Origin of the sequence: Paenibacillus sp. FSL F4-0087, assembly GCF_038020215.1 — a bacterium.
Classification (GTDB): Bacteria; Bacillota; Bacilli; order Paenibacillales; family Paenibacillaceae; genus Paenibacillus; species Paenibacillus taichungensis.
Genome location: NZ_JBBODJ010000001.1, coordinates 1,672,475 through 1,730,145, shown reverse-complemented (window position 1 = coordinate 1,730,145; position 57,671 = coordinate 1,672,475). Strand labels below are relative to the sequence as shown.

The window sequence follows — 57,671 nt, the reverse complement described above, 5'->3', positions numbered from 1 at the left end:
TCATCACCCAACTGATCAAAATAACCCGCATAGCGACGATCCGTCGTATAGGCTTCTGCAATACATCTCAAAATCTCAGCATCACAACTCATAAACTGCTCCAGACAATTCTTCCATTCTCCCACTAACACTTGCACCTCACCAGAAGCAGGGGACAGATCCTGGTGCTTCGCCAATTCCCGAAATACCTGCTCCATGTTGACCGAGAACTGCTGGTAAGCTTGTTCTTGCTCTTCCGCAGATAGCTGGCTCACATTGACTTCGAATTCCTGATATTTCTCGGTATCTCCGTAGATGAACTTCGCCTCGGATTCATATTGCTCTTGAATGGACAGGATGGAAGAGTCATCAAATAGATTAAGATGAGAGATATCCGTTCCATCCACATACTCGCCCAACTGGTCGATGATGGTTTCGAGCTTTTGTTTGCGTTGAACGAGTGTACTGCGATGCTCTCTTAGGATATCTTTCTGTTCGTCTTTGGAAAGTTGCATCATGGCTGCTATGTCTTTCAAGGAGAAATTCATTTCTTTGAACAACAGAATAATCTGCAGATTCCCTAGGGCCTCTTGATCGTAATACCGATATCCGTTGTCCTCGACTTTGCTCGGTTTTAAGAGATCCGTTTTATCGTAATAATGTAATGCGCGTTTGGTGATGCCTGTGATCTGAATAATATCTTTAACGGTGAAATAGGGTGTCTTCATTCCAAAAGTCCTTTGTTTCAGCAAGGATAACACTTGCCGGAGTAATAGTTGCTTCGGTGATCGGTGTACCTGTTTTGTTCAGATAATATTGGATTAAGTGATAACCGCAGGCATAGCCAGCCGCATAGGGCATACCTACGGGCGTGAAGTTTTGAATGATGGCAAGTTTATCGCCGTATAGATACGGATTGATCTGGTCAAAACCGGTGACATGCAGCTGATCTTTCATTTTTGGTTTAATTAAGGTATTCAAAGTCTCCATATCCGTTTTGGCTACCCAGGGGCCTAGCAACTCTTCTCCATACAGGGATGTCGCAAAGCTCTCGGCCAGCCCCTCACTAACAACCATTTCTCCAAGCGTAATCTGTGGATTCCACTGGATAAATTGATATCTCACATTATGATTGCATTCATGGGCTAACACGGATTGCATACGAGGTAGAGTATATCTACTCGGAATCAGGTTCGCAATAATATAACCCGGGATTCCACCATCTCCACTGATGCCTTTGTTCATGGTGAGTGAAGGACTGTTCTTATCGCCTAATAAAATCGTGTATAGATATTCGGAGACCGACAGTTCAATCCCTTGATCTGTAAAGGTGGATAGACTTGTACGAACAGCTTCATGACACTGTTGCCAAAATGCTTCAGACGAAATCGCTTCTAACGATTCGTTAATCTCAGGTGTGATATTTGCGGGAGCGATATTCATAAAATTATTCATCATGATCACGTCGAAGCCGTAAGGCTCTTGAGATCGAAACGGGATCTGTTGAATGTTCCATTTGTTCATGAATGGACTCATCATGTGCTCGCGGTATAACTCCAATTTGTCATCAGGTGCAGCCTTGATGATTTCTTTATAGATTTTATCTGAGCGTAACGCGGTAATCTTCATCATTAATCTCTCCTTTAGGTGAACTTGAGCCCATTATCAAGTATGACCTTACGTAACAGTCAAGGAGGAAGTTGCTAAATAGTTTATTTACTAATTGTTACAATTTTGGTTCAATTCCTTTGAACTTTGAGACAGAACTGAAACCCCCACCAAAGATCCTTATTATATAATGCTTTTAAATTGGAAAAACACCCCACAAGGGGGTGTTCCGCTTTTACCATATTAAAAGTTGGTCGAGTATGACAATCCAAATGTTGAAATGTTATAACTCTTTCCGTGTACGGTGCCTGATCCATTACGAATAGCTGTTCTACGGGCAATTGGATCTGAGCCGCTAACTCCTTTCAAGACAGAATACAATCGTTCTTTGTCGGGATAACGACCTGTCTCTCCCATATCTCTCCATGCTTTTTCGAGAGATTTAATTTCGGAAATGATTGAGTTTTCTCCGGAAAGACTCCAGGACTGCACGGAATGATCGAATAAGAAGGCCAGCCCCTGAGTGCTAATAATGCCGAATTTGCCAGCGAAGGTGACGGCGCGATCAAAATAACTTTCGGCATATTTACGTTGAAGTGCCTGGTTCGCAGACTTTGCCCCCATGGACTCAAACAGTGTCTTCCATTCGGATACCACATTACCGCCGCTTGTTGAGATACTGGCGCCCCAATCAATTTGTTGTGATTTCGTTTTGTTGTTGACCACATCTTTCAGGGTCGCGGCTTTGGAAGTACCGAATACGGCTTTGAACTCAGTTTCGTTGTTCTGAATGTACTCTTTTAGTAAAGGTTGCAGGGTCCCTTGACCAAAGTTGTACTGGATAATGCCGAACGAGATTCCTTGTCCATCAAAATTACCTGAAACGGTGGAATAACCATCGTTTCCTTCAAAAAATCCGGTATTTCTCAACAATTTGTCTTTCAAGCTGTCTGTAAGTGCCATATAACTTCATCTCCTTATGTTTGGGAATACTCATAAGGCGAACGAAGTCGACTTTAAAACAACCTGAAATGAGGAAAACGGTTATGAAAAAATATATAACTCCTTTATTGATCCTGTTGCTTGTCGGTTCAGGGAGTACGGTTTGGTTGTACTTAACCAGCTCATCCGCGAGTGAGGCAACTGAAACAGTCTCCACGGAGACGGAACTCCCGCATACCGAATTATCCACTTTACCTGATATCGTTGAGATCAAAAGCGAGGGGAAATCCATAAAATTATCCCTTAACGACATTCCTCAGTATAAGAATTACTTATTAAATGAAGGAGATATCCAAGGCGAGATTGCGCGCACTCAATTCACTTCATTGGATGTACCTTCTTCTAATATGTATGTGATGCTAAAATATGGGTGTGGGTCCAAGGATTGTTCCACCATTCTAGTCCAAACCGATGGGAATACAAGCGAAGGTCTAACCATGCCTGTGGGCATATTTCAGGATTATAAAGTTTCATCATCAGATCATAAAAAGGTGTTAATTCGTTACGCTTATGACGAAGGTAGTCTGGTCAAAAGACAAATTCTTGTTGCTGTGGATCTCGAAAAATTAAAAATCATTCCGTATACATCAGCTTCACATGAAGAGTCCTTTATGTTGAAGCCGACTTGGCCCATCATCTCATATGATTGGATAGATCATAACCAATTTATTATTGAAACGGCAGCATTAGAGACAAGCGAGTATTCCGCATTGAAAGACTGGTTTTCTTCCGAAAATCGCAAAATGAAGAACATCACGATCCAGCTGGACGTGAACAAACGCCTTGATGAATATCCAAAAGCTACTTAGATTCGGGCTTACAAATGTATGTGAAAAAATTAAAAAAGCTGGGAGATGACTCTCCCAGCTTTCCATTTAATTTCCGAAATAATTTTTCAAACCGTTAAGAACACCTGCGGCAAAATCGAGCGATGCTTCATACATCGGATAATCCAGGTTGGCTAATGCCGTGGAGTCGGTAATGTACTCCACTTCAATAAGTGCTCTTGGATATGTGGCTCCTGACGGGTATCGTAATACACCAAGAGATCCAACAGCAGCTTTTGTATCGTCCAGCACTCCGCGATCCTTTGTACCCAAAGCGGCAACGACAGCTGTTTGAAGAGTTTGTGCAAAGCTTTTGTCTCCGGAACGCGTTTGGGCATAGTAGGTTTCTGTACCGTTCGCCGTTGTGCTGCCTCCATTCCAGTGAATACTAATCACCGCATCAACTTTCTCGTTTTGTCCTTTTTGCCAGCGATCATTAATGCCTACCGTAGTATCTGAAGTTCGTGTCATCACGACATCTACACCTGCGTTGGTCAGATACGACTTGACGGAGTTAGCAAAAGTAAACGCCAGATTTTTCTCGTATACCGTACTTCCGTTTAATTTGCCGCTCGCTCCGTTGTCTGTACCGCCGTGACCTGGATCAATCAGAATTTTTTTCCCTTTCAATGCCATGTGTAATCACCTCTATGAATTATTTGATTGGCGCCAATCTACTTCATAAAGCGTGATGAACTTATCCAAAAACAACCTACTAAGGAGTATACGATGAAAAAAATACTTATCTTTTTGTTCTCTCTGTCACTAATTTCTGTCTCTGCCTGCTCTTCAACCAAAAAGGTTGAATTGACCTTATCTTCACCGGTAGAAGGGACCAAACTCGAAACCACTCAATTGCATATTGCTGGAACTATTTCTGATCAGGATATTTCCTATTGCTTCTATCAGATTGAAGATGGGCATTCTTTTGTTGGCAGCGGTAAGATTACTATAGATGAAGGAAAATTTGATGAGATGGTTGAATTTAGTGCTCCTTCGAATGGGAATGGAATGGTAAACTTTTATCTGGATGAAGATCATAATGGAACATTCGATGAGGAAACGGATACAGGGAAGGTTCTTCAATCGGTTTCGGTTACTTTTGATGAATCCATCGTACAAAGATAAGGAATTTTCGCCCTAAAAGTGATAATGGGACATCAGCCTAATTGTGCTGGTGTCTTTTTTATCTCCACGGATCCTGAGAATAATCATTCTAAAGGATGATCTTTTAATTATTTGTACGATATGGAAAAAAATATAGTATAATAAAGGGAACAAATGTTCTTGTTTATGGTTGTTTTTCCTCTGGGTAAAAACGCCTTCTTAAATATAAAAGTTGAAGGAGGGGGAGGTCATATGAGTTCCGTAGAGAAGATTTGTCATTACACAACACATTCGGTCACAGCACAGTTTGAGGAGTACAAGCATCAGAATCCCGCATTATTCCATAATCGAGTTGTTTTAAACTTTTTCGAACAGGAGAAGCATCAGAAGTTATTGTTGGAGTCCATTAGAGGGGAGGCTGATAAGGAAGCGGAGTTAAATGAGGCGTTTCGCAAATATTTCTTCCAATTTCGGTTTACCACTTATGTCACATCATCGCTCAAGTTCATGAGTATCGATCAGATGCGACGTAATCAGCGTTATGCTACCCGAAATGTATTGATCTATGACAAGCCATCCTCGGACGAGTCCAGTATGTGTATCGGTGAGACGATGACTGGCTATCATACTTCAGTGGATTTTTTACAGTCGGATAAGCAATCTACTAATTTCCAGGAAGGCTTTGTGGATGAGCATGTGGAATCGGCATTTGATAGTTTAACGGATAAGCAGAAACATGTCACCACACTATATTATGGACAGGGGTATCACGATCATGAAATTGCGAACAGACTTCAGGTCAGCCAGCAGGCCATAGCGAAGACAAGAAATGCAGCTCTGAAGAAAATGAAAACCGTACTGATGAGAGGGGAGTAAGTAATGGACAATAGTGCATTTGCGACTTTTATAGGGGGAATCAGTCAGGTCGGTTTTCCCATCATGATTACATTATATTTATTTACCCGATTTGAGAAGAAGCTGGATCAGCTCTCAGTGAATATTGGTACCCTTATAGAGGTCATTAAAGCGGTGATTAAAGATGAATCAAAACAACGTTGAATTCTACGATGCAGTACAGAGGGCACAATGTGGGGATCGGGAGAGCATGCTTCAAATTATTAGTGCATTTCAACCTATTATTCAGCGAATGAGATATCAGGTCAGACCCCAAGAGCGCGACGATCTGTCTCAGACCATTATGGAGGGATTGATCATTAAGATCATGAATTATGAGTTGGAACATGTACCTACATACGCGGAGTTCTGCAAACAACTGTTTGATGCCGAATGAAAAACGAGAGAGTATATTTAAAAAACGAAACATTAACCCTGTCCATATTTCATGGTGTCTTTAAATCACTGTGAATATCCACAGGGTATTTTTTCGTTAAAAAAGCGTTTATGTGGTTTCATCAAACCATATTGATATCGTTTCTGCTAGCCACAATGTAGGGGGAGATGGACATAAAAAAAAGAACGGGGTACATTGACATTTTCAATAGGGAAAGTTATCTTAGTCTAAATAGTTAAGTTATTAACTAAATGGAGAGGAACAGAACGTATGGATTATTTACAAGAAGAAAACTTGCCATTAATTGACTCTAAACAAGATGCGCTGCAGGAATATTTACTTCATCTGCCGCTGCCAAATGCAGCTTTTTTCACGATGGTTGAGGCGACTGCCAACCTGGTAGCCGTATCGGAAAAATACTGGCAATCTCAAGGGCTGAATGGAGCAAGAATCCGTGTGCTTGTGGAGATTGCCAAAGATGGGGGAACGATGCTACCTTCAGTGCTGGCCGAAAAAATTGGTGTTACCAAGGCCAACATCAGCTTACTGCTAACTCCACTGGAGCGTGATGGTTATATCGCAAGAGCTGAACATGCACGAGATGGTCGCAAGACAGTCATTTCCATTACCGATGCTGGGCGGACATTATTGAGTGGGCATTTGCCGGGAAACCGTGAAGCTGTGGCCAGACAGATGGGCAAGTTGGATGAACAGGAGCAGCATCAGTTGATTGTTTTATTACAGAAGCTGAACAGGTCTTAATGCTGTTTGAAAGGGTGTTAAAATAGAAGGTTCTGGGGCCGGATATGTGGAAAGGAATATGATTAGTTCAGCGAGGAATATGTTGAAGTCCAGCTGATCATTCTGTCCATTTAGTTAATAGCTTAACTACTTAATGGTGATTCATTTATAGGAGGGGGAGAACAGGATGTCTATTATGATTACTGGAGCGAATGGACAACTAGGCAATCTGATTATCGCAAATCTGCTAGCCAAGATCCCGGCTACCCAAATTATTGCAGGTGTCCGTAATTTGGGTATGTCCTCAACCTTAGAAGCTCTGAAGGATCAGGGTGGAGAGGTTCGTTTCATGGACTATGATCGTCCGGAAACATGCCAGAAAGCTTTTACCGGTGTGAATAAATTGCTGTTGATCTCTAGCTCACATACCGATGATACAGTACGGCTAACTCAACATACTAGTGTAATTAATGCAGCGAGGAAAGCGGGAGTTGAGCATATTCTCTATACCAGCTTTGCTTTTCCGCAGACGGGTCTTAAAATTCCAGTAAGCGTTCATAGACTTACCGAGCAGGTCATATTTGATTCAGATATGAAGTATACGATTTTGCGCAACGGGCTGTACATTGATTTTGTGGATGTACTTGGATTAAATGAGGCGATACAAAGTGGTGTACTGACAACTCGTCCAGGAAATTGGCGATTCAATGCTGTAATACGTAGCGATCTTGCACAGGCAATTGCGAACGTACTCGCAGGCAAAGGATATGAGCAGCAAATCTATGAGCTGGCCGCGTCAAAAACTTGGACCTTTGCTGATCTGGCTGAAGTGCTTACAGCGTTTGCAGGAAAGACCGTTATTCACAGCGAGGATGTGTCGGTGCAGCACTGGATCTACCCTTTTTTAAGCAGTATAGATACGGTATCTACATCGAAGGACCTTGAACAATTGATGGGTCATCCGGTAACTTCGTTGAAGGATAGCATCGCACCCTTTCTGAAATAAGCGAACGTAAATTGGAGCAAAGTTAAGCCTATGATTGTGAAATATAATTAATTTGAAAAACGCTTACAAACTTTCAATTCTACCCTACCTTTTACGAAACGAAGCTGAGATAATGGGAGAGTAAAGGGGAATAGATTGTTCCCCGTATTGTTCATCATTTACGTCAAAAAAATAAATGCTGCATATCCATAGGAGGATTATCAATGACTACTCAACCACTGGAACTGATCCAATCCACTTCAGGCCAAGCGTTGCTTGCCCAAATGTACGGTCAGCAACAACTAGAAGAACAGACAGCACGTTACACAAAGCTCAATGAATCATTCGAACAGTATTTTGGCGTACAAGATGGCAGCAAATTGTTCAGCGCGGCTGGACGTAGCGAAATTGGAGGCAACCACACGGATCATAACCATGGTAAGGTGCTGGCTGGTAGTATTACGCTGGATACGATTGCGGTGGCTGCGCCAACGACGGATTCGGTGATTACCTTTTATTCAGAAGGCTATGACCAGAAATATGTAATCGATCTCACGGATTTGGCACCGAAAGCAGAGGACGACGGTACTACGGCGTTGATTCGTGGTATGGCTGCGGGATTTGAGAAGTTCGGATACAAAGTGGGCGGCTTCCAGGCGTACATCTCCAGTAACGTGTTCTCGGCGTCCGGGTTGAGCTCGTCGGCATCGTTCGAGATGCTGATTTGTACGATTCTGAATCATTTCTACAACGATGGATCACTGGATGTGGTGGTCATGTCCAAGATTGGTCAGTATGCGGAGAATCAATATTGGAACAAACCTTCCGGTCTGCTGGATCAGATGGCTTGTGCCTATGGTGGGCTGATTGCGATTGATTTTGAGAATCCGGCCGGGCCTGTAATTGAGCCTGTTCAATGGAATTTCCAACAAAACGGCTACTCATTGGTCATTGTAAACACAGGTGGGAATCACGCGGATCTGACTGAGGACTACGCTGCAGTTCCTTATGAGATGAGAGCGGTTGCTAAAGCGTTGGGCAGCGAATATGTCCGAGAAATTACGGCCGAGGCGATTTATGCCAATCTCAAACAGGTACGTGAAGCAGCGGGGGATCGTGCGGTACTGCGTGCGCTGCATTTCTTGGAGGAAAACAATCGGGTGGACGGTCAGGTACAGGCCTTGCGGGAAGGGCGTTTTGCTGATTTCCTGAATCTGATTACGGCATCCGGGAACTCATCCTGGAAGTGGCTCCAGAATGTATATCAGACCGGCTCGGTGAAGGAACAGGAGATTGGTATCGCACTGGCGTTAACTGAAAATTATCTGCAAAAGCTGGGTGATGGCGCTTGCCGTATACACGGCGGTGGATTTGCAGGGGTCATTCTGACGATTCTTCCCAACGAAAAAGTTGAGGAGTATATGTCCTGGATGCACGACATGCTGGATACGCCAATTATTGTGGTTAATGTGCGTGCGCAGGGTGCGGTATGTTTGAATGAATCGCTGGATAGATAAGCTGGATTTATGGTTTTTAAACGGATGAAATGTTTGTTTACAAATGCATAAATGCGCATTGCTATCGATATGTAAAATCTATAATATGGATAAAAAGTGAAGAACAACCTCCTGAAACATCATTGACATGGAGGTTATTCTTTTTTTTGTGTCGAAAATTGTAATTAAATGTAGAAAATTTAAATAATAGATTATATCCCTTTATAAAATACTTCATGGTATATAAGTTGTTTTTGTTTTTATATGTAGAAAAATGACAAAATATAGAGTATAGTAAAGGGATAATTTAACTATTTTTTTCTATGAATTAGGATGTAAAGACGATTATTGGATTTGCTAGTTTATAAGGGAAGTTGAAATGAAATGAATCTAGTAATGGAGGATAAGAATGAGCTCATTCAGAAATTGGCTTAACTCAACGAAACAGGGTCTTGAGGACCAGGTTAAACGATTCAAGAACAAGGATTTTATGGATGCTGTAGTGGCAGGTTGTGCCCTAGTTGCTTTTGCAGATGGTACTATCGATGCTTCAGAGAAAAATAAGATGGCGGGATACATAAATCTTAGTCAGGAATTGAAAGTATTTGATATGACTATTGTTATTGAACGTTTCAATCATTATGTGAATAATTTTGAGTTTTCCCCAGAAATCGGGAAACAGGAAGCTTTGAAAGCTATCGCCAAGTTCAAGTCGAAGCCGGAAGTCGGTCGTGTCATTGTGGGTGTATGTAGTGCCATTGGTTCTGCTGACGGCAACTTCGATGATCAAGAGCGTAGGATCGTAGCTGAAATCTGTACGGTTTTAGGGTTGAACCCGGGTGAATTCAGTCTGTAACTAGTGTAAACATCTGAAGCTGAAAGGAGGTGAATAACAGTGGCTGGTATTAATTTAGTCAAGGGACAAAAAATTGATCTAACCAAGGGTAAAGCAGGTTTAACTCAAGTCATAGCCGGTTTGGGTTGGGACCCTTTAGCCTCCAAAGGATTTTTTGGAAGAAAAAAACAGGCGAATATTGATTGTGATGCTTCCGCGTTGCTGTTGAATGAGAATGGCGTGTTAACAAAGGAAACCAATCTGGTCTGCTTCCACAACAAGCAAAGTCTTTGTAGATCCGTAGTTCATTCAGGAGATAATCTAACTGGCGAAGGTGAAGGAGACGATGAACAAATCAAAATCAACCTCTCCTCTGTACCTGCAGATGTTCATAAAATTCTTATCGTCGTTAACATTTATGATTGTGTGAATCGCAAACAGGATTTTGGCATGATTGAACGAGCTTATATCCGTATTTTGGATGGAAGTAGTTCACAGGAATTAGTAAAGTTTAATCTATCTGATAATTATGCAGGTATGACAGCCCTCATCTGTGGCGAATTGTATCGACATGGTGGAGAATGGAAGTTCTCTGCAATCGGTGAAGGCGCTCATGCGGTACATATCGATGAGCTTGCACGTCGCTATACGTAGAATATATGGATTCCAGTTTTAAGGTTTTGTATCTAATTTTATAGCGAAGCGGGGATGAATAGAATGGCTATCAATCTATCCAAAGGTCAAAAGATCGACTTAACTAAAACAAATCCAGGGTTGACCAAAATCACTGTAGGTTTGGGCTGGGATACTAACAAATATGATGGCGGTAAGGACTTTGACCTGGATGTATCCGTATTCTGTGCTAATGCGGATGGTAAAGTTGATGGAGAAAAGAATTTTATTTTCTTTAATAACCCGCAAAATGAAAATGGTTCTGTAGTGCATACAGGTGACAACCGTACGGGCGAAGGGGATGGCGATGATGAGCAAGTAAAAATCGATCTGCCTAATGTCCCGACAAATATCGAGAAAATCGCTTTCACAATCACAATTTATGAAGCTCAGGAACGCAGCCAGAATTTTGGACAAGTGTCCCGCGCATATGTACGTATTGTGAATGAAGCTAATTCCGAAGAATTGATCCGTTTCGATCTGGGCGAAGATTTCTCCATCGAAACAGGTGTTGTAGTTGGAGAATTGTACCGTCATAGCGGTGAATGGAAATTCAGCGCGATTGGTAGCGGTTATCAGGATGGACTGGTTGGCCTCACGCGCGACTACGGTTTGCAATAGGATTTATGTATTAATCTGTGACTATATAAAAATAGGGAAGCCGTCGATCTGGCGGTTTTCCTTTTCATTAGAGCAAGGAATTTCAACATAAAGAAAGGTGGACGAATATATGACAATTAGCTTAGCTAAAGGACAGCGTATTGATCTAACCAAAACGAACCCTGGCTTGACACGAGTTGTGGTGGGGCTTGGATGGGATACCAATAAATATAGTGGTGGAGTCGATTTTGACTTGGATGCTTCAGCATTTTTGCTCCATGAAGATGGTAAAGCCAAAGGTACAGACGATTTTGTCTTTTACAACAACCCAACAGGTGGTGCAGGTTCATTAACTCACACTGGGGATAACCGTACAGGCGAGGGAGAAGGCGATGATGAGCAGATTATCGTTGATTTCAGCAAAGTCCCTGCAAATATTACTCGGATTGGAATAACGGTAACCATCTATGATTATGAAGCGCGCGCACAGAATTTCGGTCAGGTGTCAAATGCTTTTGTTCGCGTCGTAGATGCGTCCAATGAGCGAGAGGTTTTACGTTATGACTTGGGAGAAGACTTCTCCACAGAGACAGCTGTTGTTTTCTGTGAGTTCTACCGCGCGGGTCAGGATTGGAAGTTCCAGGCGATTGGCAGCGGTTTTGCAGGCGGACTTGCAGCTTTGTGTCAAAATTACGGATTGGACGCCCAATAACAGAAAAAGAAAGGTGAATCTGATATGGCTGTAACTGTCGTCAAAGGGCAAAAGACAGATTTGACCAAAACCAATCCCGGGATTTCTCGTCTTACGGTTGGTATTGGCTGGGACTCTTCCTCAGCTCTTGAACTTGATACATCTGCATTTCTCCTTGGTTCTGGCGGCAAAGTGTCAGGTGATGAAGATTTTATCTTTTATAACCAGCCGACAACAACATTTATTACTTACAAGGACACACCGCAGCAGGCCGATAAAAAGCAATTCGATATTGATCTGAGCAAAATCCCTGCTCGTATTGAGAAGATTGCGTTCAGTCTGACGATTTATGAAGGGGAGTCTAGAAACCAAAGCTTTGGACAGGTTCAGCATACCTATATTCGCTTTGGGAATGCCACTAGTGGACAGGAAGCATTGAGATATGACCTGGCTAGTGGATTTACAGTGGAAACGGCAATCGTTATTGGCGAGCTATACCGACATAATGGAGAGTGGAAATTTAATGCGGTGGGCTCTGGTTTTGCTGGCGGATTGAATGCGCTATGTGGCAATTTTGGAGTAAGTGTAGAGAGTGATACTTCATCTTCACAGGCTTCTCCCCCAGTGCCTCAGCCGCCCGCACCGAAGCCTCCAGTTCCACCTGCTCAGCCACCTCAACCCAAGATAGAACTGAACCTTAACAAGATTGAGCTGAAGAAAAAGGGCGACACGATCAACCTGAAGAAAAATTCTGGTGGACTTGGGGAGATTTTAATTAATCTTAACTGGAATCAACAGACTAATCGGGGATTGTTCGGACGAAACAAGAGTGTGGATCTGGATCTGGGCTGCCTGTTTGAAATGAAGGATGGCAGTAAAGGGGTCATACAAGCCTTAGGAGAATCATTTGGATCTTTGAATCGGTATCCATACATTGCTTTGGACGGAGATGACCGTACAGGTTCAGTGAGAACTGGAGAAAATCTGCGCATTAATGGTGCGCGCATTTCTGATATCAAGCGCATTCTTGTGTTCACTTACATTTATGAAGGCGTTACGAACTGGTCACAGGCCGATGGAGTCGTAACGATTAACCAGAAAGACGGCCCTGACATTATCGTCCGTATGAATGAATACGGCAGTTCCTTGGGGATGTGTGGGATTGCTATGTTCCAAAATGTGAATGATGAGACGTTCAGTATCGAGAGAATTGTCCAGTTCTACAAAGGACATCGAGCTCTGGATGAAGCCCATGGGTGGGGTATGCGCTGGACTGCCGGCAGTAAATAACAATTTGAGTTAGCGGAGGCTGCCATTTCATGTTAAGCGATTTTTTCAAAAGCATTAGTGAGAACTATGGTCATTTTTTCTCTTGGACCGAGATTGTGGCTACACTCTCTGACCCAGTAAGTTGGGGGATTATTGGTAGCTTGATCTTGCTGGAAGGGCTTCTATCTGCAGATAACGCTTTGGTACTGGCCGTTATGGTTAAACATTTGCCTAAAGAACAACAGAAGCGGGCCTTATTTTATGGTATTTTAGGAGCTTATATTTTCAGGTTTATTGCAATCGGCCTGGGGACATTCCTAGTCAAGATCACCTTGATTAAAGTGCTCGGAGCGCTATACCTCTTGTACATTGCCTACAAAGGGCTATTCAAGTCCCAGGCAGAGGAGAATCAGGAGGGCAAGCAATATTCCTTCTGGAAAACCGTTCTTATGGTCGAATTGATGGATATTGCTTTCAGTATTGACAGTGTTATTGCCGCATTTGGTATCAGTGAGCAGATTTGGGTACTTTTCCTCGGAGGCATCATCGGGGTGCTCATGATGCGTGGTGTTGCGCAGATTTTCCTTAAACTCATTGATAAGTTCCCTGAACTAGAAAAAGCAGCGTTTATCCTTATTGCTATTATTTCAGTGAAAATGATGCTGAGTGCTTTTGGATTCCATATCTCAAACGTTATCTTCTTCTCATTACTGATTGCTGTATTTGCTGGAGCCATGCTTCTCAGCTCAGCAAGAAGAAAAAAAGAAAACAAAGGTCAAGCCTAACCATTTTGTCACATTTGCCACCAATCCCTCCGCATCTCGGAGGGATTGGTTTTTATACCCCGACAGCAATCATTTCATGATGCAGACTGACTTTAAGTCAGAAGTGCAAGGAGGAGAATAACCTGAAATATTTTAGTTTTTTAAATTCAGAGGAGGAAGAAGCACTGTTTTTTTCTTCGCCCGTATCGTTTAGTCACCGAACCTCCAAAGAAATACTGGCATACGCTGTTGGGGCTGCTTTGTACATGCCAGCCACCCGTCCACATATTGCAGACGATATTATGAACGGTAAACATGAAGGACTCACAACCATCATTATTGATTTGGAAGATGCTGTAGGAGATGAGCAAGTCGAATTTGCGGAACAATGTCTGGCCCAGCAACTTACACTTGTAGCAGAGTACATGGGCACGGGAATGTTGTCATCGAACAGATTGCCCTTGCTTTTTGTCCGGGTGAGATCCCCGAAGCAGTTGGAACATCTTTTTGAAATATTAGGTGAGCGAATGTCCTTGTTGACAGGTGTTGCTTTGCCAAAGTTCGACTGTGAAAATGGACGTGCTTATTTGCAACTTGTTCACAAATATAATCAGCAGAAAGATAGCGCACATCCGATCCTATACGCCATGCCAATTTTGGAGACGGCGGAAGTAATTTATCGAGAGACACGCTGGGATACATTGCTCTTGTTGAAGCAGATCGTAGATGAGTACGCACAGTATGTGTTAAACATTCGAATCGGAGCGACGGATTTCTCAAGCCTCTTTGGACTGAGAAGAAGTCCAGAACTTACCATTTATGATATTGCAACCATACGTGATTGTATTTCCGACATCATCAATTTGTATGGACGCATAGACAATGGATATGTGATATCCGGTCCGGTCTGGGAATATTTTAGCCAGCGTGAACGAGTATTCAAGCCGCAATTAAGACAGACGCCATTCGAGGAATCACTGGGTAAGACAGGTCGGAATCTCAGAATGAAATATATTACGAACTCTATGGATGGATTAATGCGTGAAGTCATGATGGACAAGGAGAACGGCATTGTGGGAAAAACGATCATTCATCCGACACATATCAAGCCGGTTCAGGCGATGTATGTCGTCACGCATGAAGAATTCATGGATGCACAGGGTATTTTAGCCCGTAACGACGGAAGTCTAGGCGTTTTCAAGAGCACATATACCAACAAAATGAACGAAATCAAGCCGCACTTGAGTTGGGCTAAACGAATTTTAATCCGATCACAAATATATGGGGTGTTACATGAACAGCAGCATTTTGTCGGGCTCCTGCCCAAACACGAACAAACTTACATTTCCTATTCTTGATCAGTTCAATGTCACTATTGAGGCTACGCACAATCCTCTGGAGATCCCATTGGAGAATCTGTTCTCCATGGCGGCCCGTTTGAATAAAAAAAGATCATTTCTCTTTGTTAGTAAGTTGCTTGGCAAGCATATTGCCGTCAATCCCTATACCTCGCTGTTAAGCGGGGCTGCCTTAGCTATTCTTCTGTTTGAAGATCTAAGTCACGGAGAAGACAAGCGTATTTCGGAATGGAAACAACGAATGGTTAGCGGATTGATAGATCCGGATCAAGCCCGTGAGGTTTATGAGTATTTAATGAATGTTGAGATGACCTTGCCTGAAGAGGTGAAATTCGTCGGTTTCGCTGAGACAGCCACCGCTCTTGGGCACAGCATGTACGAGCTGTTCGCTGCTCGTGCAACGTATATTCATTCCACAAGAGAGTACCTGCCTGAAATGGAACCGGATATTCAATTCGAGGAGGAGCATTCTCATGCGATGTCTCATCGCTGCTATGCTCTGGATTCCAAATCACTCGCAGAGGGTGGGCCTCTTGTTCTTGTGGATGACGAGATTACAACGGGTAATACCACATTGAACATTATTCGGGATATCCAGCGCACTTATCCACGTAAACAATACTACATCGCTTCTTTACTAGATTGGCGCACAGATGCTGATGAGCAGAGATTCTCTGCACTGGAAAATGAACTTGGAATATCAATCACTCCATTAAGTTTGTTAAAAGGAAAAATTAAGGTAATGGGTGAACCATCCATCAATGCTTCTACAGAGAAACTAGTAAATGAATCCACATCGTTGATACGTGTTATGTCTGTAGCAGGTGAACTGGAGCCATGGGCCGCTGTATCTGAGGATTCGGAAAGGAATCGCTGGTCGGCTCCTTATCTTCGGTATACAGGACGATTCGGAGTTCATTCGGGTCACAATTCCATTCTTAGTTCAGGCATTTCAAGGATTGCAGCTCTTTTGCGAGAAAAAAGGAAAGGTGAACGTACCCTTGTTATGGGCACAGGCGAGTTTATGCATATTCCGATGAGGATTGCAGCTGAAATGGGTAGCGGGGTTTGGTACCAGTCCACGACTCGAAGTCCAATTTATACTGTGAATCGCCCAGGGTATGCTGTTATTGCAGGTGAGGGATATGCTTCGCCAGAAGATCCGGCTGTTCAGAATTACATCTACAATGTATCACCTGGGCAATACGATGAGATTTTTGTACTGATGGAACGACATATGTCCGAAGACCGCATGCAGCCAATGCTGCAGGTATTGTCACGACTCGGATGCAAGCAAATATACGTGGTGTACTGCGGTGTTCCACAGGAGGGCTGAGAAGACAAGCTATGAATTTATCTACAATTGAAAGTATGATGAAGCGCAAGATTAAATCCCCTGAGCCACTAGGCAGTTATGACCCATCCGATGTTGTGTTTTTGTTAAAGGATTTAAGCTATATTCAATTGGAAAAAGAGACCGGAGAGCGTGAACACGCCATTCAGTCGGGCGTGCATTATTCGGAAATGCTGCCCGTGGAGTATCGCCCTACGGATGAATATATTGGGTTATTTCACGATACTTTAGTGCATTCAGCAGAGAAAGTAGCAATGGCTGCTGCCATGGTAGCAGAGATGATCGTTCGCAAAAGGGGATTGGACACCGTTCTGGTCTCGCTTGCTCGTGCAGGAACGCCAATTGGCATTTTGGTCAAACGTTACATTTCAATGAAATATAACGTGGATATACCTCATTACAGTATTTCCATTATTCGAGGAAAAGGAATCGATGAGAACGCAATTCTATACATTTGGCAACAGCATGGATTGGAAGCACCTATTCAATTCATTGATGGCTGGACGGGTAAGGGAGCGATTCGTAAAGTGCTGGTTGAAGCCTGCGAGAAGATAGAGAAGCGTTATGGGATTCGAATGAATGATGATCTGGCCGTGCTAGCTGACCCAGGCCAATGTTCTGAAACCTATGGCACCCGAGAGGATTATTTGATTCCAAGCGCTTGTCTGAACTCAACAGTGTCCGGTCTAATGAGCCGTACCGTATTACGTGATGATCTTATTGGGCCAGATGACTTCCATGGGGCCAAGTGGTATAAGGAATGGGCTTCTTCAGATCTATCGACTGTTTTTGTGGACAAGGTGGCAGGTTATTTCTCCAAGGTAGAACAAGAGGCATCACTCCAAGCAGATGAAGCGTTGTCTCATCCCCCAGAAGTGACTTGGCAGGGAATGGAGGATATCAAATCCATCCAACATGCATTTGATATACAAGACGTAAATCTGATCAAACCGGGGATTGGAGAGACTACACGCGTACTATTGCGGCGTGTACCTTGGAGGATTCTAATAGATCGCCCAAACAACCCTAATTTGAAACATATTATGCTGCTCGCGGAAGACCGAGGGGTTCCCGTTGAAGTGTTCCCCGGATTGAGCTATTCATGCTGCGGCATTATTCAATCTGTAAAGGGGGGCAGCGAATGATCTATGCAAGTGATCTGGATCAGACACTGATCTATTCCCGCCGTTCAATGGGTGTTTCCGATGATGCCTCAGGAATAGCTCCAGCCGAATGGGTCCGTGGAGAATTATCATCCTTTATGTCAGACGAAGCATTAAATCGGCTCAAAGTCCTTCCCGAAGATATCATTTTTATGCCTGTTACTACACGAACAGTAGAGCAGTACCAGCGCATTCAGATTTTTCAACAAGACGTGATTCCGGCATATGCGGTAACTAGTAATGGGGGGAATATTCTGATTGCGGGGGAAGTGGACCAATCCTGGAATGATTATGTCCGTTCTCAACTTCAACAGCATTCGGCTGAAGCAGTTGAGGTGAGACAGATGTTTGGCGATGTGCTAAATAGCGACTGGGTCGCGGGGGAGCGACTCTGTGATGAGTTGTTTTTTGCCTTTGTGATTCACCGTGATCGTATGCCAATAGAGCAAGTCACAGAGAAGATTCAGGCTTTGGAGTCGCTAGGATGGGAGGCCTCAATTCAAGGTCGCAAGCTCTATCTTGTTCCTTCTGGAGTGAACAAGAGAGCTGCAGTAGAATACGTTCGACATCAGATCGGAAATATGCCTGTTATTGCTTCAGGAGATTCTCTACTGGACCGTTGTCTACTCGACTTCGCAGATTATGCTATTGCTCCACGTCATGGTGAACTTTACCGGGAAAAACAGCGGAATCCCGAGTTGATCCCTTACCGATTTACCGAAAAATCCGGTATATTTGCCGCCGACGAGATATTGGAATATGTCTGTTCTACACATCAAGTTGCGATAGGAGATGCTGTCTCATGAAAAAGACCCGTATTTATTTTAATCGTTGGTTTTCGGTGGCGTATCATTATATGAATCTGATTCGAAACAACGAAGATGGTTTAGAATTCGAGATCTACGGCACGCATTCCGATCCTAACAACATGGCGCTTCAGGGTTGTGACCATGCTGAGGTGGAGCCGAAAGTTACGGGAAGAGAGTATGTTGATTTCTGTCTAGATTTTTGCAGTAGACATCAGATCGATGTGTTTATTCCACGTCTCCATATGCTGGACATTAGCAAGCATGTTGACCTCTTTGAAGAGATCGGAACCAAAGTCTTGGTTTGCACGGATACGGAATTACTGGAGCAATTGATGGAGAAGGACCGTTTCTATGAATCCGTGCGTCAATTGGGAATTCTGAGCATCCCGGATTATTTCACCGTTAGCAACGCATCACAGTTCAAACAGGCTTATGACACACTCTCCGACTCTGGGCATGAGGTGTGTTTCAAACCATGTAACGGAGAAGGTGGGATGGGATTCAGGGTGATTGATAACAGTCGCAATCCGCTAGAGGAGTTGTTCGGGCATACCCAGAACCGTATCTCTTTTGAGGATGCATTCCGTGCATTTTCTTCCGTGGAATCCTTTCCAAATATTATGGTCATGGAACGCCTCGAAGGTTATGAATACAGTATTGATTGTCTAGCCGACAGCGAGGGGAAACTACTGGCGGCTGTCCCTCGCTGTAAAGCAGGTGGGCGTTTAAGAAGGCTTGAAGAGCATACTGAACTATTGAAAGTTGCCAGTGATGTCGCTGCTGCTTATCGTATTCCATATAACTTCAACATCCAGATGAAGTATCGCAAGGAGACCCCGAAACTTCTGGAGATCAATCCACGAATGTCCGGAGGACTACACGTATCCTGTCTATCGGGAATCAATTTCCCTTATTTGGCTGTGAAGCTGGCTCTGGGATATGAGGTAGAGCCTCTTTATCCTCAATACGGTATATTGGGAAGTCATGTAGAACAGCCACTGATTATGGATGCGCAGAAGGTTAGGAACCATTAAAGATTAGTTTCCAAACATTGACACCTTCTGACTAGTTTTTTTACAATACGATTATATAGATGACCTTGAGAGTTACACAGAAACGAAGTGATCAAGTGTAGTCTTCATTTGTTCATTGTATACCATGTGTTGTTAAAGGCAGGAGGATAAAAGATGTTACGCAAAACAAAAGTTGGACTGGGAGCTCTGATTGGTTATGTTTTAGCAGCCGTAAGCAGTCCCTTTGTTCCTGAATTTGTATCATGGGCGATTCCTGCTCTCGCTACAATGGTGGGCGCCTTGATTCCATCACAGCAACGACAGCAACAAATTGAAACATCAAGTGCTACCCAACGGTCCGTTAAAGGTCAAGGTCATGGTGGAGAATTGGAGAGAACCACCCATGAGCAGTCTATCGTTCCACGTACGGATGAAAGATCCGATAAGATAGTACAGTCAATGGTACCGGGACATCAGCAGGATCAGCTCGAGCAGGACCCCGTTTTTGGCCCTCTCATTGAATATCTCGAAGTATTGGAAGATATGGTGATCTCTGAGGGACAAAAAAATGAACTGGATAATGAAATTGTAGAGAAGTCGTTAGCTCTATTTGCCAGATTACAGCGAGTCATTCCGGCACTAAAAGAGTTAAACAACGGTGATATTAACCATACGATGCGCAGATTGATTTTGAAAGATCTGAATGGTTTTATTAATCCCTTTCTCCGTTTGAGTGGAGAAGCAAAGCGCACAAATCGTCGAATGTTGCTAAATGGCCTCAAGGATGTAGATACCAAGATTTCAGAAATTGTATCCACGATCGAGCATAAAGATTTATTGGAGCTCCAGAACAAAGCAGAGCTTATCCATCAAAGGTATAATAGCTCCGAATTATAGGAGGCATGGTTGAGTATGGCAACGGAATATGTTCAATTAAAACAGGATGACCAGCAGCGGATTAACCAGGAGGCAACTCAATTGATTCAGAAGGTATCGCAGAGTGATGTGGTTCATCTGGATACTCTAATGGATGATATAGGAAAGCTGGGGGTAAGAACTCAGGAAAAGGCCGGTCAAACGCTAAAAATGCTCGATCGTCCTGTAAATGATCTAATGTCCGGCAACCGGGCTGAAGTATCGAGCATGATATTGAAATTGCGTGATGAGTGTGAAAGTCTGCAACAGAGCAAAAACGTCAGCTTTGTTGGGCGTTTACTCCGAAAAAGTCCTTTGAAGAACTATGTATATCGTTATCAATCTGTTCGAACCAACATTGACAGTATCATCAACGGGTTACGTGACGGGAAGGACAATCTGGAAGAGAGTATCGTTAATATGCGTCAGCTGAAACGGTCCTCTATCCAAGAGATTTACAACCTGCAAACGAAGATTGCTTTCGGTAATCAGCTTAAAGAGTTGTTTGAAGTAGAGATTGCCAAGCCAGAAAATGAGAACCGCAAAGCACATTTGGAACGCGGATTGCGCAAAGTTGTTACACGTACACAATCTATGACCGAGATGATCATGTTGTATAATCAGGCGATTGCGGCGACAGATATCATCAATGACAACAATGACAAACTTATTGATTCCGTGAATAACGCTATAGACAAAACGGCTAATTTGATTACGGTATCCGCAATGATTGCTATGGCTCTAAATGATCAGGAGAAGGTTATTTCGGCTGTGGAAGCCACAAACAAAACAATTGAAGACCAGTTTAAGGAAAATGCGAGATTGTTGCGAACCACAACGGAGAAAACAAATGACTTATTATCCAAACCTTCCATGTCTATTGAATCCGTCAATCAGGCAATCGGGGACTTGATGTCAGCGCTTGATCTGTCTGAGCAGTCTAATCGTCGTATTATTGAGAGTTGTAATGATTATACAACTAAGATGACTGCACTTAATGCAGGTATGAGTGAGAGATTGGGACTGGATGCTCCGAAGGCTGCAGCCATTCAGGGTAAAAGGCAACCTGATGCCAATTCATTGAGCTCTTATTTGGATTAATTAATTTTTTGTGAAGCAGAGACGCCACGGCGTCTCTTTTTGCATTCATAGCATAGATTTATAGTAAAGCCTCACGCTACTATGGAAATTTGGTTTATAAGGATATTAACCCGGGAATAATAAGCATACATTGAACTATCCTGCATACAATCTGGTAAGTACAGAAGGATGCATTTTTCATAGAAAAGGGGTAGATTTATGCTTACGTTCGTTATTATCGGTATTGCTAGTGTGTTAATCATTGTCGCCAGTAGCGAGAAAGCTGAGTCAATTGCGGAGTTGAATGACCGTTAATCTTCTGTATTTTTTCAAGAGCGTTTGATAGAATGAAGGTAAACTTTGGAAGTGTGTGAAGGAGCTTACTCAACATGCTGGAATTTTCATTCGAGATTATTGATGAGACTAAGATTAACATTCAGTACAAATACGGCAGTCAGTTTTTTAATTTTAATCTGTTTTGGTCCAATGGAAATTGGACATTGCATCCATTCGATGGCATTCTTATCGAAAACCGGGAGATGTGCAGTTTAATTGTGGGGGATCTTTTGAAGAACAAGGATTTTCACGTCATGCTTGCAAAAGAAAAGATTATGCTTTCCCATTTGCGCACGACCGTAAATCTTCAGCCGGAAGATCCAGAAGAGTTCGAAATAAATCATCGAATTGATGATCTGTCATACCAGGAAGATGATGGTCTGATGAGTTACATAGAAAATCATAGTTTTGAAGAGATCCTTCAGCTGGAGCAGCAGCAGATCCATGCAAGAGTGGAGTTTTTTCAGCAAATTATTCAGAGAATGTTTATGGAAGGTATTGGACCAGAAGATGCTGATTTCAGCAAGGTTCAAACTATTATTCGGATTTACAAGGATACGTTCGATAGACTAGGGAATATCAATGATACCAATATGGGCGATTACACTAGTAAAAGATGGTAAAGTTATGAATTTGATGATATTTTGATGAGAGGTTGAATTAAAGATTGATAAAGTAGGGATTCCGATCTCTTCTTTTTTTTTATTTTCACGCCCAATTTATTCATTACTATAGCGTTAACGAAAGAAGGAAAGCCTAATGATTATAACAATATATGAATTGCATCATGCCTGCCCGGGATTTTTGTTGCGTCCGAGTTGATCTGTTAAGAAAACATGTATAGGGAGCCAGTAGGATCTAAAATAAACACCAATAAAAAGTAAAACTCTTCATGTCGTTTATGTGTTTATTGGTTAGTGGATAAAAGGTATCTACAGGATAAGATGATGTGAGTTATATCAAGTACGTATATGTTACATGGGAAGGAGAGAAGGCGATGAGTAGAGCCGCTGTACTGGATACGGAAGAGGAGCAATTGTATGATGAATTGCGACGTATGCTTGAAGAAGTGGAAGAGACGGATCAGCGGAAAAGGGAATTGAATCGTATGATCAGACAACTCAAGTTTACAAAATGGTGGAAAGAACGTCTGGTCAGAAGTGACGCGTCTTCGCAGAACATAAAACCTGCTAGGCTATGGATCATGCTGGCGACAGGGGCATTGACACCAGTAGTGGTGTTTACCATTTTCATATGGGTATCGTTATGGGTTGAATGATGAAGTAATCTATCGGGTAACTTCCTCCAATCGATAAATTTGATTTAATGTTAGGCGATAATAGCAAGCGCTGGATCAGAAAGTAATTTCCGATCTAGCGCTCATTTGTTTTTTTTACTGGTGTGCAGGTAGGTCAATGAGTCACACGGATGTCCTTTTCCGAATCCTCAACCTTCTTAGTCATATACTGGTGATACTCGCGAAAACTGCTGATGTGGTGCAAGGAATCGGAATTTTCAGACTGGATCTTAATTTTACCGTCCTGAGGCAGTTTTTTCATCTCAGCAACCACTTCCTTCGAGCCTTGAATATCTCCAGCCATCTCCTGAATTCGTTGTAACAGCGTTGGATGGCCCTCATGTTGCAGCATTTCAGCGAGAGGTCTCATTTCCTCCAGCTTCTGGGTGGATCGTTCAAGAGTGGTCATTACTTTGTCTTCATCCATGCTCGCATTTAGCGAAACCATGCGATGAATATGATCCTTTTCCATCCGTTCCAGCGCTTCAAGATGGGAAGCCTCCAGTCGTTTGGGATCGCTCCAGCTCTCGGTTTGAACAGTATCGTTCTGCTGCGAAGCATGGTTCATATTGGCATTGCCACAGCCCCATAACAGAGTCGAGCAAGTTAACACCGTTCCAACGGCGATGATGCTTTTTAACCTCATGTTGTCACTCCTTATATAATTTCCTTATGGTAGTATGAACCGTAAATTGGTAATTATGCATGCAAACCAATGGATCAAAAGGTCCAACTTTTTAGCATAAGTATTGTTTATAAAGTAAAAGGGTTGCTTGTTACAAAGGGGGAATCTCATGAAACTGTACACCAACAGCATCTGGCGATGGAGCACGACACTGTTGTATCCACTGCTAATTTTTTTAGATAGGAGTTGGACGGGGCAGCCCCATCCATGGTTCGCGTTAACCATTGCCATTGTGTTTTGTTTTCTGTGGAGTGGTATCAAGGATATGTTCATCTCGACTGGACTGACCTGGCTGGTTGCCATCCCTTGCTGGTGGTATTTCATTGAGCTTCCCAAACCATCGTTTGGCGCAGAGAATTTTGCCGCTCATCTGTGGCTGATCGTGCTGATTTTTATATTTGTGGTGCTCCTGCCGCAGACCCTGATACTGACCACACGTATGCGAATAATGGAGTACTATAGGCAGAATGGAAAATAGTCTGATAGGCGGTCGCTGCATAGGATAAATACAATAATTTAACATCATCAATGACTTCCTAACCTGTATGGTTGGAGGTCTTTTTATTAATCAGTAAGGAATAAATTATTTATATTTCCATATCCATCCTGTGAAATCTTCTGATAAGGTTATTCACGTTGCGCGATTACGTTTAGGCATTCAGGAGGGCATATGAGCAAGAGGAAGAATGAGAAGTTATACAATTATTTATTATTATTTTTGATTTTGTATGGAGTTACTTTGTTCATTTGGCCTATGGCTCTTTTTGGACTTGGTATGTCCTTATCGGCACCGTATCCACACACATATGATACTTCCCGTGATCTATTGGTTAAAATTCTTTTCACCTATCCTTTAGGTGTATTATTTGCGATTTTTTATTGTGGGATTAGTTACGAAAACGGGCGATATAAAGCCCCTTACTGGGTTGTTCATGTTCCATTACTTTGGCCTGTTTCATGGGTCATAGTTGAATATTTAGGATTAAAATTTAGCTTTTAAAGAAATGAAGGATACATACATCCTTGGACAACGAAGATTAAGTTATGAAACGTTTCAACCCCTTACACAAAATAATAGCAGCATCAACCAAACAATCCCCTATCCGACATACGGCAGGGGATTTGTTATGGCTACACTTTCCTACGGAATTTACCTGTATATGGAATGGTAATATGAATGTCCAGCTCCTGAATGGAATCTTCCGTCAGGATCATCTTTGAGCCGTTGTTGGACAGCTTGCGCCATAGGCTTGGATTTTTGCGATAAACCTTCTCCTGAAGTCCATAGACATCGACCCCACGTTTCAGACCTTCGCGATACGTTTGCAAAATTTGCTCCCGCAATGTCTTCTCGCTGAATTGGACCATCTCGTCATAGGAAACAGGGGTGATATATTCATACAAGGCGGTCAGGTACTTGGCATCGATGTTGAAATAAACCTCATTCCCACGAATGACAGGCACAATTTTGACGTTGGGCAAACCAACGCTGAGCGCGCCATAGATGGTTCCTTCGTTTTCAATAATCAATGGCGCACGCCGCATATCCTTAAGTAACCAATGAAATCCAGGAATTGTGCTATGGGGCAAATATTCAAATTTATCCCCGGTTCTTTCAAAAAAAGCACCGTCAATCATAAACAATTCGTAATTTTTTTTGTTCTGCGACCAGTGTTCCTTGTTCAAGGTGATGCAAGGCAGATAAGTTGTCGTGGACGCATCATTATGGGTGGCAATGAGTTTGAAACTAAGCACTGGAGGAAACAGCGATTCTTCCAGGAATGAGGGAAGAGGGTTATGCAGAATACTGTCCAGCGGCGACATATTGTATATGGACGTGGCGCTCAGAATATTTTCCAATGGATCACGAGTGCCGTATACCCAAGTTGTATAACGTGATTCAGGGAAACGTCCAAGCATGTCGAACACTTCCGTAATATGCTTGCTTGTCAGGACATTTTCGGCCATGACAATGGCCGTCACATGGCCCCAAGCGATATGGAGCTGGGAACTTCGGAACAGTTCGTTTACCGCCAGATTCAATGTTCTCCCCGATGCATGTCCAACCCACACGGGTGGGGCTTCCGCAGTTTTGGTTGAATTTTCGCTCTTGGCTACACTGGCAAAGTCCATGCTTTGAACATACATGTGATACATCCCGTCCTTGTAATCGATCCCGATCGCTTTGGCATAGTCCACCTGTTGGATCTCATAGGCACTCCAGCACCCGCTGGTCACAAAACAAAGAGAGAGACTTAGCAGTCCTAGCAACCATCGTTGTATAAGCCGCTTCATCGCTCATTCCCTTCTTTGCGCGGCTCCTGCGTTTCCAAATAGACAGGTCTGCGTTTCATCCATCCTTTCGGAAGTTTGAACAACGAGGCCAGCGCCTGTCTGAAATTAAGCGGACTGAGCGGTGTCAGATAAGGAATACCGAACGATTTCAGATCGGTCAGATAGATCAGGAACAGGATAATGGACAGAATGAACCCATAGATGCCAAGGGATGCCCCCAGTACAAAACAGAAAAAACGCAGAATCAGAACAGAACTGGTCATGACCTGATTCACAATCGTTGCTCCGGCCACTACGGTTACAGCAATGACGACAATCATGAGCGGGGAAACCATGCCTGCACGGATAGCCGAATCCCCAATAATCAATCCGCCAACAACGGTCAGCGTCTGACCAATGGCGCTGGGAAGCCTCACCCCTGCTTCCCGGAATAGCTCCATCAGAAGCATAATGAGAAACATTTCCACACCAGACTCCATAGGTAGACCCATGCGCCCAACCGAGATCGTGGCTACGAGTGGAAAGGGTAGCTGGTCCATGTGAAAAGAAGTCAGCGCAATATAGAAACCAGGCAAGAACACGGTTATTAATAGCCCGATAAAACGCAGCATACGGCCCACATTCACCGGAAGAAAAGGGAAGCTGGCATCCTCAGGGGATTTGAGAAGCAGAAACAAATTGACGGGTCCGATGATGACGCTGGGATTGCCATCCACGATAATGACGAAACGTCCGTTCAGAAGACATTCCGCCGCAAAATCAGGTCTGCCCGTGTAGTGGGTTACCGGAAACAATGTGACTTTGGAAGGGGACAATAATTCCTCTAGTTCATTGGCGGTCATAATGCGTTCGATATCGATTTTGCGCAGCCTATTCTTCACATCATCAATCAGCTCGGGATTGGCAATGTCCTTAATATACATCAGGGCGACTTTGGTCACGGAGCGAGAACCAATTAATTCAATATTACAGGCTAATTCGGCCGTACGCAGGCGTGTACGAATTAACGCAATATTGACTGATAGTCGTTCGATAAAACCATCTCGTGCCCCGCGGATCGATACTTCCGTAGTGGATTCATCCGGCGACCGTGTAGGAATGTTGGATATATCCATGCTCCACATCTTCTGGATGGAAGGAATGCAGATGAGCATATGCCCCTCAAACACTCGCAGGGACATGAGTTCCTTTCCCAGCGGATTGTTCTGTATGTCTATACTTGTCCATTGCAGGGTAATGGACTTCTCGATGTCCGATGCACGAACAAAGTGAGTACTCTCGTACGTTCGCGTCAGTTCGGGAAGAATAATATCATATATGGATTTGCTGTCGACCATACCGCTGCAATACACGATGACAATCTGCTGTGGAGACTCCCCAATCATATGGCTGCTGATGATCACATCATCTGAACCTGCAAAAAACGTCGTAAGATTATGCTCATTGATTCGGAATGGTTCAGCCAGATGGGGGTTTTTCTTTGGTGTGGTTGTGAGCGGCATGGGCGGGAGCCTCCTTGTCTTTTTTGTGTATGAATGCGGCGAGGGTCAACAGGATTGTTACCGTGGATACATAGGCCAGCATCACGGGGAATTGAATATGGTTTACATAATAGTCAACGTAATCAATTCTCCACCACTGTACAGCTATTCCACACATGATGAAGGTGACAATTAGAACGGCAACGTACCTTTTCTTGGGTCTGCGAAAATCGAGCAGATCGACGATAAGATAGATGGAGATCGCCACTCTGGCAAATGAACCGCTTAGCCATTGATAGATGGACAAGAAGTCCACGTGCTGGAGCAATTTCCCTATATTCACCAGCTTCCATTGCTCATAGGGGCTATTTCGCTGTTTTGCTGCTTCCTCCGGACCGAACTCAACGATGGCTCCCAGCGTTGGACCAATCGCCATACTGAGCATGAATAACCCGAGCAGCAGAAGATGCCACCAGCGAATTTTACTTTTGATATCGTGTTGGAACAGCATCAAGATCCAGATTTCCATCAGTCCAGCAAGCGAATAGATCATGCCCCTTAGGACGGGGCCGGAACCATATTCCATGATGGGAAACAACTGGCCATAGTCCTTGTATTTTATGTTGGCTGACATCACGAAATATCCAAGCAGGATCACGAACGGAAGCAAAAGACTTGAAGTCATGGCAATGGAACGGATACCTTTGGCAGCCGCCCAGGCAGCAACCAGAGCTCCCACGCCTGCGAGCACATAGGGTGGGGTGAATTGCAGATAGGTGGATACCGTCCAGTTTGTTGTTTCATATAAGGTATGTGATCCAAGCGCAAGCAGCATGAGTGAGGCAGTGATACGGAAAATCCATGAAGGAATTGCGCCAAATTCCCGCGTGATCCAGTCCGTCAAACGCTGCCCGCGTACCCGTCGGATAATAACGAACATCATACATAGAAATAACAAAAAGAAGGGAGCAGCAGCGACTACCGATAGCCAGCCATCTCTGCCTGCATAATCCAGAATCGCCGGAATGGACAGAACATGGCACACGAGGCCTGCACTTAACAAAATGATGGAAAAGGACAGCCATATCGTGATTTCTCCCTTTTCACGGCTCATGGGAATTCTCCTTTCCGTTCAAGGAAGTTTCCGTTAGGTTGTACAAGAAATGGATTTTCGATTCCTATTTTATTTTTTTGAACAATAGAAGACGAAACAAGATAGACGGAAGAGACAGAAAGCATTAACATACAGATATAGCAAGTTTAGAAGACAGGCTCCAAACGAAGTATAGAGAAATAGGAGGAAACCTACGATGACAAATACAACGAAGGCACCTGGAGAGACGAAAGTTGGCTTTATCGGTACAGGCGTAATGGGCAAAAGCATGGCAGGGCACATCCAGCAGGCAGGCTATCCGTTGCATGTCTATACGCGCACGGCCGCCAAAGCGGAAGCGTTGGTGAAGGAAGGTGCCGTATGGCATGACACACCAGGCAAACTGGCAGCCGAGTGTGATGTCATCATCACGATGGTGGGGTATCCGAAGGATGTTGAGGAGATTTATCTTGGTGAAGATGGTCTCGTGGCGAACGCGAAACCGGGCTCTTACCTGATTGATATGACCACATCCAGTCCGCTGCTGGCTGCACGGATCTATGAAGCCGCGGAAGCCAAAGGACTGCATGCGTTGGATGCACCAGTTTCCGGTGGGGATATCGGAGCACGGGATGCCAAGCTGTCCATTATGGTTGGCGGCAGCACGGAGGCCTTTGAAGCGGTTCGTCCGTTGTTCGAGCAAATGGGCACCAACATTGTGCTGCAAGGCAAGGCGGGAGCAGGACAGCATACCAAAATGTGCAACCAGATCGCGATTGCTTCAGGCATGATGGGTGTGTGCGAGGCACTCGCTTATGCCAAGACATCCGGTCTGGACGCGGAGAATGTGCTGAAGAGCATCGCTACCGGTGCAGCCGGAAGCTGGTCACTTAGCAATCTAGGTCCGCGCATGATCGCAGGCGATTATGAGCCTGGATTCTATGTGAAACATTTTATCAAAGACATGGGTATCGCTCTCGAATCTGCCAAAGCCATGGGCATGAAGACACCAGGGTTGGCCTTGGCTGAATCCTTGTATCAGGAAATATCCAGCAACGGTCTGGATGAGAAGGGTACACAGGTGCTTTACACATATTATTTACAGGCTTAATCCTCACACCCAAGACAACAGCGTGTTCTTTTTCTTCAATAGAAAGGAATACGCTGTTTTTATAAAATTCCCCCTTCTCGTATGCGTCTAAAGTCACAGTATTGGTTAAAGAATCGTATATACTTTAGTTAAACAATGGATTTTTGGCCCTCTTCCCTTTATTTTTGCCCCTCTTTATCCGACATAAGTAATAGAAGTATACATAATGGATGTGCGAAACCCACACTACATAGAACGGAGCTTGCCCATGTTCAAAAAAATCCTGTCTCTGTTCAAGTCACAGCCAGAGCTCGCGAACCAGATATCAGCTTCCGCTTCATCTTTACCGTCAACGGCCCCCATACCTACGCGTATGGTCCGCAGTAGACGCAAAAAAACGAAATCAGATGGAGATTGGACCCGTCAGCCAGAGGAACCAAGCACTGCCCAGCAGCTGCATGCTCTTCCGGGTGAATACAAAGTTCTGAACGACTTGCTTGTTGCCAATACCAAGTCCCGCTCGGGTTATTCATCGATTGATCATGTTGTCATCGGTCCGCGGGGGATCTTCGTGATTGAGACACGAAACCTGACGACGGGTGAGATTCGTGGAGGCCGAAGAGAGGCCAACTGGACAGTCAGCAGCAGCCGAATCAAGATGTATAACCCATTGATGCAGCACCGGGGGCATGTGGAGGCCATTCAGGCACACCTCGGCGATTATAAAAGAGTTCGTCTCGTCTCCATGGTGACCTTCACCAATCGCTGCCGGATCAGTGTTGATCCAGCTGTGCGGTATGTCAATTCGGATGAACTGATTATCTATGATCATGAATTGGTGGAGACCATTCTTCGTAAAACGGAAAGGCTTGAGACCGAAGTCCCCGAAACGTTGTATAAAGAACAGGATATTCAGGCAATCTACAACATGCTGTCCGCAGTCAATTCCACGGATCCCCAGATTCGGGCTGATCATATGGAGAAGGCCAAAGGCATTAAATAAGAGGAACCTGAACCTGTTACATCATCCATGCGCGATGAATTGAAACGAATAATGCAGATCACTAAGCATACATATCAACACGGTTGTCCTTCATTTCATGGATGACCGTGTTTTTTTGTTCTCTCCGTATGTAAGAATGGGACAGCCAGAAGTGCAGGTGAGCATGCAGGCACATTGTCGTATACACCCAGTATTTAACTTATGATAAAATAAAGACCAGATTACACAGTGATATATCTATGTTATCCGAAAGGATATTTATGGAATGAACTATTCATGGATTGAAGCAGAGGTTAATTGAACTCAGGTACATACATAAGATAAGGGGAAGATTACAAAATGAGATGGAATCATAGAATCAAGATGTTCACGGCCATTTTCAGCTTGGTTGCCATATTGACTGCATGTGGCGGTGGGACGAAGGAAGCAACGACGAAGGAGTCTGCTCAGGATGCTGGCACGGTGGCTACAGCAACCAATGGCTCGGCCACGTCAACAACTGAATCGTCGGCAGCAGATACGAATGCTGAAGACTCTGCGGGCACCTCCTCAACTTCCGATACAGTGGGGTCTTCGCCTGAAGAAGGCAAAATCGGAGTGGACTCTACACTGGAGGAATTGAAGGAGAAGTATGCAGACAAGCTTGGCTATATCCGTGTCCCGCTTAACGATCATCCGGTTCGCAGGGTAAGTGAAGAAGGCTCCAAAAATATTAATATCGCCAACTATAGTGATGCGGTAGTGAATATGAATACAGGTATTCCAATCCATTCCGATTCACAGCGTTTGATCGATGATGCCTTTCCTTTTTTCACAACCGTTCAGGCACCGGAAGTGTCCTATGTGTCATGGGAAGAAGCAACCAATCTGGAGCGTGCCATGGTGAAGACATTGTTTATCTCTCGTCAGGCGCTGTTACTCACGGAGGATGCCATGAAGAACAAGGATTACACCAGTCAGTCCTTTAAGGACTCGATGGTATTTTTCAAGAATGCAGCGGAGTTCGACTCCATGGCACCTGTTGCGCAGCATACGTATGACATCACATTAACGAAACTTTACGATAAAGCCCGCGAGTCGTGGGCCAAACTGGCTGCAATAGATCCGGAACAGGACGAAGCTGCATTTGCCGAGAAGTATACGGAAGCCAGAACAGAAGCGAATAACGTGATGGGGCTGCTGAACATTTTGTTATCCACCAATGAAGAAGAACGTTTGGAGCAGACATACGGCAAATAGTCTTCTATGGGAAATACTGTTCCGAAAAATGTTCTTACGGCTTATCCTTCATAGAGCAGGTAGAAACTCTGACTACCGTCGATACGGGGTCAGGGTTTTTCTGTTGTTTTACATAGGGGTATGATATCTTTTTTAAGAATAAAGTGGTACGGGACAAGGGTGAGGTGCGAAGAGTGATGAGATGGATTCAATTATGTAAACGCTTTAAATTCAGAACAAAACTGATTTTGTTTCTGTCGGCGGCGACTGTATTGATATCAGGCATCACGGGGTTAATTACTTATCGCATACATATTTCGCTGTTTAATGAAGAAGTGAGTCGCCAGTATAGTCTTACCGCAGAACAGGTACTTGCAAGACTCGATTCCAGGGTGCACGACATGTATAAAGTGACGGACTACATTACGCTGAATCCCTCCGTGAAAAATGCTATTAAGGCGCAGGCTGCGGGCATTTCCTCCTATGATCAGATGAAGCTGGAAGATGAACTGGATGACCAGTTGTATCAGGTTCGTCTCGATGCACCGGAGATCATGGGAATTCGAATCTATGATCTTAAGGGAAACATATTTAATCTCGGTACGTTTGCCGGCTCGTTTCAACAGATGGACCCTTCATATTTGGCTGAGATGGTCCATAAGCTGGAAGGGACGGGAGGAGAATATATATGGAACCGTCTGGACGCAGATGCTTTTCTTCAAGAGGAGAAATCCAACTGGATTCTGGCAGGGCGCTTAATGCGTTCTGTTGATCTGGAGACGTATGGAGTCATGTTAATCCTCTTTAATACCTCTCTGTTTGAATCCTATCTCAAGGACCTGCGTCTTAATGAAGATATTGCCGCGTATTTGTTGGATGCAGATGGGAAACTGGTATATGCGTTTCATAATCAAGATGCGGACCCACCACCGCTTACACAACTAAGCATGGGGGCAACCGAGATTAGGGACGAGCAGGGGACCGCTCATTTGTATACAAAACAAACGTCGGACAAAGCCAAGTTCACGTTGATCAGCAAAGTATCCTTGGCTCAGATTCAGCATAAGGGCAAGATTATCGTCAAAGTCGCTGTATTTTCCGCGGCAGCCACGGTTCTGTGTTCGTGGATCATTATTACCATCATCAGCCGCAGGCTGCTGCGTCCACTGGCCAGCCTGGTTAACGCGATGAAAAGAGTGCGCGACGGACAATTTGATACACGCGTTCAGATTCAGACACAGGATGAGCTGGGCTTCATTGGAGAACGATTCAATGCGATGGCATCACGGATAGATACGTTGATTCATGAAGTCTATGAGCGCGAGTTAAGTGAAAAGCAAGCTGAGCTCAAGGCTATACAGGCCCAGTTGAATCCACATTTTCTGTATAACACATTAAGCATGTTTTTCTGGAAGTTCTATATGCTTGGAGATGAGAAGTCGGCGCGTCTGGTTACGGCCTTGTCCGAGATGCTGCAATATACACTGGAGCCAGTCCAGCGGTTGACTACCCTACAGGATGAGATGACCCAGATTGACCATTTTCTGCAGATTCAGCAGGCCCGATATCAGGAGGCCTTATCGATCGAGATTTCTGTTCCTCCTGAACTGCTCCGGTGCCAGGTGATTCGACTGCTGCTGCAGCCCATTGTGGAGAATGTGTTTGTTCATGCCTTTGCGGACAAAAGGGACAATCGTCGTCTGGAGATTCGCGGGTTCCGATACGCGGGAAATGATGCAGAATCGGACATGCTTATTCTGGAGATAGCCGATAACGGATGCGGGATGGACCCAACCATGATGAATCGTATTTTGGCACCTTTGGCACACGCTGATGAGGAGCGTCAACATATTGGCATGCGAAGTGTACTCAGACGAATCGAACTGATTCATGGTGAGCCTTATGGTGTGCAGATCGAATCCACTGCTGAAGTGGGAACGCTGGTGCGGCTTCGTTTGCCCTATCAGGTAGAATAGGTTGCTGGACGTGAACAGATAACATGCTGAGAGGAGAATACATCCATTGAATGGACGAATACTCGTAGTCGATGATGAAGTGATGTTTCGGCAAGGATTGATACATCTGGTGTCCAATAATCCACTCGGGTGGGAAGTGGTTGGTGAAGCTGCCGACGGAGAAGAAGCGCTACAAGCCGTAAACAGTTGTACACCGGATCTAATTATTACGGATATCAACATGCCGGTGATGGATGGCTTGGACTTGGCAGAACAGATCCATGATCGTGGTCAGGACATTATGATCATTATTTTGACGGGCTATCGGGAGTTTGAATATGCACAGCGCGCAATCCGTTATGGTGCGATGGAGTTTCTGCTCAAGCCCTTCTCTCTAGATGAGGCCTGTCGTGTTCTGCGCAAAGCGCATGAACGATACTGCCAGCGACAATCTGATAACCGAATTAGGGAACAGTACAGTCTGGTAGAGAGATCGGATCAATTGCGTGATGAGTTGGCAGCACTCTTGTTGAACCAGCAGCTGCCGCAAATGGCTGCACGGATAGATGAACTGTTCAGCCATGCATCCCGGATGCCTCTCCCTGAATGCAAAGCCGAGATTCAGCTGCTCATGAAAGTGATGACCGATCTGTTAGTGCAGCAGTTCCGTGTTCAGCAGTCTGCAAGTGTCGACAAGTTCGGCCCAGATCCGTTGCTCTGGATTCATACGGTAGCGGAAGTGATGGCTTGGGCACGCTGCAAAAGTGATGAATGGCTTGGTATGCTAGTCCGGCTTACGCAGGAACAACAGGATCACGTGGTCACACGGGTCCTTCAGTACATCGAGATGAACTATTCCAGAAATTGTAATCTTCAGGCGGCAGCCGCACATGTTCACGTGACCCCCAATTATCTCAGTCACCTGTTCAAAAAAGAAACCGGTCATGGCTTCAGCCAGTACGTCAGCAAGCGTAGAGTGGATAAGGCGAAGTTACTGCTGCACAGTACCCGGCAGAGCATGGCGGACATTGCCGAACAGACCGGGTTCGATAACTCCAGTTATTTTACAACCGTGTTCAAACAGATGACCGGGCTGTCGCCCCGCGAATTTCGCAAGCAGCCGAGCCATGAGAGCAGCAAGTAAGCCGTTACCGAACACAGCCCCACGATGTGGGGTTATTTTGCGTAGAAATTTAAAAAAGGATCGTTAAATATCGAATGTTTACGCTTACATTTTTATCTAGAATACAACTATAGACATCCACAGCAGAGAGGAGTGATGAACATGAAGGGAGAGCTGGCCGCAGGGCCGCCAAGGTTGGAACCGCCTGACAGCGAAGTGAGGCAGAGAATCCGGCAGCAGCGGCTTCGCCGTTTCAAGATGAATATTCCGCTACTATTGATGTTTCTTCCGGTGATCCTGTTTTATCTTATCTTTCGTTATGCGCCGATTGGGGGGCTGGTCATCGCCTTCAAGGATTATAACTTCTATGACGGGCTCTGGAACAGTCCATGGGTGGGCTTTCAACATTTTCAGACCTTGTTCAGCGATCCGCGCACAGTGGAGATCATCCGTAATACTTTATTTCTCAGTTTGCTTAGCATTATCGTGGGTTTTCCCATCCCGATTATTCTGGCGATCATGCTGAATGAAGTAAGAAACATGGCGTTTAAGCGGACCGTGCAGACCGTGGTGTACATGCCGCACTTTTTCTCATGGGTCATCATTGCAATGATGATCATGACCGTATTTTCACTGGAGAACGGAATCGTGAACCGATGGGTGGAAGCCTGGACGGGAGAGCCGTATCCATTCATGTACAACAAAGGCTCTTGGATCGCCGTTTTTGTCGGGTCAGGTATCTGGAAGGACATGGGCTTTAACGCGATTATTTTTCTGGCGGCACTAACGACGATCGATCCAAGCCAGTACGAAGCTGCACAGATGGATGGGGCGAGCAAGATGCGACAGATCTGGCACGTAACCCTTCCTGGCATTCGCTCCACCATTATTTTGCTCCTTATTCTGTCGATGGGGCGCGTCATGGAAGTTGGATTTGACCAAGTGTATATGCTTCAGAACTCTAACGTGAACGAGGTTGCCGATGTTATCAGTACGTATATTTATCGCACAGGTCTTCAGGGAGCACAGTTCAGCCTGACGACGGCGATGGGATTATTTGAATCGCTGGTCGCTTTTATTCTCATCTATTGTGCCAACTATATTGCACGTCGATTTAACGAAGGTTTGTGGTAAGGGAGGCGGAGCAGAGTGAGAAAAACACGAGGAGAACAAGTCTTTTATATGATCAATTATGTGTTGTTAACATTGGTCGCTATCAGCTGTATCCTGCCCCTTCTGAATATTGTGGCTTTGTCGTTGAGTGATGCGAGAGCCGTAGTATCCGGTAAAGTAGGGCTATGGCCAGTCGACTTCACCTGGTTTTCCTATCACAGTCTATTGACCGGGACGCCGATCCTGAATGCGTTCTGGAACAGTGTCGAGATTACGTTAATCGGTACGGGGCTGAGTATGGCTGTTACAATTATGGCGGCGTATCCGCTGTCGCGCAGGCATTTTTACCACCGTAGGTTTTTTACGATGGCGATGGTATTCACGATGATTTTTAACGGCGGATTGATTCCGACTTATCTGGTGGTGCAGAACCTTGGGCTGGTGAACAGTTATGGTGCACTTTGGCTGCCAGGTCTGGTAAGTACGTATAACATGCTGATTATGAGATCGTATTTTGAAAATCTCCCAGGGGAAGTGGACGAAGCTGCACGCATCGATGGATGCGGAGAGCTCGGTTTGTTATTTCGGATCGTGCTGCCTCTGTCCAAACCGTTGCTGGCGACCATTGCTCTGTTCTATGGTGTAGGGTACTGGAATTCATTCATGAGTGTGATGATTTACATCAATGATACCTCGAAGTACAACATGACTGTATTGGTCCAAAATATGATTATGTCCAATCTGAACGTGCAGGATTTTACCGATCCTACGATGATTTCGAATCTAACGCCAGAAGGCATTCGGGCAGCGGCCGTAATCGTGATGGTCATTCCCATTTTGGCAGTGTATCCATTCTTGCAAAAGTACTTTGTTAAAGGGGTCATGCTGGGCTCCATTAAAGGGTAGTGCAGGCTGCAAGCCATTCGCTTATTTCATTTCACATTATATAAGAAAGAGGGTCTGATCTTATGGCGATATCCATCAAGGCATGGATGAAGTCCGGTCTTGTTCTGGGCTTGATCGGCGGAATACTGGCAGGGTGTTCAGGAGGAAGTGGAAGTGAGCAGGCTGAAGGGGAAGGTGCGCGCGGCAATATAACGTCGACGATCTATGATCGGGGCGCCGTACCAAGCGGTATGGGAACGATTGAGGATAACATGTGGTCCAAGTGGATCAATGAGAACGGCCCGGCCAATGTCAAATATACGGCGGTGCCCCGCTGGGAATCGCAGTCCAAATTAAACGTTCTGTTCGCTTCGGGCAGTGCACCGGATGTTATTTTTGAATTCGGAACGCCTATTCGGAATACGTTATTTAATCAAAAACAACTGATGCCGCTGGATGAACTGATTGAGAACTCCAGTGTGGAATATAAAGCGCTGATGGAGAAGTATCCACAGTTAAAGAAGGCTGGGATCAAGAGCGATGGCAAATTATATGAAGTGGGTCGAATGAATGAGGTATTTCCGCTGACCAGTTTCTTCATTCGTGAAGATTGGCTGGAAAAGCTGAACCTGGAGGTGCCAACGAACGAAGCAGAGATGCTGGCGGTCGCCAAGGCGTTCACAGAGAATGACCCGGATGGGAACGGTGCAGACGATACTTTTGGAATCGGAGGATTGCAGTTTGGAGACACTGCGGGATTATTCCGCTACATGTACAATGCCAATTGGGTGAACGTGGAGGACGGGGAGATTGTGGTCGGCCCCAATCACATGAAGGAAATGACAGCGTTTAAGCGGGCATTGTTTGAGGCGGGGGTAGTAGACAAGGATTTTCTTACCGACAAGGATGGAGCCAAGTCCAAGCAGGATTTCCTGAACGGGAAAATAGGCATGTATGCGGCAATGACGGCTGATTACACCGGATTTGCGGCCAAGGAACTGGATACGCTCATGCAAAATGTGCCTGATGCCAAGCTGAAGGTCATTGCTCTGCCTTCCACATCGGTGGGTCAATATACGATGGTATGGAATAACCCGGTACAGATGACGGCCATTGTGAATGCCCGTGCCAAAAATCCGGAAGCTGTCATTCAATATATCGATTTTCTGACCAAAACCGAGACAGGCCGAACGGTCAAGAACGGGTTCGAAGGCACTCATTATACGTTGAACGAACAGGGCTGCCCGCGTATATCTGACCAGGAAAAGTACAAACAGGAAATAAGCTGGGCTGGAGATTACGCGATGCTGTACAGCCGCCTGGAGGAAGGCAAATGTGGTTACACCGAAATGCTGTTCAGTGAGGAAATCCCATCCCAGAAGGAAGGACTTCGTCTTTTCAAGGAAGCACGGGAAGTATACATGAACGATCTGCCAGTGGGAGAAGGCGTTACCCATTCGGAACATATGCCACAGCTGCCCAAAGAGCTTCAGGTGAAGCTTACCAATGTGACAACAGCCATTAATGATATTTTCACCCGTTCCATTATTAGCGGTAGTAAGTATACGGTTGAGCAGGCTGCTGCAGAAGCGCAGCAAAAGTGGGAACAAGGTGGTGGCCCGGAGATTGAAACGTGGTACAAAGAATGGTGGAGCAAGGAAAAGGACAATGTACTTGTCTGGGATGATTTCTATGAAATCTATGAACAGCAGCAGGCCGATTTTCAGAAGTCGGAGTAAAACAGCTGGAATGAGTTGAGTGTCAACAAACGTATTCGAATTGGAACCTGGGCAATCTGCCCAGGTTTTTTGTTGCAGATGCATGTTCACTCCAAGTCTATTTCAGGTTAATAATAAAAAGGAAAGAAGATATTAGCGATTTGAAGGTTCAAAATGCGATATAATAAGCGTATTGGATACGTGAAATTTTACATAGAGTTATGGAAAGAGACTAACGGAGCTGGCTGCGTGAACATACCAAATCGTCACGAAGATTAAACGCTCTGGGCCGGAGGAATGGTTATGATCAAGCTGTTGTACTACTTGAAGAAGTATCGAGTCGCCGCCATCGCAGCACTGGTCATGATGCTGATTGAATTGACGGTCGAATTGGCTCAACCCTATTTGATCTCGAAGATCATTGATAACGGTATCCAGCAAGGAGATCTGTCAGTGGTTTGGCTATGGGGTGGGGTGCTTGTGGGCAGTGCCGTCGTTGCATTTGCCGCGGGTATTGCGAGTTCATTTTTTGCGTCACATGCGAGTCTCGGCTTCGGTTACGATCTGCGGGAGAAGCTGTATGACAAAGTGCAAGCGTTCTCTTATGCGGTGTTTAACCGTTTTGCCACATCATCCCTGATTACCCGCTTGACCGGGGACGTTACACAGGTGCAGGATACGGTGTTTATGAGTCTGCGTTTCATGACACGTGTACCGCTGGTGGTGATTGGCAGCATGATCATGGCGGTTGTGGTAAATCCGAAGCTGGGTCTGCTGCTTGTTGTGATGGTGCCTGTACTGCTCGTGTTTGTCATCTGGATGATTAAAAAGGCAGCGCTGCTGTTCCGCAATGTGCAGCGCAGGCTGGATGCCGTCAACGGAGTCATCCAGGAAAATCTGACAGGCATTCGGCTGATCCGTGTCTTCGTCCGGATGGGCCACGAGATTGAACGCTTTGCCGGTTATAGCGGCAAGCTGATGAAGGGCACGATCTCCGCGCTGCGCTTGACGGAGACGACGATGCCATTCATGCTGCTCATGATGAATGGTTGTATCATCGCCGTGCTATGGTTTGGACGACGTGACATTACTACCGGAAGTGCAACCGTGGGTGAAGTCGTCGCAGTTATTAACTATCTGCTTCGCACCATTGGCGCCATGTCTGCGCTGTCCTGGATTCTGGTAACCTTCTCCAGAGCGAGTGCTTCGGCACAACGGCTTAACGAAGTTTTTGACACGGAGGAAGTTTCGGATTCAGGTCAATCCATGGACACAGATCGTTCTGCGCAAACTGGGAAAGGGAATCCTGTTATCCAGGGTGCAGTTGATTTTCAGGGTGTAGGATTCAGCTATCCGGGCAGTGAAATTACCGTATTGGAGGACATTACATTCTCAGCCAAAAGAGGCGAGCGTATCGCCATCATGGGAGCGACAGGCTCGGGTAAATCATCACTGGTACAGCTCATTCCAAGGCTTTATACCGAAGATCAAGGCGAGGTTCGTATAGATGGTAATGACGCAGAACGGTTGGACATTGCCACATTGCGCGGAGCAATCGGTTATGTGCCGCAGGAAGTGGTCCTCTTTACCGGATCGGTACGGGATAACATCGCCTGGGGCCGGGAGGACGCAACGCTCGAAGAGATTAAGGAAGCAGCGCGGCGTGCACAGATTCACGAGACCATTGAGAAGCTGCCGAATGGCTATGATACACAGCTCGGTCAGCGTGGAGTCAATCTGTCGGGTGGGCAGAAGCAGCGGCTCTCGATTGCCCGTGCATTAATTCGTCGTCCAAGCATCTTGATTCTGGATGACAGTACAAGTGCTCTCGATGTAGCCACGGAAGCAAGGCTGCTGGGTGCACTGGAAGAGCTGTCGTGTACAACGTTTATCATCACGCAGAAAATCAGTTCAACCACCTCTGCCGATCTGATTCTGCTGTTGGACGATGGGCGTCTGATTGGACAGGGGAAACATGAAGATCTGATGGATTCATCTGAACTGTATCGCCGAATTTATGAATCACAATACGGGGAGGGTACACCACATGTTCAAAGCATTCATTGAACCTTTCCGTCAGCCCCCACCGCCGATTGATCCCGAGACGCTGAAGGCAGGTGGTGGTCGTAAGCCGAAGGCACGGGCGAAGAACTGGTCCGGTACGTTAGGCCGGATCTGGGCGTATCTGGCCCGTCGCAAGGTCAAGTTGACGATGGTGCTGCTGATGGTATTTGCCAGTTCTGCGCTCGCTTTACTTGGACCTTATATGGTCGGTGTAGCTGTGGATAAATTCATTGATGGAGAAGCAACGAGTTCTAGTTGGACGACATTTTTATTGGGTCTGGTGGCAGTCTATGTTCTCTTTTCCTTGTCGTCATGGCTGCAAAATATATGGATGATTGAAATTGCACAGGAGACCGTGTTCCGCATGCGGTATGATCTGTTCTCCCATCTGCACAAACTGCCGATTCCATTCTTCGGCAAGCGTCAGCAGGGGGAGATTATGAGCCGGGTTACCAATGACATTGAGAATGTCAGCGGTACGCTGAACAGCTCGGCCATCCAGATTTTCTCCAGTGTGTTAACTCTGATCGGAACGTTTGGCGTGATGCTCTGGTTAAGTCCGCTGCTGACCTTGCTTACATTTATCGTGGTACCGCTGATGGCCATTGGCATGCGCTGGATTACCCGTAGAACCGGGCCGTTGTTCAAACAACGTCAGCGTAATCTCGGCGAACTCAATGGGTACATTGAGGAAACATTGTCAGGACAGAAGATTATCAAGGCGTTCTCGCAGGAAGAACGGGTCATTCGCGGGTTTGAGGAACGAAATACGAAGATCCGGTTGTCCGGTTTCTGGGCACAGACCATCTCCGGTTTTATTCCAAAGCTGATGAATGGCCTGAACAACCTGAGCTTTGCGATTGTCGCAGGCATCGGCGGGATCTTGGCGATTCAAGGTTCCGTTACCGTCGGCGTGATTATCATCTTCGTAGAATATGCCCGTCAGTTTACCCGTCCGCTCAACGATCTGGCCAACCAGTGGAATACGTTGCTGTCTGCGATTGCCGGGGCAGAGCGCGTGTTCGAGGTATTGGATGAGGATGAGGAAGCGAAGGATGAAGGCGCAGCCGTATCTCTCGAAAAGGTGGAGGGAGCCGTTCGCTTCGACAAGGTATCCTTTGGATACGATGAGGGACGCAATATTTTGCATGAAATTAACTTTGAAGCCAAGCCGGGCGAGATGATTGCTCTGGTAGGTCCGACTGGGGCAGGGAAAACAACATTGATTCAGCTGTTATCCCGCTTCTATGATCCTACATCCGGTACACTAACGGTGGATGGACGTGACATTACGACCATTCGGCGCGAGAATTTGCGCTCACACATGGCATTTGTTCTTCAAGATTCATTCCTGTTCCAGGGCACGATTCGTGAAAATATCCGTTTCGGCCGCCTGGATGCGACCGACGAAGAGGTAGAAGCCGCTTCAAGGCTGGCGAATGCTCATTCCTTCATTGTGCGAATGAAGGATGGGTACGATAAAGTGCTTCAGGCCGACGGAAGTGGCATAAGTCAGGGACAGAAGCAGCTGCTTGCGATTGCCCGGGCAATTCTGGCCGATCCTTCCATTCTTGTATTGGATGAGGCGACCAGCAGTATCGATACCGTCACGGAGATCAAAATCCAGGAAGGGCTGCAGCGCCTGATGCAAGGCCGCACCAGCTTTGTTATCGCTCACAGACTGAACACAATCCGCCAAGCCGATCGTATTCTTGTACTGAAGGACGGTCAGCTCCTGGAGCAGGGTTCGCATGACGCATTGCTGGAACAAGGTGGCTTCTACAGCGAACTGTATTACAGTCAGCTACGGAACAAGGCACAGTAGTTATTGGAGAAAATCATAATGACGGTTGTTCGGTAAGTTGGCAATGATGATTCACTCGAAAAAGAGCAGGAATGAGAGCATAGTGCCCCCATTCCTGCTCTTTGCATTTTCACTAGTCGAAGTAATTTGAGATTACTTCGTTACACTGCTCAGTTTGAACGAGCCGTCGGTCAATTTATTTGTATTGGCAAAGTCTACACCAGGTTTATTCGTTTCCGGGTCAATGATCGCAATTGCGATATCATAGGTTCCGGCAGCAAGACCGGAGACCGGAATGGAATCGGTCAGGGTGTAGGTACCCGTTTTCCACGTGGTCAGATTAACGTTTGTTGTTTTCTTGGCGACCACGGTATTGCCGCTGCGCAGTTGAATTTCAACTGGCCAGGCAAACGGGAAGTGCTGTACGCCTTTATTCTCCACTTTAATCGTTGTTGTAAACGTGCTTCCGCTAATGGTGGATGGATGGGAGATTTCCTTCACTACAAAGTGGTAACCCATTCGTTTCTTGAGTGCATCCATATTGGCCTGTAAGGCATGATTCAACGGAAGCGAGGCAGGGGAATTTGGCCCCAGCCAGCTTGGTTTACTAAGCTCCGTCTGACGCAACGTTTCCGTAAATCCACTACCGGTGGTTAATGCCGCAAGCATGCCGGAAGCTCCCCCGTAAAATTCGCCGCCTGAGATACGTGTCTCCCAGAAGTTCGCATGTGCTGGCTGCTGTTGACCGATATCATCCCAATAGCCATTCTGGGTGCCTGTGTACCAGCCCCAATCCGCATCAAAGCTGTCTTTATGTCCAAACACATCGTTGAACATGCCCATGACCATGCCTTTATTATTGGTTTTGGCGAGGGCGATACTGCGCCGGATCAGAACCTGCATTTTGTCCTCTTTGCCAGCAAAGGCATCAATATAATGCTGAACATACTTGTTCGAGATGTCATTGGTAGGGAAAGAGCCTGTGTAATTGGTTTCACCATTTGGTCCGACATAAGGCCATGTATGGAACTCGCCCCAGTGTCCGAGTGAACCGATCTGAACAAAGGCGACCGGACGATCATTGGTGTTGTATCTTGCCGCAATGGCTTCGATGGCTAATTTGTGCCGTTCTTGCAGATAGATGGAGTTGTAGTTGGGAGAGAAGCCCATGTTGTTGCCAGTACCCATGCCTCCGGTTGTATCGTTGTATACTGTTCCAGGTGATTCTCCGCGTGCAATCATGTCATTGTAGAGCCAGTCGGGAATATCCCTGTGAGCCTGTCCTGTCGGGCTATCCAGAATGAAGCGAAACACCACTTTGACGCCTTTACTTTTCCAGTAGGCAAAATTGTTGGCGGCTTCAATTGCACTAAAATCATATGTGCCTTTGGTAGATTCAAGTTCCTTCCAAGTCACTCCGGCATATACGAGCCTGTGTGGCTGTGCATATGTGGTGCTCTTGGCCGAAGGCGCCCAGCCTTTGAATGGATTGTTAAGTGGGCTGTCCAGCTCTACGGGATTCACTACGGTATTGTTCCCCGTACCACCACCTGATCCAGCCGAGGTCAAAAGGTAAGCGGGCAGTGTTTGTCCAGACGCGGGCAATCTCGACGTATCCGAGCTGTTGTCGATATACCCGACTCGCACTGTGCTACCAGCACTGATTTGCAGTGTAGAGAGAGGAATAGCGACCTCAATGACGGTGGAGCTGCGGTAGAATTGGGAGCTGGTCAACGTGCTGTTGAAGTTCCAGACCCAGTCGGTTCCGCTGCCGCCATAGCGGTATAACCCCGTATTTTCAAGCAGCCACTCCACACCTGTAACTCCCCAGCCCGCAGCCTGGTAACCGGTTGAAGTATTGTTATCGGTATTGATCCAGAAGTTGCCCATCGTTGTACTCAGACCAGAGCCTTGAATAAGCAGATAGAGATTGGTTCCATCATTGGTCACCTTGAGCGTTTGGGCAGTGCCACTATTGGTGGTGAGAGCACTAACGCTGCTCCAGTCGCTGACGTTGCCATCAATGGTGATGGTTGCAGCAGAGGCTTTGGGTAAGGCTCCCGCAGGCAATAGCAGGGTAATCATGAGGACAAAAGCCAAAAGCAATCCAAGGCTCCGCTTGCTTTTATCAAACAATCTTGTCATGGTATACCTCCTGAATAATGGATTTTGAATGATACCTCGTTCTGCCCACCCCGAAATTCGTTATGAGGGGAGAGTTAGGAGAGCTCAACTCCTTTCTGATCCGCATGAAGTAGCAGAATAGTAACGTTTTATGTAAGAGTCATGGTAGTAATCGGGGAATAAATAACTGAAAGATGAGATTTTGGTTTGCGGCAAATATAAAATGTGTTTTTAGTTCTTGGATTCCGTGTCTAAATTGCATTATAGGGGATGGGTACAGGAGATACAACAGATATTTTTCCAGAATTTATTATGTTTTCTATTGAAAATAGGCGTGTTTTATTAAATTTTGAACATGAGTATTCATAACTTGAATATAATATTTGCCGCAAATAAAAATGAATACAAATTAAAGTATATGATAATACAACAAAAATGTAAACGCTTAATTTATGATGGATAAAGAGTTATACTGTTTAGTAGTATGTAAAATGCACTGTAAATATATTGCCGCAAAATAATTAAAAATTTAGCCAAAATCAATTGACAAGGGATTAAAACTATTTTACTATCGTTACATAGTCACAGTCCTGTTAGATTTCTTAACATCGAATTGGCTTCATGGCATTTGCCGCAAATTAACGAGCAACGGAGAGTGTAAGCATGGGGAAGATAAAAATGGCTTTTATCGGTGTAGGAGACATGGGGTCACATCATTGCATTGGTTTTGATTTGCTCGAGGAGAGTGAGGTTCGTTATATCTGTGATATGAATGAAGCCAATGTGGCACGTACGCTGGCTGAACTCAAGAATAGCAACCCCACCATAGCTAGCGATTATCGTGAACTGCTTGCCAAGGAAGATTTGGATGCGGTGGTCATCAGTGTACCGAACTATTTGCATCGCGAAGTGGCAGTCGCTTTTCTGGAAGCTGGCAAGCATGTATTTCTGGAGAAACCGGTCGCGCATACCATTGAGGACTGTGATGCCATTATAGAAGCGGCGGAAGCCTCTGGACAGGTATTGCAGATCGGATTGGTTTATCGATATTCGAATCTGTATCGCCGAATGGAGAAGGAATTGGAGAACGGACGTCTTGGTGACGTGAAATTGATGTGGTGCAAGGAATTCCGTGATCCATTCCCACCTGCGGATTGGTTCTATGACAAGACCAAGTCTGGGGGCGCGATAGTAGAGAAGGATTGTCATCACTTCGATATTTTCAACTGGATGATCCAGGCGAAGCCAGTCCGTGTGTTTGCCTCTGGAGGCCAGCATGTCATGAAGCAAGGAGAGCCCAATCGGATTCAGAATTCATACAGTCACTATCCCACGAAAGAAATTTCGGATACCTCCATCGTCGACCATGCATTCATCACCATTGATTATGATAACGGTAGCAAGGCCAATCTGGGCCTGTGCATGTATTTGAAACCGCGCAATTTGATGGGAGAAGGGCTTGAGATTGGCTTGATCGGAGAGAACGGCGGCCAGATGGTTGCCCGTAATGACAAAACGATTGATATCGTTGGCGGGCAGGACTGGACGAAGGACCATCTGGAGATTGATGTGACGTCGGATTCCATTATGGGTGGACACACGGGTGGACAGACCCAACGCATTGATTTTCTGAAATGTGTACAGGAAGGTAGACAGCCCTTTGCTAGTGCGCAGGTTGGTCGTAACGCGTTGCTTATTGCCCTGGCGGCAGAGAAATCTATTTTGGAAGAACGGTACGTCTATTTAGAAGAAATTTCAGGCTGAGGGGTGTCATCATGAACAGGTTGAGAAAATATGACACACTGCTGTTCTTTCTCTTCATTTTGCCTTGGATTATCGGATTTATCACCTTTTTCCTATTTCCTTTCGGGACTTCGGTTTTCTACGCCTTTACGGATGCGAGACTTCCGGGAGCGACCAACTTTAATTTTGTCGGGATCGATAATTTTACGCACATGATGGATGATCCCATCTTCTTGAAAAGCTTGATGAACACGATGTTTTTCGTTGTATTCGGTGTTCCGATCGTAACGGCGGGTATGCTGGGTCTGGCGATGCTGCTTAATTTTAATGTCAAAGGTATTGCCTTGTTCCGCACCTTCTTCTATTTACCGACACTGGTGCCCATTGTGGCAACGGTTATTATCTGGCGGCTGGTATTCAACTCCGAATTCGGCATCCTGAACGCCGGACTTGGCGCGCTGGGTATAGGCAAAGTGGACTGGATTGGCGGGGAGCATACGATCAAGCCAGTCATCATCATGCTTCAAGTCTGGATTTCGGGCAGTGGAGTACTGATCTTCCTGGCTGCACTGAAAAATGTACCCAGACATTTGTATGAAGCTGCTGCAATTGACGGTGCAAGCGGGATTCGCCGATTTTTCCAAATTACACTGCCGATGATTAGTCCTTCCATTCTGTTTGTCATCATTATTCAGACGATGTATAACTTTCAGATGTTTACGGAAGCGCTGCTGCTATCAAAGGGTGGTCCGAACTACTCTGCTTATACGTTTGTCTACAATATTTACAAGTCGGCCTTTACCGATCTGAAATTCAGCATGGCGATGACGCAGTCGATTTTCCTGTTCGCCGTGATCTCGCTTGTCACCCTGATCCTGATGAAAGTATCGAACCGCTTTGTGTATTACGAGGGAGAACGATAGGAGGAGAGTTACATGAACAGCCGAAAAATAGCGGTAAAAGCGTCCCAATATACCATGCTGATTGTAGCATTAATGCTGTTCGCAGGGCCTCTTGTATGGATGCTCTCGACCATGCTGAAAACCAAAGCGGAAACCTACAAGGTACCTCCAACTATCCTGCCAGACACATTCAGCCTGGAAGCCTTTGAACGGTTGTTCGCTGTGCAGCCGATGATGTGGCAATGGATTCAGAATTCATTTATCATTTCCTTTTTTGTGGCAGCGGGAGCGGTGGTATCCAGTTCACTTGTCGCTTACGGTTTCTCCCGTTTTGCAACCAGGTATCGGAATATTCTGTTCCCGGTTGTGCTTGTTACCTTAATGATTCCTCCATCCATTATGATGATTCCCTCGTACGTTCTTTTTTCCAAGCTGAACTGGATTGACACCTGGTTGCCGCTCATTGTGCCAGCCTGGCTTGGAGGTGCCTATTATATCTTCCTGTTCCGACAGTTTTTCATGACTATTCCCCAGGAGCTGGACGAGGCTACATATCTCGATGGCGGCAATCGCTGGACGGTATATGCACGAGTCATTATGCCGCTGTCCAAACCCATTATTATGACGACCATTATTTTTGCCTTTGTGAACTCCTGGCTCGATTTTCTGGGGCCGTTCCTGTATATCAAAAACGCAGAAATGTTTACGCTGAGCGTGGGTCTACAGCTGTTAATTGGTCAGACGAGCCAGGATTTGCCGGCGCTTGCTGCGGGTGCATTTATCAGTATTGTACCTATTGGTCTGCTGTATCTGTTTGCACAACGTTATATCGTCGAGGGGGTGGTGCTTACGGGCACCAAAGGGTAGAGTGGCTGCCTGCTTTCCGGTTTTCAGGTGAACAGGACTTATTGATATGACTTAAAGGGGAGCTGTGTATATGAGAGCGAAGAGTAAACGGCTATTCAATGTATGGGCACTTGTACTTGCTACAATGGTGGTGATCAGTGGATGTGGAAATGGGGGATCGTCCGAAAACGCCGACTCTTCTGGTTCCGGCAGCAGCCAGAGTGAACCTGTAACGATCACATACTCCCAGTGGGGGACGGCAGAAGAGCTTCATCGTACACAGGAACTGTTGGATCAGTTCATGAAGGTCAATACCGATATTAAGGTCAAACTCGAAGGCAAGGATTGGGGCAGCTATTGGGATGGACTAACAGCTAATGCAGCTGGGGGTACACTTCCGGACGTGTTCAAAACGAGTTATGCATACGTGGAGAAATACGCCGAGCTGGGCATTTTCAAGGAATTGGACGGCTTACTCGCGGAAAATCAGTTTGATTTGAACAATGTGGACAAAAGTCTGCTCGGTCTTCACCAATATCAGGGCAAACAAGTATCCTTACCTATCGATGCCAACGTCATCGTATGGTATTACAACAAAGCGATCTTTGAGAATGAAGCCACGAATCCTCATAAAGCTCCCCTACCGTCGCTTGAGCCAACGTGGGATGAAATTACCGACATTGCAACCAAGCTGACGCTGGATAAGAACGGGAAAAGCGCAGACGAAGCGGGTTTTGACGCCGGAAACATTGTGCAGTGGGGCTTGTCCGTTTCACCAGGGTCAACGATGGATTGGTTCCTGGAGCCGGAATTATGGTCCAATGGTGCGAAATTGGTGAATGACGATGGCTCCCTTGCGCTTGAGACACCTGAAGCGATGGAAGTGTTGAACTATTTTATCGACTTGACCAAAAATAAAAAGATCAACACCACACCTGCACAGATTGAAGGTTTGGGTGGACAGGTGAACCTTGCGATTACGACATCCAAAGTAGCGATGAATCCGGGTGGCAGCTGGAATACAACAAACTATCAGGAGGCTGGTGTGGATTACGGTATTTCCTATTTGCCAAAATTCAAAACGAACCAAACCGTTGTTCAGCCAGCAGGTCTTGCCATCAGTTCCAATACAAAGCATGAAGAGGCGGCTTACAAGCTGCTGGCTTGGCTAGCAGGTCCGGAAGGACAGACAGAACTGGCGAAGCAGGGGTACTCGATTCCCGCGAACAAGGCCGCAGCAGATGCTTATATTGCCACTGTAGGCGAAGATAATAAAATCTTCCTGGATGCGCAGCAGTATGGCATTGTATCTCCCTTTACAACCAAAAAAACCGATCTGGTCTGGACGTATGGTGAGCAATCACTCAAACTTCCACTTGCCGGAGATGGTGATCTGAACGCAGCGCTTAAGGATTTGGCCTCCAAGATGCAATAAGCAGATAAAGAGGTGGCAATGCTTCATACGTTTTTTTTAAAAGGATTAAAATTGCGGCAGTTATGGGGGACATCAAGCTCCCTGACTGCCGCTATTATTTTTATAAAAAACTGCGCCCGTGCACCATTTCATTGACTTCTGGCCAGTAGAAATATAGAATTATATTTGCCGCAAATTTGTGTTTGCAGAGATGAAATTGCCCCAATACGAAAGGGGTTTAAATACATAGGTAGAGGAAAGGTGGGGACTTCACATGGCAAAATTGAAGGATATTGCAGACCGCGTTGGTGTATCGATCTCTACCGTTTCACGTGTGATGAAGAACGATGTCAATCGATCAGTCAGCGATGAAACCCGCAAAAAAATATGGGACACCGCTGAGGAACTGGGTTATCGTTCACAGCGTCCGGCCAAGAAGAAAAAGGTCCAGCCCAAAACGGCATATGCGATCGGCTGTGTGGTGGCTATTCCTCAAAATAAATACAACAGTCCCTATTTTTCAGTCATTATGGAAGGGATTGAGAAGCAGCTTGCTGAAGCGGGCATGCGTCTGGAATTTGTTTACAGCATCGAAAACGATGGGGATATCGTGCAGCTGCAGTCTCTGGTGAAGGAACATCAGATCGATGGCATGATTGTGGTGGAACGGATTGATCCGGAAGCCTATCGCTGGCTCAAGGCCAATGTACGGACTGTTGTGGGTGTGGATATTACGGACCCGAACATTCCGGTCGTCGGTTATGATCGTGAAGAGGCAGCGAGGGAAGCAACGAATCATCTGATTGCCCAAGGTCATCGGATCATTGCCTACATTGGCGGAGCAGAATTCAAAAATGATTTTCTGGAGGAAAAACGGTTTCTTGGTTATCGCCGTGCCATGACGGATGCGGGATTATCTATTGATAATGACTGGGTGATCGACGTGAAATGGGATGTTTCGCTGAGTTATGAATTGACCAAGCAGGCATTTACCAACAATGCGAACAGACCTACAGCCATCTTTGCAGCCAGTGATATGATGGCGATTGCCGCCATGCGTGCTGCAACCGAACAGGGGCTCCGTATTCCGGAGGATATCGCCTTTTTTGGGGTAGATAATATTGAAATATCCGAATTCACCTCTCCGCCGTTGTCGACGATTCATGTACCCAAGCTGGAGATGGGCATGTTCGCGGTTAAACAGCTGCTCGATTATCTGGATCATCAGTATGAAGTGGCTGTCAAAATGACCGTCCCGTACCGCTGCATATTCCGCCAATCTTCCAATGGCAAAATAGAATAGCTATCAACCAAAGAGTTCCCTTGTCCTGATTTGGACGAAGGGAATTTTTTTGGTTAAGAATTAATCGTAGATCACATTTTTCCCTTCTTCACTTAATTTTTTTAAAGATGTAAGCATATGATTGATCTCTTCATCGGAGTGTCTTTCCCAGGAAGCTAATTCAGCTACTATTTTTAGAGGTGATTTAGATCTATATGAGCGTGTTGGGTTGCCGGGAAATTTTTTATCCGTTAAGTTAGGATCATTTTCAAAATCTCCTAATGGTTCTACAATGTAGATTCTTTCTTTTGCATTCGTTTTTGCTAATTCAGCACCCCACTTGGCAGCATTTAATGTTCCTGTAAAGTAAATATGGTTAGATTTTTTATCTTGGTAATTGGATAAGTATTGCGGCTCTAATAAATCTCCAATGTTCAGTTCTGCTTTAGTACCATGAAAAAAAGGCCCATTATCTAAGAGATTTTTTTGGTTATCCATACTGATGCACCTCTTTTTTTTGATTTGTATTTAGCAGTATAGTGTAGGAATCGCCCAAAAAACAGTCTATAAAAAACATAAAAAAAACGTTACAATATAAGTAGAAAGAATGATATTGAGCGGAAATTACCTATATAGGCTGAATTAAAGGGTATAGTTTGGCACGGAAAAATGAACCATTTGGATTAGCGATATTTCAAAAAGCATGGAGCAGACTGCACATTGGCAGGCTGCTCTTTTTTTATAACGTTCTGGACAATTTCCGGTATTCCCGGGGGGAAATGCCCTCATATTTGCGGAACATGCGGCTGAAATAATGAATGTCCGGGTAACCACTTTGTACACCGACAGCCTCAATGGAATGATCGGTTTCTCGCAATAGTTTGCGTGCCTCACTCAGGCGGATGGATTGAATGTATTCGTTGGGAGGCATGCCCGCAATCTGTTTGAACAATTTGGCCATATGATCCACACTCAGGTTCAATTGTTTGGCGATGCTCGAATTGGTCCACGGGTCGGAAGGGGCGGCCTCTATACGTTTCATGAGTTCGAGCAGCTTCTCTCCGTGTACCGAATCATGGCGTGACGAACTTCGCCAGGATGAACGCAGCAGATGGGTCAATATTTGCAGCATCAAGGCTTTGCATACCAGTTCATATCCCGGTGGGCGCATCGTAAATTCATGTACCAATTGCTCCATAAGCTGCACGGTAGCTGGAGAAGGGGTATACACCGGGTTGATGGATAGCGGCGTCATGCCCTCTGCGCAAGCTTCCACTGCGAATTTATGGTGCAGAACTGTCTCTTCGTTAACAACCATATCTGCCTCGGTCTGAATGGTCAATTCGTTGAAAAAATCAAAATGAATGCCAATGAAACGTGCTTCCGGGCTCGAAACCACCTCATTCTGATGATAGACCCCGGCGGGTAGCAAGATTAGCTGACCCGCCTTCAAAATATGGTGTTTATCGTTCATATAAGTTGCAGCTTCACCTTGAGAGACGTACAGAAGTTCAAAATCATACAAACGCCGCCTGGCCAGCTTACCGGGAGGAAGGCTCTGGAACTGAGCATAATGCACGTTGGGAGACCATTCCTTGTAAGTGACGGTGCGTTGCAGAGGATATACCCCTTGTTGGAGAGACATAAATCCCATCTCCTTTTTCAATGAGATTGGCACAAACAGATTTAATTAAAACTGAACGGAATTATGCAAATAATCTCTTTATCTCCTAAATAAATAATCACATAATTTATTTATAATATATGTATTATCACATGTCTTTACGAGAGAGACAACATCACGGATTAAGCTAAAAAAGGAGAGGATTAAGATGCGCTCTCTCCCTGTGGAACGGAGCCCGAGTTATTGCTGCGAACCACTTAGGTCAGTTGCACAGAGTGGATTTCCCTCGACTGCGGATTGGGAACGATGTGTTCCAGTGGAACTGGTGGACACGGTAACAGGCAGACCACCTCATCAATCCACAGAAGTCCGTTTTGGCTGGAGTCCCGAATACTTGCATATTCGCTTTGTATGCCAGGATGATTACGTTGTATCTGATTTCACGGAAAGGGATCAGCCATTGTACGAGCAGGATGTAGTTGAACTGTTCATTGATGAACAGGGCGATGGCAGGAATTATATCGAACTGGAGGTCAGTCCGCACAACGTAATATTTGATGCACTCATTCACAATAACAGCGAAGGTTCAGAATTGAAGGCAGATGTAACCTGGCAGTTGGAGGGGTTGCAAACGGCTGTAGAAGTGGATCCTCAGGGCCATCGGGTGTATGTGATCAATATTCCAGCGAGTAACTTCAAGTCGCCCCTGACTAAAGGCGTATGCTGGAGGGTCAACGTTTACCGTATTGATGAGAATGTGCAGGGAGATCGGGAGTATCAGGCATGGCAGCCCACGGGGGCTGTAAACTTTCATTTGCCTGCCCGGTTTGGTCATTTTCAATTAGGATAGCGATGCGATGCTGAAGAACAGGTTTTCATATTTTGAAGGAGGGTATTCGGATGAAAAAAGGGATTAACATATGGTCGTTTCCAGGAGATGCCTCTATTGCGGATTGTATTCAGACAGCGAAGCAAGCTGGCTTTGAGGGGATTGAACTTTCGCTTAATGGAGAAGGCGAGCTGAGTCTGTCTGCCACGGATCAGGAGGTACGTGATATTCAGGGACGTCTCGAAGAGGCCGAACTCGAAATCGCGGGACTTGCAACCGGATTGTACTGGGATTACCCGATGACGAGCGCCCGTCCGGAGATTCGCACGAAAGCACTGGATGTGTGTAAAAAACAGTTGGAGCTTGCCGCGGCATTTGGTGTGGATACCATTCTGGTCATTCCGGGTGCGGTTGGTGTGGACTTTATTCCAGACAGTGAAGTTACGGATTATGAAGTTGCCTATGAACGGGCACAAGAAGCCCTTGCGCATCTGCTGCCGTATGCGGAAAGTGCTGGAGTATCGATTGGCATTGAGAACGTGTGGAACAAATTCTTGGTGTCACCGCTAGAACTGCGTACCTTTATTGATTCTTTTAGCTCAGATTATATAGGTTCGTATTTCGATGTGGGCAATGTGGTGCAGAATGGTTACCCAGAGCAGTGGGTTCGCATTCTTGGTCACCGGATCAAGAAAGTGCACTTCAAAGATTACCGTCGTCAAGCGGGAGGACTTCATGGATTTGTGGATCTGCTGGCTGGAGATGTGAATTATCCGGCGGTTATGCAGGCATTACAGGATATTGGTTATGACAACTACGTTACTGCCGAGATGATTCCGCCATACACCCATCATTCGAAACAGATCATATTCAATACATCCAAAGCGATGGATGCTATTCTTGGACGTTCTCAGGGTTAATTACAGATAACAACGTTTATTCGATATAAAATCTATTTTTATGGGAGGTAAAAACATGTTAAAAGTGGGATTGATCGGTTTTGGGTTTATGGGACGTATGCATTTTGATAACTATGTACGCCTTGCCTCAGAAGGGGAACCCGTGGAATTGGTAGCCATCTGCGATCTGAGAATAGAGGAACTGAAGAACGGTAAAGCAGCCGGCAATATGGCGACAGAGCAAGAGGTATATGATCTCACACCTTATCGTTTGTACGACAACATCGACGCGATGCTAGAGCAAGAAGAACTGGATATCATTGATATTACGCTGCCTACGCCACTGCATGCTGAATTAACGTGTTCGTTGCTGGAGAAAGGTTACCATGTGTTGTGTGAGAAACCGGTTGCTCGCCATTCGGCGGAAGGCTGGAAGATGGCAGAGACGGCCAAAGAGACCGGGAAAACACTGATGATTGGTCAATGTTTACGCTTCTGGCCAGCCTATGCCTATCTGAAATCCGTAGTAGAAGACGGTCGTTATGGAGCGGTCAACGCAGGTTATTTCTTCAGGGGTTCAGGTTTGCCTCAAGAGTGGTTTTTGGATGGGGAGAAAAGCGGTGGCTGCATATTAGATATGCACATCCATGATGCGGATATTATTCACTGGGTGTTCGGCAAACCGGATCAAGTATCCACGCTGGCTCGCAACGTCATTCCGGGAAGTGGCTATGATACCGTGTCGACCAATTATGTATACCCTGACGGAAAAGTACTGAATGCCCAAGCTGACTGGACGCTGGGGGGAGACTACGGTTTCTCGATGACCTATCGCGTTAATTTGGAGCAGGGAAATCTGGTCTTTGAGAATGGCGAGCTGAAGGTAAATCCGAACGATGCTCCCGGTTTTGTCGCTGAGCTGTCACCCGACTCGGGATATTATCACCAACTCAAATATTTTATCCAGTCTGTTCAAGCAGGTACGCCTGTATCTGTATGTACACCGGAGAGTGCAACAGGCACGCTTGAGTTAATTGAAGCGGAGATGCGCTCGGCGGATGAGCGTGGGGCATTGGTTTCATTATAATAGAAAGAGCAGAACCTGTGATGCAGGTTCTGCTCTTTGCATTTCTGAAGTAGTACGACTTGTGGTAACGATTATACTCCTTCAATTACAGTAATTACTCAGTACGACCAACAACCCGCCAGTTATTCGCCTGCTCCACTGTTAGTGGTTGATGTCTGCGAATATAATCCTCCACCAGTGCCGCCATATCCGTGGCGCCTTCGTGAAGTACCTTTTTGCCTGGATACATCGCATAATCACCGCCACCTGCCGCGCGATAACTGTTCATCACGACAGAGTACTTCGCGTCCATCGCAACAGGTATGCCCTCACGTTCCAGCTTCACCACACGACTTCCTACAGGTTTGGAGATATCCAGCTCATATTCGACGCCCGCCCACATGTCATAATTATAATGCTGTGGTTTCGGCTGCATGTAAGCAGGATTAACGACTACTTCGCCTGAAGGCTCCATTTCAAAGTAACGCGCCGTTTGCTCTAATGCATCTCGAATGTCCTGACCCCGAAGCTCCAGCACCGTTAGTGTGTTGGGATAGATAAAGTTAGACAACACATCCCGAACGGTAATGAGGGAACCGAAACCGCGGGCTTCTTCGCTGAGTAATGCGGTATTTGAGATTTGAGCTCCCGTTGCTTCCATCTGCACCTTATGTACAAAAGCAATGAAGGGATGCGCCGCGAGCCGCAAGGCGGCAGGATCGGTGATGGATAAATCTCCGGCCACCTCGCCAATCGGTTGGTCCAGCCATGCCTGTGCTTTTGCTTCTAACTCGTCCGTCAGTTTCATAACAGCCGCATCGGGCTGAACATCACTATTCTCGTCCAAGAGCAGCAAGCTAGCCTGTTTTCCTGCAATCTGCCACTTTCCATTCGATAACCGGTCCAACTCAATGGATACATGACCCGCACCGTTCCCACTAAATCCAGGCTGAACCACGGTCACACCATGTATTTCAGCGGTAAGCTGACGGTGTTGATGTCCGGTAAGAAGAACGTCAATCCCATCAATGTCACGGCAGATGGAGTACGCCTGATTTTCTCCGGTTAACCGCTCAGCAGGTTCGCCTGTCTCCAGATCACTTTCAAAACCACCATGATAACTGACCACGAGCACATCCGGCTGTTCATGTTCACGAATATAGCCAACCCACGCACGAATAGTCTCCATAGCATCAAGGAACTGTAAACCTTCTATATTTTTCGGATGCTCCCAATTCGGAATATAGTGTGTCGTTGCGCCCAGCAAAGCAATTTTAACACCCGAAGAAAAAGTTTTGATCAGATAGGGAGGACCAAAGGCGGGTATGCCTGCTACAGGAGGTGCAGTGTGTGGTACCTCTTCGTCAGGCTTTCCTTCATTAACAATATTTGCAGCTAGCCAAGGGAAATGGGAATCTTCAACGGCTTTATGCAGCAAGTCCTGACCGTAGTTGAATTCATGATTGCCCATCACGGCTGCATCATATCCAAGTTCATTCAGAACATTAATGAAGGGATGCACTTCGTGATCTGAAACAAAGGACGCAGCATACGAGGCCAAAGGGGAGCCCTGCAACAGATCACCGTTATCCACGAGCAGCAGTTCGGGTGAACGTTCTCGTTCACGCCGGATCAGCGAAGCAAGCAAAGCAAGTCCGGCTGGGCGATAGGCATTGGTGTTGTAATGTATGGGACGAATGGCCCCATGAAGGTCACTGGTTACAATGATGTCGAAGTTTGCCGTAGTTGTTATGGATGTCATTTTACAATCTCCTCTATATATATAAGTTTAAACATATCAAATCACAGGTCATTCTGACGGTAGAGTACAAGGGAATTCACCATTTCTACTTGGATTATCAACCGTAATGAGGCTATTCTAACAGATCAAAGCCGCTCTGACAGCCTGACAGGAAACTTTACAAAACTCCAAATTTCGTTTCACATCGCGCAAATAATTGACGACTATAGTAGACAAGTAATGAAAAATAGAAACTCTTTGGAGGGTGTTCGCTTGAAGAAGTCTGCTTTATTTTTACCATTGTTGATTTTGGTTCTGTTTCTAAGTGCTTGTGGGTCTAACAGTAGTACAACAGGTTCGGCTAACGGGGCTGATACGAGCTCGAATTCATCCAGTACTGACACGGCAGAGACAGACAAAGCCGCTGAAGGTTATGTGCCGACTGAGTTGACTGTACAATTCGTTCCATCACAAAATGCAGA

56 protein-coding genes (2 of these 56 running past the window's edge) are annotated in these 57,671 nt (G+C 45.5%); 44 read left to right on the top strand and 12 right to left on the bottom strand.

Annotated features, from left to right (window positions below; all coding sequences use genetic code 11):
- From MHB84_RS08215 to MHB84_RS08205, 3 genes are all read right to left on the bottom strand, one after another.
- Nucleotides 1–707 carry the 5' portion of a MerR family transcriptional regulator gene (locus MHB84_RS08215; RefSeq protein WP_076290353.1) on the bottom strand. 61 nt of this gene lie to the left of the window's left edge, so only the first 707 of its 768 coding nucleotides appear in the window; its start codon is at nt 705–707; its stop codon lies beyond the left edge, outside the window.
- The gene (locus MHB84_RS08210; RefSeq protein ID WP_076290352.1) at nt 682–1,608 is read right to left on the bottom strand and encodes a DUF2268 domain-containing protein; all 927 of its coding nucleotides are present in this window, start codon (nt 1,606–1,608) and stop codon (nt 682–684) included. The genes MHB84_RS08215 and MHB84_RS08210 overlap by 26 nt, the downstream gene beginning before the upstream one ends.
- A 222-nt stretch (nt 1,609–1,830) precedes the next feature.
- Entirely contained in the window at nt 1,831–2,550 is a 720-nt protein-coding gene (locus MHB84_RS08205) for a chitosanase (protein ID WP_076290351.1), read from the bottom strand.
- 83 nt (nt 2,551–2,633) lie between these two features.
- On the opposite strand from MHB84_RS08205, the gene MHB84_RS08200 reads away from it, so the two are divergent.
- Nucleotides 2,634–3,398, top strand: coding sequence for a hypothetical protein (locus MHB84_RS08200; protein WP_076290350.1), 765 nt, complete (start codon nt 2,634–2,636; stop codon nt 3,396–3,398).
- 66 nt (nt 3,399–3,464) lie between these two features.
- Here the strand turns inward: MHB84_RS08200 and MHB84_RS08195 are convergent, their stop codons facing one another.
- On the bottom strand, nt 3,465–4,052 hold the full coding sequence (locus tag MHB84_RS08195) for an N-acetylmuramoyl-L-alanine amidase family protein (RefSeq protein WP_076290349.1): 588 nt from the start codon (nt 4,050–4,052) through the stop codon (nt 3,465–3,467).
- 93 nt (nt 4,053–4,145) lie between these two features.
- Between MHB84_RS08195 and MHB84_RS08190 the strand changes: the two genes are divergently transcribed.
- The 22 genes from MHB84_RS08190 (at nt 4,146) to MHB84_RS08085 (ending at nt 23,174) form a co-directional block, all read left to right on the top strand.
- Nucleotides 4,146–4,544, top strand: coding sequence for a hypothetical protein (locus tag MHB84_RS08190; protein ID WP_076290348.1), 399 nt, complete (start codon nt 4,146–4,148; stop codon nt 4,542–4,544).
- A 231-nt stretch (nt 4,545–4,775) separates the two neighbouring features.
- Nucleotides 4,776–5,399, top strand: coding sequence for a sigma-70 family RNA polymerase sigma factor (locus MHB84_RS08185; RefSeq protein WP_076290347.1), 624 nt, complete (start codon nt 4,776–4,778; stop codon nt 5,397–5,399).
- 3 nt (nt 5,400–5,402) lie between these two features.
- The gene (locus MHB84_RS08180; protein WP_076290346.1) at nt 5,403–5,582 is read left to right on the top strand and encodes a YvrJ family protein; all 180 of its coding nucleotides are present in this window, start codon (nt 5,403–5,405) and stop codon (nt 5,580–5,582) included.
- Complete coding sequence (locus MHB84_RS08175) at nt 5,563–5,814, top strand: helix-turn-helix domain-containing protein (protein ID WP_076290345.1); 252 nt, start codon at nt 5,563–5,565, stop codon at nt 5,812–5,814. The genes MHB84_RS08180 and MHB84_RS08175 overlap by 20 nt, the downstream gene beginning before the upstream one ends.
- A gap of 270 nt (nt 5,815–6,084) precedes the next feature.
- Nucleotides 6,085–6,576: a MarR family winged helix-turn-helix transcriptional regulator gene (locus MHB84_RS08170; RefSeq protein ID WP_076290344.1), complete on the top strand. Its 492-nt coding sequence runs from the start codon at nt 6,085–6,087 to the stop codon at nt 6,574–6,576.
- 166 nt (nt 6,577–6,742) lie between these two features.
- Nucleotides 6,743–7,561, top strand: coding sequence for an NAD(P)H-binding protein (locus tag MHB84_RS08165; RefSeq protein ID WP_076290343.1), 819 nt, complete (start codon nt 6,743–6,745; stop codon nt 7,559–7,561).
- 203 nt (nt 7,562–7,764) lie between these two features.
- Nucleotides 7,765–9,057 carry a galactokinase gene (locus MHB84_RS08160; protein WP_076290342.1) on the top strand — a complete coding sequence of 431 codons (1,293 nt, stop codon included), beginning with the start codon at nt 7,765–7,767 and terminating at the stop codon, nt 9,055–9,057.
- Nucleotides 9,058–9,445: 388 nt separating this feature from the next.
- Nucleotides 9,446–9,892, top strand: a complete 447-nt coding sequence (locus tag MHB84_RS08155; RefSeq protein WP_076290341.1) for a tellurite resistance TerB family protein — start codon at nt 9,446–9,448, stop codon at nt 9,890–9,892.
- A 39-nt stretch (nt 9,893–9,931) separates the two neighbouring features.
- Nucleotides 9,932–10,525, top strand: a complete 594-nt coding sequence (locus MHB84_RS08150; protein ID WP_076290340.1) for a TerD family protein — start codon at nt 9,932–9,934, stop codon at nt 10,523–10,525.
- A gap of 63 nt (nt 10,526–10,588) precedes the next feature.
- A complete protein-coding gene (locus tag MHB84_RS08145; RefSeq protein WP_076290339.1) occupies nt 10,589–11,164 on the top strand; it encodes a TerD family protein in 576 nt (191 codons plus the stop codon).
- Nucleotides 11,165–11,273: 109 nt separating this feature from the next.
- A complete protein-coding gene (locus MHB84_RS08140; RefSeq protein ID WP_076290338.1) occupies nt 11,274–11,855 on the top strand; it encodes a TerD family protein in 582 nt (193 codons plus the stop codon).
- Between the two features lie 24 nt (nt 11,856–11,879).
- On the top strand, nt 11,880–13,124 hold the full coding sequence (locus MHB84_RS08135) for a TerD family protein (RefSeq protein ID WP_076290337.1): 1,245 nt from the start codon (nt 11,880–11,882) through the stop codon (nt 13,122–13,124).
- A 29-nt stretch (nt 13,125–13,153) separates the two neighbouring features.
- Entirely contained in the window at nt 13,154–13,888 is a 735-nt protein-coding gene (locus MHB84_RS08130; RefSeq protein ID WP_076290336.1) for a TerC family protein, read from the top strand.
- A 122-nt stretch (nt 13,889–14,010) separates the two neighbouring features.
- A complete protein-coding gene (locus tag MHB84_RS08125) occupies nt 14,011–15,225 on the top strand; it encodes an HpcH/HpaI aldolase/citrate lyase family protein (protein WP_076290335.1) in 1,215 nt (404 codons plus the stop codon).
- Nucleotides 15,161–16,561 (top strand): phosphoribosyltransferase domain-containing protein, encoded by a 1,401-nt coding sequence (locus MHB84_RS08120; protein ID WP_083678988.1) that lies wholly within the window; start codon nt 15,161–15,163, stop codon nt 16,559–16,561. The genes MHB84_RS08125 and MHB84_RS08120 overlap by 65 nt, the downstream gene beginning before the upstream one ends.
- 11 nt (nt 16,562–16,572) lie before the next feature.
- Nucleotides 16,573–17,724, top strand: a complete 1,152-nt coding sequence (locus MHB84_RS08115) for a cysteine protease StiP family protein (RefSeq protein ID WP_076290334.1) — start codon at nt 16,573–16,575, stop codon at nt 17,722–17,724.
- A complete protein-coding gene (locus MHB84_RS08110) occupies nt 17,721–18,548 on the top strand; it encodes an HAD family hydrolase (protein WP_076290333.1) in 828 nt (275 codons plus the stop codon). The genes MHB84_RS08115 and MHB84_RS08110 overlap by 4 nt, the downstream gene beginning before the upstream one ends.
- Nucleotides 18,545–19,585 carry an ATP-grasp domain-containing protein gene (locus MHB84_RS08105; protein WP_076290332.1) on the top strand — a complete coding sequence of 347 codons (1,041 nt, stop codon included), beginning with the start codon at nt 18,545–18,547 and terminating at the stop codon, nt 19,583–19,585. Before MHB84_RS08110 ends, MHB84_RS08105 begins: the two co-directional genes overlap by 4 nt.
- A 153-nt stretch (nt 19,586–19,738) precedes the next feature.
- A complete protein-coding gene (locus tag MHB84_RS08100) occupies nt 19,739–20,461 on the top strand; it encodes a hypothetical protein (RefSeq protein WP_076290331.1) in 723 nt (240 codons plus the stop codon).
- Between the two features lie 15 nt (nt 20,462–20,476).
- Nucleotides 20,477–21,580: a toxic anion resistance protein gene (locus tag MHB84_RS08095; protein ID WP_076290330.1), complete on the top strand. Its 1,104-nt coding sequence runs from the start codon at nt 20,477–20,479 to the stop codon at nt 21,578–21,580.
- Nucleotides 21,581–21,948: 368 nt separating this feature from the next.
- Nucleotides 21,949–22,518, top strand: coding sequence for a hypothetical protein (locus tag MHB84_RS08090; RefSeq protein ID WP_076290329.1), 570 nt, complete (start codon nt 21,949–21,951; stop codon nt 22,516–22,518).
- Between the two features lie 374 nt (nt 22,519–22,892).
- Entirely contained in the window at nt 22,893–23,174 is a 282-nt protein-coding gene (locus MHB84_RS08085; protein WP_076290328.1) for a hypothetical protein, read from the top strand.
- A gap of 133 nt (nt 23,175–23,307) precedes the next feature.
- Here MHB84_RS08085 and MHB84_RS08080 read toward each other — a convergent pair whose 3' ends face one another.
- Nucleotides 23,308–23,838, bottom strand: a complete 531-nt coding sequence (locus MHB84_RS08080; RefSeq protein ID WP_076290327.1) for a hypothetical protein — start codon at nt 23,836–23,838, stop codon at nt 23,308–23,310.
- 148 nt (nt 23,839–23,986) lie between these two features.
- Here MHB84_RS08080 and MHB84_RS08075 point away from each other — a divergent pair, with 148 nt between their 5' ends.
- A complete protein-coding gene (locus tag MHB84_RS08075; protein ID WP_076290326.1) occupies nt 23,987–24,355 on the top strand; it encodes a hypothetical protein in 369 nt (122 codons plus the stop codon).
- A gap of 192 nt (nt 24,356–24,547) precedes the next feature.
- Nucleotides 24,548–24,877 (top strand): hypothetical protein, encoded by a 330-nt coding sequence (locus MHB84_RS08070; RefSeq protein WP_076290325.1) that lies wholly within the window; start codon nt 24,548–24,550, stop codon nt 24,875–24,877.
- A 131-nt stretch (nt 24,878–25,008) separates the two neighbouring features.
- Here the strand turns inward: MHB84_RS08070 and MHB84_RS08065 are convergent, their stop codons facing one another.
- The 3 genes from MHB84_RS08065 to MHB84_RS08055 are packed head-to-tail and all read right to left on the bottom strand — an operon-like array spanning nt 25,009 to nt 28,767.
- Nucleotides 25,009–26,172, bottom strand: a complete 1,164-nt coding sequence (locus tag MHB84_RS08065) for a Ger(x)C family spore germination protein (RefSeq protein WP_076290324.1) — start codon at nt 26,170–26,172, stop codon at nt 25,009–25,011.
- Nucleotides 26,169–27,674, bottom strand: coding sequence for a spore germination protein (locus MHB84_RS08060; protein ID WP_083678987.1), 1,506 nt, complete (start codon nt 27,672–27,674; stop codon nt 26,169–26,171). Before MHB84_RS08060 ends, MHB84_RS08065 begins: the two co-directional genes overlap by 4 nt.
- Complete coding sequence (locus MHB84_RS08055; protein WP_076290323.1) at nt 27,631–28,767, bottom strand: endospore germination permease; 1,137 nt, start codon at nt 28,765–28,767, stop codon at nt 27,631–27,633. The genes MHB84_RS08060 and MHB84_RS08055 overlap by 44 nt, the downstream gene beginning before the upstream one ends.
- 196 nt (nt 28,768–28,963) lie before the next feature.
- Between MHB84_RS08055 and MHB84_RS08050 the strand changes: the two genes are divergently transcribed.
- The 10 genes from MHB84_RS08050 (at nt 28,964) to MHB84_RS08005 (ending at nt 42,740) form a co-directional block, all read left to right on the top strand.
- On the top strand, nt 28,964–29,857 hold the full coding sequence (locus MHB84_RS08050) for an NAD(P)-dependent oxidoreductase (protein WP_076290322.1): 894 nt from the start codon (nt 28,964–28,966) through the stop codon (nt 29,855–29,857).
- A gap of 247 nt (nt 29,858–30,104) precedes the next feature.
- Complete coding sequence (locus MHB84_RS08045; RefSeq protein WP_064640469.1) at nt 30,105–30,839, top strand: nuclease-related domain-containing protein; 735 nt, start codon at nt 30,105–30,107, stop codon at nt 30,837–30,839.
- A gap of 339 nt (nt 30,840–31,178) precedes the next feature.
- A complete protein-coding gene (locus MHB84_RS08040) occupies nt 31,179–32,078 on the top strand; it encodes a hypothetical protein (protein WP_076290321.1) in 900 nt (299 codons plus the stop codon).
- A 176-nt stretch (nt 32,079–32,254) separates the two neighbouring features.
- Nucleotides 32,255–34,033, top strand: a complete 1,779-nt coding sequence (locus MHB84_RS08035) for a cache domain-containing sensor histidine kinase (protein ID WP_076290320.1) — start codon at nt 32,255–32,257, stop codon at nt 34,031–34,033.
- A gap of 46 nt (nt 34,034–34,079) precedes the next feature.
- Nucleotides 34,080–35,156: a response regulator transcription factor gene (locus tag MHB84_RS08030; protein WP_076290319.1), complete on the top strand. Its 1,077-nt coding sequence runs from the start codon at nt 34,080–34,082 to the stop codon at nt 35,154–35,156.
- Nucleotides 35,157–35,297: 141 nt separating this feature from the next.
- Nucleotides 35,298–36,269, top strand: a complete 972-nt coding sequence (locus tag MHB84_RS08025) for an ABC transporter permease (protein ID WP_076290318.1) — start codon at nt 35,298–35,300, stop codon at nt 36,267–36,269.
- Between the two features lie 15 nt (nt 36,270–36,284).
- Nucleotides 36,285–37,154, top strand: a complete 870-nt coding sequence (locus MHB84_RS08020) for a carbohydrate ABC transporter permease (RefSeq protein ID WP_062321002.1) — start codon at nt 36,285–36,287, stop codon at nt 37,152–37,154.
- Between the two features lie 62 nt (nt 37,155–37,216).
- The gene (locus tag MHB84_RS08015; protein ID WP_076290317.1) at nt 37,217–38,872 is read left to right on the top strand and encodes an extracellular solute-binding protein; all 1,656 of its coding nucleotides are present in this window, start codon (nt 37,217–37,219) and stop codon (nt 38,870–38,872) included.
- A 282-nt stretch (nt 38,873–39,154) separates the two neighbouring features.
- Nucleotides 39,155–40,918, top strand: coding sequence for an ABC transporter ATP-binding protein (locus MHB84_RS08010; RefSeq protein ID WP_076290316.1), 1,764 nt, complete (start codon nt 39,155–39,157; stop codon nt 40,916–40,918).
- Complete coding sequence (locus MHB84_RS08005) at nt 40,899–42,740, top strand: ABC transporter ATP-binding protein (RefSeq protein ID WP_076290315.1); 1,842 nt, start codon at nt 40,899–40,901, stop codon at nt 42,738–42,740. The genes MHB84_RS08010 and MHB84_RS08005 overlap by 20 nt, the downstream gene beginning before the upstream one ends.
- A 132-nt stretch (nt 42,741–42,872) precedes the next feature.
- Here the strand turns inward: MHB84_RS08005 and MHB84_RS08000 are convergent, their stop codons facing one another.
- Complete coding sequence (locus MHB84_RS08000) at nt 42,873–44,864, bottom strand: DUF4832 domain-containing protein (RefSeq protein WP_076290314.1); 1,992 nt, start codon at nt 44,862–44,864, stop codon at nt 42,873–42,875.
- Between the two features lie 642 nt (nt 44,865–45,506).
- Here MHB84_RS08000 and MHB84_RS07995 point away from each other — a divergent pair.
- From MHB84_RS07995 to MHB84_RS07975, 5 genes are all read left to right on the top strand, one after another.
- Nucleotides 45,507–46,607 (top strand): Gfo/Idh/MocA family protein, encoded by a 1,101-nt coding sequence (locus MHB84_RS07995; protein ID WP_076290313.1) that lies wholly within the window; start codon nt 45,507–45,509, stop codon nt 46,605–46,607.
- Between the two features lie 11 nt (nt 46,608–46,618).
- A complete protein-coding gene (locus tag MHB84_RS07990) occupies nt 46,619–47,509 on the top strand; it encodes a carbohydrate ABC transporter permease (protein ID WP_072735121.1) in 891 nt (296 codons plus the stop codon).
- 12 nt (nt 47,510–47,521) lie between these two features.
- Nucleotides 47,522–48,355 carry a carbohydrate ABC transporter permease gene (locus MHB84_RS07985; RefSeq protein ID WP_076290312.1) on the top strand — a complete coding sequence of 278 codons (834 nt, stop codon included), beginning with the start codon at nt 47,522–47,524 and terminating at the stop codon, nt 48,353–48,355.
- 70 nt (nt 48,356–48,425) lie between these two features.
- Nucleotides 48,426–49,769 carry an ABC transporter substrate-binding protein gene (locus MHB84_RS07980; protein ID WP_076290311.1) on the top strand — a complete coding sequence of 448 codons (1,344 nt, stop codon included), beginning with the start codon at nt 48,426–48,428 and terminating at the stop codon, nt 49,767–49,769.
- 253 nt (nt 49,770–50,022) lie between these two features.
- Entirely contained in the window at nt 50,023–51,051 is a 1,029-nt protein-coding gene (locus MHB84_RS07975; protein ID WP_076290310.1) for a LacI family DNA-binding transcriptional regulator, read from the top strand.
- Nucleotides 51,052–51,111: 60 nt separating this feature from the next.
- Here the strand turns inward: MHB84_RS07975 and arr are convergent, their stop codons facing one another.
- Together arr and MHB84_RS07965 are read right to left on the bottom strand one after the other, a co-directional pair.
- A complete protein-coding gene (gene arr, locus MHB84_RS07970) occupies nt 51,112–51,528 on the bottom strand; it encodes an NAD(+)--rifampin ADP-ribosyltransferase (protein ID WP_076290309.1) in 417 nt (138 codons plus the stop codon).
- 241 nt (nt 51,529–51,769) lie between these two features.
- A complete protein-coding gene (locus MHB84_RS07965) occupies nt 51,770–52,675 on the bottom strand; it encodes a helix-turn-helix transcriptional regulator (RefSeq protein ID WP_076290308.1) in 906 nt (301 codons plus the stop codon).
- A gap of 187 nt (nt 52,676–52,862) precedes the next feature.
- Between MHB84_RS07965 and MHB84_RS07960 the strand changes: the two genes are divergently transcribed.
- Genes MHB84_RS07960 through MHB84_RS07950 form a run of 3 tightly spaced genes read left to right on the top strand, consistent with a single transcriptional unit; the run spans nt 52,863 to nt 55,469 of the window.
- Nucleotides 52,863–53,504: a carbohydrate-binding family 9-like protein gene (locus tag MHB84_RS07960; protein WP_076290307.1), complete on the top strand. Its 642-nt coding sequence runs from the start codon at nt 52,863–52,865 to the stop codon at nt 53,502–53,504.
- A gap of 50 nt (nt 53,505–53,554) precedes the next feature.
- A complete protein-coding gene (locus MHB84_RS07955) occupies nt 53,555–54,403 on the top strand; it encodes a sugar phosphate isomerase/epimerase family protein (RefSeq protein WP_076290306.1) in 849 nt (282 codons plus the stop codon).
- Between the two features lie 55 nt (nt 54,404–54,458).
- The gene (locus MHB84_RS07950; RefSeq protein WP_076290305.1) at nt 54,459–55,469 is read left to right on the top strand and encodes a Gfo/Idh/MocA family protein; all 1,011 of its coding nucleotides are present in this window, start codon (nt 54,459–54,461) and stop codon (nt 55,467–55,469) included.
- A 94-nt stretch (nt 55,470–55,563) separates the two neighbouring features.
- On the opposite strand, the gene MHB84_RS07945 is transcribed toward MHB84_RS07950, so the two are convergent.
- Nucleotides 55,564–57,210 (bottom strand): bifunctional metallophosphatase/5'-nucleotidase, encoded by a 1,647-nt coding sequence (locus MHB84_RS07945; RefSeq protein ID WP_076290304.1) that lies wholly within the window; start codon nt 57,208–57,210, stop codon nt 55,564–55,566.
- A 285-nt stretch (nt 57,211–57,495) separates the two neighbouring features.
- Between MHB84_RS07945 and MHB84_RS07940 the strand changes: the two genes are divergently transcribed.
- Nucleotides 57,496–57,671, top strand: partial view of a phosphate/phosphite/phosphonate ABC transporter substrate-binding protein gene (locus tag MHB84_RS07940; protein WP_411836508.1) — the beginning only. 775 nt of this gene lie beyond the right edge of the window; the window shows 176 of its 951 coding nt (coding positions 1–176); it begins with the start codon at nt 57,496–57,498; its stop codon lies off the right edge, out of view.

What these genes read in the sequence shown, in the direction of transcription:
- MHB84_RS08210 (WP_076290352.1), bottom strand. Translation starts at nt 1,608, where the DNA reads ATGAAGATTACCGCGTTACGCTCAGATAAAATCTATAAAGAAATCATC.
- MHB84_RS08205 (WP_076290351.1), bottom strand. Translation starts at nt 2,550, where the DNA reads ATGGCACTTACAGACAGCTTGAAAGACAAATTGTTGAGAAATACCGGA.
- MHB84_RS08200 (WP_076290350.1), top strand. Translation starts at nt 2,634, where the DNA reads ATGAAAAAATATATAACTCCTTTATTGATCCTGTTGCTTGTCGGTTCA.
- MHB84_RS08195 (WP_076290349.1), bottom strand. Translation starts at nt 4,052, where the DNA reads ATGGCATTGAAAGGGAAAAAAATTCTGATTGATCCAGGTCACGGCGGT.
- MHB84_RS08190 (WP_076290348.1), top strand. Translation starts at nt 4,146, where the DNA reads ATGAAAAAAATACTTATCTTTTTGTTCTCTCTGTCACTAATTTCTGTC.
- MHB84_RS08185 (WP_076290347.1), top strand. Translation starts at nt 4,776, where the DNA reads ATGAGTTCCGTAGAGAAGATTTGTCATTACACAACACATTCGGTCACA.
- MHB84_RS08180 (WP_076290346.1), top strand. Translation starts at nt 5,403, where the DNA reads ATGGACAATAGTGCATTTGCGACTTTTATAGGGGGAATCAGTCAGGTC.
- MHB84_RS08175 (WP_076290345.1), top strand. Translation starts at nt 5,563, where the DNA reads ATGAATCAAAACAACGTTGAATTCTACGATGCAGTACAGAGGGCACAA.
- MHB84_RS08170 (WP_076290344.1), top strand. Translation starts at nt 6,085, where the DNA reads ATGGATTATTTACAAGAAGAAAACTTGCCATTAATTGACTCTAAACAA.
- MHB84_RS08165 (WP_076290343.1), top strand. Translation starts at nt 6,743, where the DNA reads ATGTCTATTATGATTACTGGAGCGAATGGACAACTAGGCAATCTGATT.
- MHB84_RS08160 (WP_076290342.1), top strand. Translation starts at nt 7,765, where the DNA reads ATGACTACTCAACCACTGGAACTGATCCAATCCACTTCAGGCCAAGCG.
- MHB84_RS08155 (WP_076290341.1), top strand. Translation starts at nt 9,446, where the DNA reads ATGAGCTCATTCAGAAATTGGCTTAACTCAACGAAACAGGGTCTTGAG.
- MHB84_RS08145 (WP_076290339.1), top strand. Translation starts at nt 10,589, where the DNA reads ATGGCTATCAATCTATCCAAAGGTCAAAAGATCGACTTAACTAAAACA.
- MHB84_RS08140 (WP_076290338.1), top strand. Translation starts at nt 11,274, where the DNA reads ATGACAATTAGCTTAGCTAAAGGACAGCGTATTGATCTAACCAAAACG.
- MHB84_RS08135 (WP_076290337.1), top strand. Translation starts at nt 11,880, where the DNA reads ATGGCTGTAACTGTCGTCAAAGGGCAAAAGACAGATTTGACCAAAACC.
- MHB84_RS08130 (WP_076290336.1), top strand. Translation starts at nt 13,154, where the DNA reads ATGTTAAGCGATTTTTTCAAAAGCATTAGTGAGAACTATGGTCATTTT.
- MHB84_RS08120 (WP_083678988.1), top strand. Translation starts at nt 15,161, where the DNA reads ATGAACAGCAGCATTTTGTCGGGCTCCTGCCCAAACACGAACAAACTT.
- MHB84_RS08115 (WP_076290334.1), top strand. Translation starts at nt 16,573, where the DNA reads ATGAATTTATCTACAATTGAAAGTATGATGAAGCGCAAGATTAAATCC.
- MHB84_RS08110 (WP_076290333.1), top strand. Translation starts at nt 17,721, where the DNA reads ATGATCTATGCAAGTGATCTGGATCAGACACTGATCTATTCCCGCCGT.
- MHB84_RS08105 (WP_076290332.1), top strand. Translation starts at nt 18,545, where the DNA reads ATGAAAAAGACCCGTATTTATTTTAATCGTTGGTTTTCGGTGGCGTAT.
- MHB84_RS08100 (WP_076290331.1), top strand. Translation starts at nt 19,739, where the DNA reads ATGTTACGCAAAACAAAAGTTGGACTGGGAGCTCTGATTGGTTATGTT.
- MHB84_RS08095 (WP_076290330.1), top strand. Translation starts at nt 20,477, where the DNA reads ATGGCAACGGAATATGTTCAATTAAAACAGGATGACCAGCAGCGGATT.
- MHB84_RS08090 (WP_076290329.1), top strand. Translation starts at nt 21,949, where the DNA reads ATGCTGGAATTTTCATTCGAGATTATTGATGAGACTAAGATTAACATT.
- MHB84_RS08085 (WP_076290328.1), top strand. Translation starts at nt 22,893, where the DNA reads ATGAGTAGAGCCGCTGTACTGGATACGGAAGAGGAGCAATTGTATGAT.
- MHB84_RS08080 (WP_076290327.1), bottom strand. Translation starts at nt 23,838, where the DNA reads ATGAGGTTAAAAAGCATCATCGCCGTTGGAACGGTGTTAACTTGCTCG.
- MHB84_RS08075 (WP_076290326.1), top strand. Translation starts at nt 23,987, where the DNA reads ATGAAACTGTACACCAACAGCATCTGGCGATGGAGCACGACACTGTTG.
- MHB84_RS08070 (WP_076290325.1), top strand. Translation starts at nt 24,548, where the DNA reads ATGAGCAAGAGGAAGAATGAGAAGTTATACAATTATTTATTATTATTT.
- MHB84_RS08065 (WP_076290324.1), bottom strand. Translation starts at nt 26,172, where the DNA reads ATGAAGCGGCTTATACAACGATGGTTGCTAGGACTGCTAAGTCTCTCT.
- MHB84_RS08060 (WP_083678987.1), bottom strand. Translation starts at nt 27,674, where the DNA reads ATGCCGCTCACAACCACACCAAAGAAAAACCCCCATCTGGCTGAACCA.
- MHB84_RS08055 (WP_076290323.1), bottom strand. Translation starts at nt 28,767, where the DNA reads ATGAGCCGTGAAAAGGGAGAAATCACGATATGGCTGTCCTTTTCCATC.
- MHB84_RS08050 (WP_076290322.1), top strand. Translation starts at nt 28,964, where the DNA reads ATGACAAATACAACGAAGGCACCTGGAGAGACGAAAGTTGGCTTTATC.
- MHB84_RS08045 (WP_064640469.1), top strand. Translation starts at nt 30,105, where the DNA reads ATGTTCAAAAAAATCCTGTCTCTGTTCAAGTCACAGCCAGAGCTCGCG.
- MHB84_RS08040 (WP_076290321.1), top strand. Translation starts at nt 31,179, where the DNA reads ATGAGATGGAATCATAGAATCAAGATGTTCACGGCCATTTTCAGCTTG.
- MHB84_RS08035 (WP_076290320.1), top strand. Translation starts at nt 32,255, where the DNA reads ATGAGATGGATTCAATTATGTAAACGCTTTAAATTCAGAACAAAACTG.
- MHB84_RS08025 (WP_076290318.1), top strand. Translation starts at nt 35,298, where the DNA reads ATGAAGGGAGAGCTGGCCGCAGGGCCGCCAAGGTTGGAACCGCCTGAC.
- MHB84_RS08015 (WP_076290317.1), top strand. Translation starts at nt 37,217, where the DNA reads ATGGCGATATCCATCAAGGCATGGATGAAGTCCGGTCTTGTTCTGGGC.
- MHB84_RS08010 (WP_076290316.1), top strand. Translation starts at nt 39,155, where the DNA reads ATGATCAAGCTGTTGTACTACTTGAAGAAGTATCGAGTCGCCGCCATC.
- MHB84_RS08005 (WP_076290315.1), top strand. Translation starts at nt 40,899, where the DNA reads ATGTTCAAAGCATTCATTGAACCTTTCCGTCAGCCCCCACCGCCGATT.
- MHB84_RS08000 (WP_076290314.1), bottom strand. Translation starts at nt 44,864, where the DNA reads ATGACAAGATTGTTTGATAAAAGCAAGCGGAGCCTTGGATTGCTTTTG.
- MHB84_RS07995 (WP_076290313.1), top strand. Translation starts at nt 45,507, where the DNA reads ATGGGGAAGATAAAAATGGCTTTTATCGGTGTAGGAGACATGGGGTCA.
- MHB84_RS07990 (WP_072735121.1), top strand. Translation starts at nt 46,619, where the DNA reads ATGAACAGGTTGAGAAAATATGACACACTGCTGTTCTTTCTCTTCATT.
- MHB84_RS07985 (WP_076290312.1), top strand. Translation starts at nt 47,522, where the DNA reads ATGAACAGCCGAAAAATAGCGGTAAAAGCGTCCCAATATACCATGCTG.
- MHB84_RS07980 (WP_076290311.1), top strand. Translation starts at nt 48,426, where the DNA reads ATGAGAGCGAAGAGTAAACGGCTATTCAATGTATGGGCACTTGTACTT.
- MHB84_RS07975 (WP_076290310.1), top strand. Translation starts at nt 50,023, where the DNA reads ATGGCAAAATTGAAGGATATTGCAGACCGCGTTGGTGTATCGATCTCT.
- arr (WP_076290309.1), bottom strand. Translation starts at nt 51,528, where the DNA reads ATGGATAACCAAAAAAATCTCTTAGATAATGGGCCTTTTTTTCATGGT.
- MHB84_RS07965 (WP_076290308.1), bottom strand. Translation starts at nt 52,675, where the DNA reads ATGTCTCTCCAACAAGGGGTATATCCTCTGCAACGCACCGTCACTTAC.
- MHB84_RS07960 (WP_076290307.1), top strand. Translation starts at nt 52,863, where the DNA reads ATGCGCTCTCTCCCTGTGGAACGGAGCCCGAGTTATTGCTGCGAACCA.
- MHB84_RS07955 (WP_076290306.1), top strand. Translation starts at nt 53,555, where the DNA reads ATGAAAAAAGGGATTAACATATGGTCGTTTCCAGGAGATGCCTCTATT.
- MHB84_RS07950 (WP_076290305.1), top strand. Translation starts at nt 54,459, where the DNA reads ATGTTAAAAGTGGGATTGATCGGTTTTGGGTTTATGGGACGTATGCAT.
- MHB84_RS07945 (WP_076290304.1), bottom strand. Translation starts at nt 57,210, where the DNA reads ATGACATCCATAACAACTACGGCAAACTTCGACATCATTGTAACCAGT.